General features: G+C 66.5%; 50 protein-coding genes (1 of these 50 only partly in view). 28 read left to right on the forward strand and 22 right to left on the reverse strand.

Going from position 1 to position 57,148, the window contains the following annotated elements:
• Nucleotides 1–397, reverse strand: the 5' end (the start) of a protein-coding gene (locus HCU64_RS10125) for an AcvB/VirJ family lysyl-phosphatidylglycerol hydrolase (protein WP_233383734.1). 980 nt of this gene lie to the left of the window's left edge; the window shows 397 of its 1,377 coding nt (coding positions 1–397); it begins with the start codon at nucleotides 395–397; its stop codon lies off the left edge, out of view.
• A complete protein-coding gene (gene mprF, locus HCU64_RS10130; protein ID WP_233383735.1) occupies nucleotides 394–3,051 on the reverse strand; it encodes a bifunctional lysylphosphatidylglycerol flippase/synthetase MprF in 2,658 nt (885 codons plus the stop codon). Before mprF ends, HCU64_RS10125 begins: the two co-directional genes overlap by 4 nt.
• 535 nt (nucleotides 3,052–3,586) lie before the next feature.
• Between mprF and HCU64_RS10135 the strand changes: the two genes are divergently transcribed.
• The 3 genes from HCU64_RS10135 to HCU64_RS10145 all read left to right on the forward strand — a co-directional run bounded on the left by HCU64_RS10135 (nucleotide 3,587) and on the right by HCU64_RS10145 (nucleotide 5,512).
• Nucleotides 3,587–3,778, forward strand: a complete 192-nt coding sequence (locus HCU64_RS10135) for a hypothetical protein (RefSeq protein WP_233383736.1) — start codon at nucleotides 3,587–3,589, stop codon at nucleotides 3,776–3,778.
• Nucleotides 3,779–3,863: 85 nt separating this feature from the next.
• A complete protein-coding gene (locus HCU64_RS10140) occupies nucleotides 3,864–5,051 on the forward strand; it encodes a pyridoxal phosphate-dependent aminotransferase (RefSeq protein ID WP_233383737.1) in 1,188 nt (395 codons plus the stop codon).
• A 248-nt stretch (nucleotides 5,052–5,299) separates the two neighbouring features.
• Nucleotides 5,300–5,512 carry a hypothetical protein gene (locus tag HCU64_RS10145; protein WP_233383738.1) on the forward strand — a complete coding sequence of 71 codons (213 nt, stop codon included), beginning with the start codon at nucleotides 5,300–5,302 and terminating at the stop codon, nucleotides 5,510–5,512.
• A gap of 37 nt (nucleotides 5,513–5,549) precedes the next feature.
• On the opposite strand, the gene HCU64_RS10150 is transcribed toward HCU64_RS10145, so the two are convergent.
• Nucleotides 5,550–5,768: a hypothetical protein gene (locus HCU64_RS10150; protein ID WP_233383739.1), complete on the reverse strand. Its 219-nt coding sequence runs from the start codon at nucleotides 5,766–5,768 to the stop codon at nucleotides 5,550–5,552.
• 691 nt (nucleotides 5,769–6,459) lie between these two features.
• On the opposite strand from HCU64_RS10150, the gene HCU64_RS10155 reads away from it, so the two are divergent.
• On the forward strand, nucleotides 6,460–8,664 hold the full coding sequence (locus tag HCU64_RS10155; RefSeq protein ID WP_233383740.1) for a transglycosylase domain-containing protein: 2,205 nt from the start codon (nucleotides 6,460–6,462) through the stop codon (nucleotides 8,662–8,664).
• A gap of 239 nt (nucleotides 8,665–8,903) precedes the next feature.
• A complete protein-coding gene (locus tag HCU64_RS10160) occupies nucleotides 8,904–9,284 on the forward strand; it encodes a PilZ domain-containing protein (RefSeq protein WP_233383741.1) in 381 nt (126 codons plus the stop codon).
• Nucleotides 9,285–9,296: 12 nt separating this feature from the next.
• Here the strand turns inward: HCU64_RS10160 and ppa are convergent, their stop codons facing one another.
• Nucleotides 9,297–9,833 (reverse strand): inorganic diphosphatase, encoded by a 537-nt coding sequence (gene ppa / locus HCU64_RS10165; RefSeq protein ID WP_233383742.1) that lies wholly within the window; start codon nucleotides 9,831–9,833, stop codon nucleotides 9,297–9,299.
• A 228-nt stretch (nucleotides 9,834–10,061) separates the two neighbouring features.
• Complete coding sequence (locus HCU64_RS10170; RefSeq protein WP_233383743.1) at nucleotides 10,062–10,568, reverse strand: GNAT family N-acetyltransferase; 507 nt, start codon at nucleotides 10,566–10,568, stop codon at nucleotides 10,062–10,064.
• Nucleotides 10,569–10,733: 165 nt separating this feature from the next.
• On the opposite strand from HCU64_RS10170, the gene HCU64_RS10175 reads away from it, so the two are divergent.
• Together HCU64_RS10175 and HCU64_RS10180 are read left to right on the forward strand one after the other, a co-directional pair.
• Nucleotides 10,734–11,459 (forward strand): fused DSP-PTPase phosphatase/NAD kinase-like protein, encoded by a 726-nt coding sequence (locus HCU64_RS10175; RefSeq protein WP_233383744.1) that lies wholly within the window; start codon nucleotides 10,734–10,736, stop codon nucleotides 11,457–11,459.
• 8 nt (nucleotides 11,460–11,467) lie between these two features.
• The gene (locus HCU64_RS10180) at nucleotides 11,468–12,475 is read left to right on the forward strand and encodes a WcbI family polysaccharide biosynthesis putative acetyltransferase (RefSeq protein ID WP_233383745.1); all 1,008 of its coding nucleotides are present in this window, start codon (nucleotides 11,468–11,470) and stop codon (nucleotides 12,473–12,475) included.
• An 11-nt stretch (nucleotides 12,476–12,486) separates the two neighbouring features.
• On the opposite strand, the gene lpxD is transcribed toward HCU64_RS10180, so the two are convergent.
• From lpxD to HCU64_RS10225, 9 genes are all read right to left on the reverse strand, one after another.
• Nucleotides 12,487–13,548, reverse strand: a complete 1,062-nt coding sequence (gene lpxD, locus HCU64_RS10185) for a UDP-3-O-(3-hydroxymyristoyl)glucosamine N-acyltransferase (RefSeq protein WP_233383746.1) — start codon at nucleotides 13,546–13,548, stop codon at nucleotides 12,487–12,489.
• Nucleotides 13,549–13,700: 152 nt separating this feature from the next.
• A complete protein-coding gene (gene bamA, locus HCU64_RS10190; RefSeq protein ID WP_233383747.1) occupies nucleotides 13,701–16,286 on the reverse strand; it encodes an outer membrane protein assembly factor BamA in 2,586 nt (861 codons plus the stop codon).
• 454 nt (nucleotides 16,287–16,740) lie between these two features.
• Entirely contained in the window at nucleotides 16,741–17,901 is a 1,161-nt protein-coding gene (gene rseP / locus HCU64_RS10195) for an RIP metalloprotease RseP (RefSeq protein ID WP_233383748.1), read from the reverse strand.
• A 148-nt stretch (nucleotides 17,902–18,049) separates the two neighbouring features.
• Nucleotides 18,050–19,225, reverse strand: coding sequence for a 1-deoxy-D-xylulose-5-phosphate reductoisomerase (gene dxr, locus HCU64_RS10200; RefSeq protein ID WP_233383750.1), 1,176 nt, complete (start codon nucleotides 19,223–19,225; stop codon nucleotides 18,050–18,052).
• Between the two features lie 11 nt (nucleotides 19,226–19,236).
• Nucleotides 19,237–20,103, reverse strand: coding sequence for a phosphatidate cytidylyltransferase (locus HCU64_RS10205; RefSeq protein ID WP_233383751.1), 867 nt, complete (start codon nucleotides 20,101–20,103; stop codon nucleotides 19,237–19,239).
• 57 nt (nucleotides 20,104–20,160) lie between these two features.
• On the reverse strand, nucleotides 20,161–20,727 hold the full coding sequence (gene frr, locus HCU64_RS10210; protein ID WP_233383752.1) for a ribosome recycling factor: 567 nt from the start codon (nucleotides 20,725–20,727) through the stop codon (nucleotides 20,161–20,163).
• 219 nt (nucleotides 20,728–20,946) lie between these two features.
• Nucleotides 20,947–21,669, reverse strand: a complete 723-nt coding sequence (gene pyrH, locus HCU64_RS10215) for a UMP kinase (RefSeq protein WP_233383753.1) — start codon at nucleotides 21,667–21,669, stop codon at nucleotides 20,947–20,949.
• A 138-nt stretch (nucleotides 21,670–21,807) separates the two neighbouring features.
• Nucleotides 21,808–22,734 carry a translation elongation factor Ts gene (tsf, locus tag HCU64_RS10220; RefSeq protein WP_233383754.1) on the reverse strand — a complete coding sequence of 309 codons (927 nt, stop codon included), beginning with the start codon at nucleotides 22,732–22,734 and terminating at the stop codon, nucleotides 21,808–21,810.
• 145 nt (nucleotides 22,735–22,879) lie between these two features.
• Nucleotides 22,880–23,947, reverse strand: a complete 1,068-nt coding sequence (locus HCU64_RS10225; RefSeq protein WP_233383755.1) for a 30S ribosomal protein S2 — start codon at nucleotides 23,945–23,947, stop codon at nucleotides 22,880–22,882.
• Between the two features lie 132 nt (nucleotides 23,948–24,079).
• Here HCU64_RS10225 and HCU64_RS10230 point away from each other — a divergent pair, with 132 nt between their 5' ends.
• Nucleotides 24,080–24,691 carry a DUF3617 domain-containing protein gene (locus tag HCU64_RS10230; RefSeq protein WP_233383756.1) on the forward strand — a complete coding sequence of 204 codons (612 nt, stop codon included), beginning with the start codon at nucleotides 24,080–24,082 and terminating at the stop codon, nucleotides 24,689–24,691.
• Between the two features lie 115 nt (nucleotides 24,692–24,806).
• Here the strand turns inward: HCU64_RS10230 and HCU64_RS10235 are convergent, their stop codons facing one another.
• Nucleotides 24,807–25,835 carry a KpsF/GutQ family sugar-phosphate isomerase gene (locus HCU64_RS10235; protein ID WP_442785940.1) on the reverse strand — a complete coding sequence of 343 codons (1,029 nt, stop codon included), beginning with the start codon at nucleotides 25,833–25,835 and terminating at the stop codon, nucleotides 24,807–24,809.
• A 204-nt stretch (nucleotides 25,836–26,039) separates the two neighbouring features.
• Here HCU64_RS10235 and HCU64_RS10240 point away from each other — a divergent pair, with 204 nt between their 5' ends.
• The 7 genes from HCU64_RS10240 to HCU64_RS10270 all read left to right on the forward strand — a co-directional run bounded on the left by HCU64_RS10240 (nucleotide 26,040) and on the right by HCU64_RS10270 (nucleotide 35,776).
• Nucleotides 26,040–26,738, forward strand: a complete 699-nt coding sequence (locus HCU64_RS10240; protein WP_233383757.1) for a response regulator transcription factor — start codon at nucleotides 26,040–26,042, stop codon at nucleotides 26,736–26,738.
• Complete coding sequence (locus HCU64_RS10245) at nucleotides 26,735–28,156, forward strand: sensor histidine kinase (RefSeq protein ID WP_233383758.1); 1,422 nt, start codon at nucleotides 26,735–26,737, stop codon at nucleotides 28,154–28,156. Before HCU64_RS10240 ends, HCU64_RS10245 begins: the two co-directional genes overlap by 4 nt.
• 246 nt (nucleotides 28,157–28,402) lie before the next feature.
• The gene (locus HCU64_RS10250; protein ID WP_233383759.1) at nucleotides 28,403–28,549 is read left to right on the forward strand and encodes a hypothetical protein; all 147 of its coding nucleotides are present in this window, start codon (nucleotides 28,403–28,405) and stop codon (nucleotides 28,547–28,549) included.
• Between the two features lie 6 nt (nucleotides 28,550–28,555).
• Nucleotides 28,556–31,468, forward strand: coding sequence for a bifunctional [glutamine synthetase] adenylyltransferase/[glutamine synthetase]-adenylyl-L-tyrosine phosphorylase (locus HCU64_RS10255; protein WP_233383760.1), 2,913 nt, complete (start codon nucleotides 28,556–28,558; stop codon nucleotides 31,466–31,468).
• Nucleotides 31,469–31,513: 45 nt separating this feature from the next.
• Nucleotides 31,514–32,266, forward strand: coding sequence for a class I SAM-dependent methyltransferase (locus tag HCU64_RS10260; protein ID WP_233383761.1), 753 nt, complete (start codon nucleotides 31,514–31,516; stop codon nucleotides 32,264–32,266).
• Nucleotides 32,267–32,428: 162 nt separating this feature from the next.
• Nucleotides 32,429–35,344, forward strand: coding sequence for a preprotein translocase subunit SecA (gene secA / locus HCU64_RS10265; RefSeq protein ID WP_233383763.1), 2,916 nt, complete (start codon nucleotides 32,429–32,431; stop codon nucleotides 35,342–35,344).
• 9 nt (nucleotides 35,345–35,353) lie between these two features.
• Nucleotides 35,354–35,776, forward strand: a complete 423-nt coding sequence (locus tag HCU64_RS10270) for a GNAT family N-acetyltransferase (RefSeq protein ID WP_233383764.1) — start codon at nucleotides 35,354–35,356, stop codon at nucleotides 35,774–35,776.
• 19 nt (nucleotides 35,777–35,795) lie between these two features.
• Here the strand turns inward: HCU64_RS10270 and HCU64_RS10275 are convergent, their stop codons facing one another.
• Nucleotides 35,796–36,530 carry a class I SAM-dependent methyltransferase gene (locus HCU64_RS10275; RefSeq protein WP_233384262.1) on the reverse strand — a complete coding sequence of 245 codons (735 nt, stop codon included), beginning with the start codon at nucleotides 36,528–36,530 and terminating at the stop codon, nucleotides 35,796–35,798.
• 166 nt (nucleotides 36,531–36,696) lie between these two features.
• Here HCU64_RS10275 and gloB point away from each other — a divergent pair, with 166 nt between their 5' ends.
• From gloB to lpdA, 10 genes are all read left to right on the forward strand, one after another.
• Nucleotides 36,697–37,476, forward strand: coding sequence for a hydroxyacylglutathione hydrolase (gene gloB, locus HCU64_RS10280; protein WP_233383766.1), 780 nt, complete (start codon nucleotides 36,697–36,699; stop codon nucleotides 37,474–37,476).
• Nucleotides 37,477–37,524: 48 nt separating this feature from the next.
• The gene (locus tag HCU64_RS10285; protein ID WP_233383767.1) at nucleotides 37,525–37,911 is read left to right on the forward strand and encodes an MAPEG family protein; all 387 of its coding nucleotides are present in this window, start codon (nucleotides 37,525–37,527) and stop codon (nucleotides 37,909–37,911) included.
• Between the two features lie 119 nt (nucleotides 37,912–38,030).
• A complete protein-coding gene (locus HCU64_RS10290) occupies nucleotides 38,031–38,717 on the forward strand; it encodes a TetR family transcriptional regulator (protein WP_233384263.1) in 687 nt (228 codons plus the stop codon).
• Between the two features lie 306 nt (nucleotides 38,718–39,023).
• The gene (gene mdh / locus HCU64_RS10295; protein WP_233383768.1) at nucleotides 39,024–39,986 is read left to right on the forward strand and encodes a malate dehydrogenase; all 963 of its coding nucleotides are present in this window, start codon (nucleotides 39,024–39,026) and stop codon (nucleotides 39,984–39,986) included.
• Between the two features lie 71 nt (nucleotides 39,987–40,057).
• Nucleotides 40,058–41,254, forward strand: coding sequence for an ADP-forming succinate--CoA ligase subunit beta (gene sucC, locus HCU64_RS10300; RefSeq protein WP_233383769.1), 1,197 nt, complete (start codon nucleotides 40,058–40,060; stop codon nucleotides 41,252–41,254).
• Nucleotides 41,255–41,263: 9 nt separating this feature from the next.
• The gene (sucD, locus tag HCU64_RS10305; RefSeq protein ID WP_233383770.1) at nucleotides 41,264–42,148 is read left to right on the forward strand and encodes a succinate--CoA ligase subunit alpha; all 885 of its coding nucleotides are present in this window, start codon (nucleotides 41,264–41,266) and stop codon (nucleotides 42,146–42,148) included.
• 130 nt (nucleotides 42,149–42,278) lie between these two features.
• Nucleotides 42,279–45,269, forward strand: coding sequence for a 2-oxoglutarate dehydrogenase E1 component (locus HCU64_RS10310; protein WP_233383771.1), 2,991 nt, complete (start codon nucleotides 42,279–42,281; stop codon nucleotides 45,267–45,269).
• Nucleotides 45,270–45,332: 63 nt separating this feature from the next.
• Entirely contained in the window at nucleotides 45,333–46,604 is a 1,272-nt protein-coding gene (gene odhB / locus HCU64_RS10315; protein ID WP_233383772.1) for a 2-oxoglutarate dehydrogenase complex dihydrolipoyllysine-residue succinyltransferase, read from the forward strand.
• A gap of 23 nt (nucleotides 46,605–46,627) precedes the next feature.
• Nucleotides 46,628–47,455, forward strand: coding sequence for a DUF4241 domain-containing protein (locus HCU64_RS10320; protein ID WP_233383773.1), 828 nt, complete (start codon nucleotides 46,628–46,630; stop codon nucleotides 47,453–47,455).
• Nucleotides 47,456–47,513: 58 nt separating this feature from the next.
• Nucleotides 47,514–48,920 carry a dihydrolipoyl dehydrogenase gene (gene lpdA, locus HCU64_RS10325; protein WP_233383774.1) on the forward strand — a complete coding sequence of 469 codons (1,407 nt, stop codon included), beginning with the start codon at nucleotides 47,514–47,516 and terminating at the stop codon, nucleotides 48,918–48,920.
• 101 nt (nucleotides 48,921–49,021) lie between these two features.
• Here the strand turns inward: lpdA and zapE are convergent, their stop codons facing one another.
• Both zapE and HCU64_RS10335 read right to left on the reverse strand, forming a co-directional pair.
• Entirely contained in the window at nucleotides 49,022–50,251 is a 1,230-nt protein-coding gene (gene zapE / locus HCU64_RS10330) for a cell division protein ZapE (protein WP_233383775.1), read from the reverse strand.
• A gap of 138 nt (nucleotides 50,252–50,389) precedes the next feature.
• On the reverse strand, nucleotides 50,390–50,854 hold the full coding sequence (locus HCU64_RS10335; protein WP_233383776.1) for a YcgN family cysteine cluster protein: 465 nt from the start codon (nucleotides 50,852–50,854) through the stop codon (nucleotides 50,390–50,392).
• Between the two features lie 272 nt (nucleotides 50,855–51,126).
• On the opposite strand from HCU64_RS10335, the gene HCU64_RS10340 reads away from it, so the two are divergent.
• From HCU64_RS10340 to HCU64_RS10350, 3 genes are read left to right on the forward strand one after another with little or no spacing between them, the layout of a single operon-like run.
• Nucleotides 51,127–53,391 (forward strand): transglycosylase domain-containing protein, encoded by a 2,265-nt coding sequence (locus tag HCU64_RS10340; RefSeq protein WP_233383777.1) that lies wholly within the window; start codon nucleotides 51,127–51,129, stop codon nucleotides 53,389–53,391.
• Nucleotides 53,392–53,423: 32 nt separating this feature from the next.
• Entirely contained in the window at nucleotides 53,424–54,116 is a 693-nt protein-coding gene (locus HCU64_RS10345) for a DUF1214 domain-containing protein (RefSeq protein ID WP_267922304.1), read from the forward strand.
• On the forward strand, nucleotides 54,116–54,727 hold the full coding sequence (locus tag HCU64_RS10350; RefSeq protein WP_233383780.1) for a DUF1254 domain-containing protein: 612 nt from the start codon (nucleotides 54,116–54,118) through the stop codon (nucleotides 54,725–54,727). Before HCU64_RS10345 ends, HCU64_RS10350 begins: the two co-directional genes overlap by 1 nt.
• Before the next feature lie 3 nt (nucleotides 54,728–54,730).
• Here HCU64_RS10350 and HCU64_RS10355 read toward each other — a convergent pair whose 3' ends face one another.
• From HCU64_RS10355 to HCU64_RS10370, 4 genes are read right to left on the reverse strand one after another with little or no spacing between them, the layout of a single operon-like run.
• On the reverse strand, nucleotides 54,731–55,288 hold the full coding sequence (locus tag HCU64_RS10355; protein WP_233383782.1) for a DNA-3-methyladenine glycosylase: 558 nt from the start codon (nucleotides 55,286–55,288) through the stop codon (nucleotides 54,731–54,733).
• A gap of 8 nt (nucleotides 55,289–55,296) precedes the next feature.
• On the reverse strand, nucleotides 55,297–55,983 hold the full coding sequence (gene rnhA, locus HCU64_RS10360) for a ribonuclease HI (RefSeq protein WP_233383784.1): 687 nt from the start codon (nucleotides 55,981–55,983) through the stop codon (nucleotides 55,297–55,299).
• 42 nt (nucleotides 55,984–56,025) lie between these two features.
• Nucleotides 56,026–56,820 carry a hypothetical protein gene (locus HCU64_RS10365; protein WP_233384264.1) on the reverse strand — a complete coding sequence of 265 codons (795 nt, stop codon included), beginning with the start codon at nucleotides 56,818–56,820 and terminating at the stop codon, nucleotides 56,026–56,028.
• A 2-nt stretch (nucleotides 56,821–56,822) separates the two neighbouring features.
• The gene (locus tag HCU64_RS10370) at nucleotides 56,823–57,038 is read right to left on the reverse strand and encodes a hypothetical protein (protein WP_233383785.1); all 216 of its coding nucleotides are present in this window, start codon (nucleotides 57,036–57,038) and stop codon (nucleotides 56,823–56,825) included.
• Nucleotides 57,039–57,148: the final 110 nt, after the last annotated feature.

Genomic DNA, 57,148 nt, shown 5'->3' on the forward strand with positions numbered 1-57,148 from the left:
CCGGCCGGAGGTAATTTCCGCCCTTGAGCGAGCGCTGTGCCTCCTTGGCCAGCAGCTCAACGTCGACGATCGGTCGGATGCAGGGCGTCGTGTCGCGGTTGAGCGACGCGCGCCATGTCTCGAGGTCGAGCTGGAGTACGATGAAGCCGCGCCCGCGCAGGGCCGCACCCATGGCGCGCTCCGGCTCTCCGGTCCCTCCGGCTCCGGAGACGACCGCCGCCAGCCCGACCGGTGCTCCGGCAGGGGCCAGCACCTCAACGTTCTCGAGATGCGAGGAGGAAATGCGCTCGGGAACGATTGCGGTCCCGCCGGTCAGACCAGCGAAAGTCCAGACCAGCCCGAGAGTGGCCGCCAGAAGAACCGCCCCGCCGATGGCGAGGCGGAGGCGGCGGGTCATCGCCGGATCAAGCCGAAGGGCGAGCCGTTCACCAGCGTCGCGACATCGAGCAGCGTCTTGGGCGTCTGCAGTCCACCGGGGCAGACCAGGTAGTAGGGCGTCCAGACCGGGTCGAACTTCTGCTTGAAGCTGCGCAGGCCGTCGAAGCTGTAGAGGTCGGCACCGCGCCGGTAGAGGAAGGCGCCAAAGCGGTTCCAACGCGAGGCGAGGCGCTTGTCGACGAGGCCTGAGAGCGGGGCAGCGCCGAGGTTGAACCAGCGGTAGCCCTCGTCCTTCGCTGCCAGCAGCAGGTTGGCGAAGAGCGCATCCATGATCACCTTCGAGGCATCCGGCGCATAGCGGATCAGGTCGATGGCGATCTCGTTGCGATCGGCGCCGCGCAGCAGGTTGGCGAAGGCGACGATGCGGCCTTCCTTGCGCATCACCGCGATGTCGAAGCGTGAGAGATAAGCGGGATCGAAGGCGCCCATCGAAAAGCGCTTCTCGCCGCCCTGCTTGAGTTCGAGCCAGGCATCGGAGACGTCGCGCAGGTCCGGCATGGCGGCACGGACGCGCTCGCGCGGCAAGATCTCGAAGGTCAGGCCCTCCTTCTCGGCGCGGCGCTGGCCGTAGCGGAGATCGTGGCGAGCCGGCCCCTTCAGCGAGAAATCCGCGAGCGGGACGCGAGCGACCTCGCCGAGCTTCAGCGCTGTGAGCCCCATGTCGAGGAACAGGGCAAGGTTTTCGGGTCCGACGCCGTAGAAGACCGGCCGTGCGGCGGCCCGGTCGGCGAGTTCACGGAACGACCAGGCGAGGTCCGCTTGGAGCCGGGCCGGACCGACGGGATCGCCAAGAGCGACAAGGCTGCGGCCGGCGCGGGCATACATCACGAAGCCCTCGCCGTCGGGCGAGGTCAGGAATTCCTTGTCGCCGAGCAGGGCCATCGCGGCCGAGGCGTTCGGCGCGGCCGCAACGAGATCGGCGATCGCTGAGGGCACAGCCGGCTCGGGTTCGCGGCGGCGGCCGCGATGATTGACGGCGCCGTCGAAGCCGACGGCAGCCAGCGCCACCATGAAGGCGAAGGAGGCGCGGGCGGCACCCGAACCACTTCCGTCCCAGGAGATCTGCCACCACAGGGCGTCGGCAACGGCGACATGGGTCCAGCCGAGGAAGCCGAGTCCGGCGGAAGCCGCGGTCAGCAACCCGCCCGCCGCCAGCGTCGAGCGCAATCCGGCCCGCTTCAGCCAAATCCGGCTCACAGCGAAGGGATTGGCCTTGGGGCAGCGATAGAACGAGCCACGGAACAGGGCGAGCAAGGCAGCGAGGACACCGAGAAGGGTCGCCTCTTCCCAGTCGAGCCCCTTGCCGAGCGCGAAGCCGGCGCCGAGCACCAGCAGCATCAGCGCTGCATTCCAGGCTCTCGCCAGGCGCCGGTACAACCCGCGCGCCAGCACCAGCAGCGCGATGCCGACGAGGCAGGAGGCGAAGTGCGAAGCCTCCATGAAGGGCACCGGCACCACGTCCGACAGGACGGCCATGCGCGAGGCGAGGTCGCGTGTCGCGCCGGAGGCCAGCAGCATCACGCCGCCGGCGAAGGCGATGGCGGACCAAACGGCCGGCACCGTCGGCTCGAGGAAGCGCAGGGAGGCCTGGATCGGCTCACGACGACGATACAACTCGAGGCCGGCGAGGCCGGTCAGCGCGAGGCAGAACGGCAGCAGCATGTAGATGATGCGATAGCCGAGCAGCGCCGCGAACAGGTCAGGTCGGTCCGCGAGGCCGAGGCTCGCCAGCAGGGTCGCCTCGAAGGCGCAGAGACCGCCCGGCGCGTGGCTCGCGATACCGACGACGGTGGCGGCGATATAGGCGAGCAGGAAAGCCGGGAAGCCGGGCGCCACGTCTGGCGGCAGCAGCACGTAGAGTGTGCCGGCGGCCGCTGTGATGTCGACGATACCGGCGCAGATCTGAAGCAGCGCCGCGCGGGAGGTCGGAAGGCGCAGCTCGAAGCCCCGCACGCGTAAGGTCCGGGAGGTCGGGCCGAGCCAGATCAGCGATCCGGCGACGAGGCTCAGGACCGCCAAACCGAGCAAGGCGGCGAGCTGGGACGTGGTGTCGCCGAAGCCGGCGAAATGCTCGGGACCGCAGATCAACGCGAGCGCCGCCATCGTGACGAGCGAGATCAGCAGCGCGAACCACGAAGCCCCGAGCACGCGCCCAACATCGGCGAGCCCCGAGGCCCGCGATCCGTAGGCGCGCACGCGATAGGCGCCCTGCGTCAGAAGTGGAAAACCGAGGGCGTTCGAGACGGCGTAGCCGCCGGCACCCGTCGCAAGGGCCGCGATCCGGGGAATGCGCCCCGGCGCCACAGCCTCGACGGCGATGAGGTCGTAGATCGCGATGGCGGCGAAGCTCACTGCCGTCAGCACCAGCGCCAGCATCAGCGACGCATCGGGAATCTGGTCGTAGGCCTTCGTCACCGAATCGATCGAAACCCGGCCGATCGTGCGATGAATCGCGATCGCAGCCATGACCGTCAGGCACAGGCCGACGGCGCGCGGCAGGGCACGCCCGATCAGTCGCCAATGCGACCGCGGGTCTGGAAGCGCCGCGACCTGTTCCTCGGCCTGGACCGAAGCAGAGGACGGTGTCGATGAAGGCATCGGCGATGAGGACATGAAGGCGGGCCGGGTGTCTCCGGAGGGTACCGCGAACGCCGTGACCACCTGGGTGGCCCCGTCACGCGCTTGTCCGCCATCGAACCCGAATGTTGCGTGAATGAGGCGAAGAAATACACATGCGACGCACAAATTGAATGCAGAATGCACGCTTGTGCGGCGAATTCACAACTCTGTGGGGGATGCTAAGCCGTTCCCGTGAAATCGCTCTTCGGCGCTCGCGGCGGAAACGCAGCGTTCTCGACGGCGCCCCAAGCCCCGGCACCGTCATGGCGGGGCCTTGGAGCAGAGCCCTAGTTCCACCCGAGATGCCGCACGCGACATATGGTCGAGGCCTTGGTGCCCCCCAGTCTCGCCTGTGCTGCCCCGCGATGACGGTTCGGGCCAAATCCGGCTGCGAACGCCACAACCCGTAAATTCCGCCGTGGAACCCACGATCGTCGCGCAAAGGTGTCCCATTGCCGGGAAAGCGGTGCTATGAGCACCTGTTTTCCGGATGCGGGGACCCGACCCCGCTCAACGTGAGTGATTGTCCATGAACCCGCTGGTTCCGCTCGGTATTCTCTTCCTCCTGCCGCTCACCGCGATCGGTCTCGTGCTCTACACCGATACCGGCGTCTCTCCGGACCTGTTCTACGCGGCGGTGAAGACTTCGGTGATCCTCGTCGTCATCGGCGGCGCGATCTCCTTCGCGGCCAGCAAGCTCGCCGAACGCTCGAACGGCTGATTTCTTGCTCGCGCGTTGTCCGAGAGTGGCCCGTGGCCGCCTCGGCTCCGCGCGATGAGCGGGGGCTCAACCGAACGAGGACCTTATGCTCCACGTCGTCCCCGCTTTCGACCGTATTGGCGAAGAGAACGCCTTCGCCGTCCTGGCGCGGGCGAATGCGCTCGCCTCGGAAGGCCGAGACATCATCAATCTCGGCATTGGCCAGCCCGACATGCCGACGCCGGCCCATATCGTCGAAGCCGGCATCAAGGCGCTTCGCGACGGGCATCACGGCTACACACCGGCCGTGGGAATCCCTCCTCTGCGAGAGGCGGTCGCCGAGGACATCTGGCGGCGTCATCAGGTAACGGTCCTGCCTGATTCCGTGATGATCGTGCCGGGCGGCAAGGTCACCATGTTCATGGCGATCCTGATGTTCGGCGAGCCCGGGGTCGAGATCCTGTATCCGGACCCGGGATTCCCGATCTACCGCTCGATGATCGAGTTCACTGGCGCGACGCCGGTGCCGGTGCCGATCCGCGAGGAGAACGGCTTCGCATTCTCCGCTGAGGAGACACTGGCGCTGATCACGCCGAAGACCCGGCTGCTCATCGTCAACTCGCCGGCCAACCCGACCGGCGGCGTCACACCGAAAGCCGAAATCGACACACTGGTCGCAGGCCTCGCGGGGCATCCGGACGTCTGCGTGATGTCCGACGAGATCTACGGGACGATGACCTATGACGGGGAGCAGCACCACTCGCTGCTGAAATACGACGAGATCCGAGATCGGCTGATCTATCTCGACGGCGCCTCGAAGACCTACGCGATGACCGGCTGGCGGCTCGGCTGGTCGGTCTGGCCGAAGAAGCTCTACGAAGCCGCGCGCAAGCTCGCGGTGAACGCGCATTCCTGCGTCAACGCCTCGACCCAGTGGGCCGGGATCGCCGCCCTGAACGGGCCGCAGGATTGCGTAGCCGAGATGGTCGCGGAGTTCGACCGACGCCGCAAGATCGTCGTCGACGGCCTCAACGCGCTGCCGAACGTCTCCTGCATCTCGCCGAAGGGGGCCTTCTACGCGTTTCCCAACGTCTCCAAGACCGGCTGGAAAGCCAAGAAGCTTGCTTCCGCGCTGCTCGAAGAGGCGGGTGTCGCGGTGATTGGAGGCCCGGATTTCGGGGTCTGCGCGGAAGGCTACATCCGGCTGTCCTACGCAAACTCCGCCGAGAACATCCGCAAGGCCCTTGCGCGAATGAACGACTTTCTCGCGAACACGCGCGCCGACCGGGCCTGATCCCGGAGTCGAACGAAAAAGCCCGCCACGGCGAACCGGGCGGGCTGAAAGCAATGAGAGCCGCCTTGGACGGCTGGGCCGGCAATGGCCTGGATCGCAAGGGCCGTGATTCTCGCGACAGCACGATGACGGAGGCGAGGTGAGGCCCGCGATGGGGGCCTCAACGGCCACGTCTCACAAACTCCAAGATCCCGTCTCCGGCCGGCCCGATTGGCACCCTACCCCATGCCCGACTTCAGGGGACGGGCATGCAGGACGCCGCAACAGTGCCGGCCAGCGAGATCGATCAGTTCGTTGCCGTCTATCTTCGGGATGCGGATAGCGATCCCTATCGTGCACTTCGCCTCGCCGTCGCCGATCTGATCAAAGTCAGCATCGACGCCCGTCTCACCGAACTCGAGTTGCAGCGCGTGATCTCCCCGGGATACCTGCGCCAGCCTCCGCTCGATCACGTCGCCTAGAGAGGCGAGCCTCTCGCGCCGGCGTCGTGCGGGCCTGTCAAATGTTTGAGCCGGGATCGCGCGGCGGGTGTCCGCAGGCGAACCGCTCGATCCGCCAACGCTCGTGCTCGTGATCGTTCTGCCACCCCGCCATCGCCGGCTGGGCGAGCCTCAGGCACTGAATCGGCGTCTGCACCGCTTCATCGAAAAAATACGTGCGGGTGACGCAGTGCGCCGGGTTTGCGGCGAGACAGGTGACGAAATAGAGGCCGATCATGCGAGGGTCACTCCCTGGCGGCGTGCGGCGCTTCCTCCGAAAGGCGTGTTGCAAGCCGTGTGCCCATCCTGGTGAACCGGGGGCCAAACGGGTTGGTTCAGCGCCAGCACAGCCACGACAAAGCCCGCTCCGGGATTAGACGCATCCGGGCGGGCTCTGAAGCCGGGCTCCCTCGCTTGCTCTGCGTGGACCCGAAACGGTGATACGTGGGGACGCGGGTGAAAAGTTTCGGCTAGGCCCGGCGCCTGCTCCGCCAACGGCGGGCTTGCTGCAACGATCGCAAGTCACGACAACCTTCGCGCGGCCGGCACTCGACTTCTGATTACTTTGCCGACCATGCACGGATGAGAAAAGAGCGCACATCTCGTTTGAGATGCGCGCTCCAAGGCGGTTCTTCGTCTCAGGTAAGAACTGAAGCCGCCTCTAGCGTCGGCAGGTCCTACCGGCTGTAGCGCGGCCGCAACAGCGCGCGAGCCGGCTCCGTCATCGAACCGTCACACCGCCGAGCCCAACAGAGCGGGCAGCATCGAGCCACGTGCGTGCGCAAGGTCACGCCTAAGTCTATGTCCCTGCTCCATAATCGAAAAAGGTAGGTTAACGCTCCCTAAACCCGCCGCAATTACCGTGCGGAACCGGCACCGGCCGGGCTCGCTCTCATGCGGCTCCGGGCGGAACGGGTCAGATCGGGCACATGGCAAACGGACGCGGGCGGACGACGAGGCAGGAGCCGAACTTCGACGCGCCAGAAGGCCGCGGCGCGGATCGCGGTTCCGACCTCCGCATGTCGGCAGCCGATCGCGCAGGGGGCAGCGTGGCGAAGCGCGGATCGGGTTCGACGGAACGCGGCGGCCGGCAACCGGCCAAGGGCGGCGGCGGACGCGGCAAGGGCGGCGGTGGCGGACGCAGTCGCTCGCGTCGTCGCGGCTCCATTCTGGGCAAGCTCGTCTACACCTGCGTCGTGCTCGGCCTGTGGGCGGTGATCGGCGTCGCTGGCCTCGTGGCCTACCACGCCTCGCAACTGCCGCCGATCGATCAGCTCAGCGTTCCGAAGCGCCCCCCCAACATCGCCATTCTCGCCAGCGACGGCTCGCTGCTGGCCAATCGCGGCGAGACCGGCGGCCGCACGGTTTCAATCAAGGAACTGCCGCCCTACCTGCCGCGCGCCTTCGTGGCGATCGAGGACCGGCGCTTCTACGACCATTTCGGCGTCGATCCCGTCGGCATCGCCCGCGCGGTCGTGCAGAACCTGACCCGCCGCGGCGTCTCGCAGGGCGGCTCGACCCTGACGCAGCAGCTCGCCAAGAACCTGTTCCTGACGCCGGAACGCTCCGCATCGCGAAAGATCCAGGAGGCGATCCTGGCTCTGTGGCTGGAGCACAAATACTCGAAGGACGAGATCCTCGAACTCTACCTGAACCGCGTCTATTTCGGCGCCGGCGCCTATGGCGTCGAGGCGGCCGCGCAGCGCTATTTCGGCAAGCCCGCCAAGAACGTCAGCCTCGCCGAGGCGGCCATGCTCGGCGGCCTGGTTCAGGCGCCCTCGCGCCTCGCTCCGAACCGCAATCTGAAGGCGGCCCAGACACGCGCAGCCCAGGTGCTTGCGGCCATGCAGGAACTCGGCTTCGCCAAGGAGCCGGACGTCAAGGTCGCGCTGGCCCAACCCGCGCGGACCTATTCGAGCCGAGGCGGCGGCTCGGCCAACTACGTCGCCGACCTCGTCATGGACGTGCTCGACGACTTCCTGCCGAAGTTCGACGCGGACATCGTGGTCTCGACCACCGTCGATTCCAGCCTCCAGGCTGCAGCGGAAAAGGCCCTCGTCGACGAGTTGAACGCCAAGGGCGTGCGCTACAATGTCGGCCAGGGCGCGCTGGTCTCGATGAAGCCGGACGGCGCGGTCCGCGCACTGATCGGCGGCCGCGATTACGCTCAGAGCCAGTTCAACCGCGCGACGACCGCCAAGCGCCAGCCCGGCTCATCGTTCAAGCCCTTCGTCTACCTCTCCGCCGTCGAGCGTGGCCTGACGCCGGACACGGTGCGCGACGACGCGCCGATCAAGATCGGCAACTGGTCACCCGAGAACTACACGCACGCCTACCATGGCCCAGTGACACTGCGGGACGCTCTGGCGCAGTCGCTCAACACTGTCGCGGTGCGACTCGGCCAGGAGGTCGGTCCCAAGACCGTGGTGCAGACCGCGCAGCGGCTTGGCATCTCGTCATCGCTGCAGGCCAACGGCTCGATCGCGCTGGGCACCTCCGAGGTGACCCCGATGGAGATGGTCGGTGCCTACTGTGCCTTCGCCAATGGTGGCACGGGCGTGATCCCCTACGTCATCGCGAGCATCAAGAGCGCGGACGGCAAGGTGCTCTACAAGCGCGGTGCCGGCGGGCTCGGCAAGGTCATGTCGGCGGATGCAGACGGCATGATGAACGCGATGATGCACGAGACCTTTGTCAGCGGTACCGCGCGGAAGGGCGACATCCCCGGCTGGGATCTCGCCGGCAAGACCGGCACCAGCCAGGATTACCGTGACGCCTGGATGATCGGCTTCTCGGGCTCCCTCGTCACCGGCGTCTGGCTCGGCAACGATGACGGCGAGTCGACCAAGAAGGCCACCGGCGGCAGCCTGCCGCTGGAGATCTGGAAGACCTACATGACCACCGCTCTCAAGGGCGAGAAGCCGGTGCCGCTGCCCAACATGAACCGCTGGCACGCGCGGCCCGAGGCGGCCGTGGCGCAGGCGGCCCCGAACCCGATCGGCGACATCATCGGCGCGATCACGGGCGAACCGCAGCAGACCGCCTCGACCCGTCCGCCGCCGCCGCAGCAGCGCCGCCGTGGCGGGGACGACCGCAACTTCTTTGAGAAGCTGTTCGGCGTCGGAGAGGATTAGGGGCGATCGGGCTCGGCCCGGCCGGGTGATGGCTGAGATCCTCGCGGCAGGACATCGCGAGGCTCATTGGGTCCGACGCCTGAGGACGAAGATCGCCCGCGATGTCGAGGCCTCCCTCTGGAAGAGTGTTTGCCACAGGCGGCATAGCTTAGCTGTGGCTGTCAAGTCCGCTTAACTGCTCGGAAACCGACAACCTACGGTGCTTACGCGTATAGTCTCCATCAACTGGGAGAACATTCGTGATTGAGCGCAGAAGACGGCCGCGCGTCCGCGTAGACAGCGTTGGGCACATCATTACAAAAAAAGGAAATCCGATCGCCTGTCGGGTTGTCGACCGGTCACCGGACGGGGCGAGACTATTCGTCGACAGTGTCTTCGGTATTCCCAACGAGTTCAGGCTCGTCATCCAGAAGACCAGCGAAAGTTTTACGACGAACGTCGTCTGGCGCAGTCCGCAGGAACTCGGCGTTGCCTTCGTCGAGACGCATGGCGTGATGGCGCTCACGCCGGGCAACGCTGATCGGGAGCCGATCGATCTCGCTCAATATCGCGGTCCCGAGGGCTTCGCGCCGGAACCGCAGGGCGGTTCCCTGATCTCCGGCGCGACTTGCGACATCTAGGCGTGGCTCAGATCAGGCCTTGCTGGCCTTCTCGCGCTCGATGCCTTCGAGGATGAGGCGGTGTGCCTCTTCCTTGTCGCCCCAGCGGACGACCTTCACCCACTTGCCGGGCTCCAGATCCTTGTAGTGCTCGAAGAAGTGCTGGATCTGGTGGATCGTGATGTCGGGCAGGTCGGTGTAGTTCTGGATGCGCTCGTAGCGCGCCGTGAGGTGGCGCGAGGGCACGGCGATGATCTTCTCGTCCTCGCCGGCATTGTCCTCCATCACCAGCACGCCGACCGGACGCACGCTCATGATGGCGCCCGGAGCTATCGCGCGCGTGTTGGCGACGAGCACGTCGCACGGATCGCCATCGCCCGAGAGCGTGTGTGGGATGAAGCCGTAATTCCCCGGATAGACCATCGAGGTATAGAGGAAGCGATCGACGACGAGAGCGCCGGACTTCTTGTCCATCTCGTATTTGATCGGCTCACCGCCGATCGGCACCTCGATGATGACGTTGACGTCGTGAGGCGGGTTCTTGCCGATCGAGATGTTGTCGATGATCATCAGAGCGGTTCCTGCGGACCTTAGATCATGATGCGTATTGATGGACGCCATCAAACGCAGGGAACATGATCGATTCAAAGAGTTAGAGCAGGCTGCGAAAAACCGTCGCCACCTTTTCGCAGCCTGCTCTAGGAGAGATACTCTGCTCTCCTGCCGCAGGCTTCTAAACCGCTCCGCGCGCCAAGGAAATCGGCCGTTCGGCCATAGCCGAGGCCGACGACCGAGGTTTCAGCCGAAAATGTAAGCGACTTTCGGCAAGCACGAGCCCGAGACCCGCTCTATCGCCTCCGGCCCCGCCCGGCCGCCGAGGGTTTCGTAGAAGGCACGGGCGCGATGATTGTCCGCGAGCGCCCAGACGCCGACGCGGGCGAGCCCGTGGTCGGCGAGATCGTTGCGCACCGCGCGAAACAGGCGCGAGCCGAGCCCCAGCCCCTGATATTCCGGCGCGACGTAGAGTTCGTCGACTTCTCCCTCGACGGTCAGCGAACGGTCACGCGCCCGTCCATAGGACGCGTAGGCGACGACCGTATCGCCGAATTCCATCACGGCGAGGCCGCGCCCTCGGCCGATCATGCCGCGCCAGACGCTCGGACCGCGCTTGCTGATGAATTTCTGCAGCGCCACGCCGGGGATGACGCCCTGATAGGCCTCCCGCCACGCGGCCTCAAACACCGCCGACAGCATCCCGATATCGTCCGGCTTGGCCCGGCGGATGCTGATCGTCTTCGTGCTCATGGATGCGCGGGCCTCCGAAGCAGGTTGGCGTATGATGTGGGCAAATGGAGCGCCGGGGCAATGGCGAAACCAAGGCGGCAGCCCCTCGCGTTGTCGGCCGCCGGGCCTCCTGATAGATCGGCGTCTCGGCACGCCCTGCCGAGACGCCCCGCGACCCATTCACTCGTGTTCAACCGCTACCTCTCCTTCGAGGCGCGCTCCGCGCGGCGCACGGCGCGCATCGCGCGGTTCGAGCAGCCCATTGCGGGGCCGCTCGCGCGCGCCGGAGCCTGGGCGAACATGCTGCTGCTCGACCACGGCGTCCTGCGGCTCGCCTATCTCAACCGGCACCGGGTCGGCAGTGGCCTGGTCTGGCGTTCGGCTCAGCCGACCCCGCATCAGCTCGCCTGGTTCAAGCGGCAGGGCGTGAAAAGCGTGATCTCCCTGCGTGGCGGGCGCGAGCATGGCTCCTGGCCGCTGCAGCGCGAGGCCTGCGAGCGGCAGGGCCTGACGCTCGTCGATCTCGTCCTGCGCTCGCGAGAGCCGCCCGCCAAGGAAACGATCCGCGAGGCCCAGGCACTCTTCGCCGAGATCGAGTATCCGGCCGTGATGCACTGCAAGTCTGGTGCAGATCGCGCCGGGCTCGGTGCCGCGCTTTTCCTGATCCTGCATGAGGGCGTGCCCGTGCGAGAGGCGACGCGGCAGCTTTCGGCCCGCTACGGACATTTCCGCTTCGCCAAAACCGGCATCCTCGATGCCTTCTTCGCCCACTACCTGCGTGACGGAGAAGCGCGCGGCCAGAGCTTTCTCGACTGGGTCGAGACGAGCTACGACCCCGAGGCACTCAGGCGCGAGTTCCGGCCGGGATTCTGGTCGGATCTCGTGGTCGACCGCATCATCAAGCGAGAGTAGTCGTCACCGTGTCGGTCCTGCAGACAGGGCGCCAGGCGCTGCGTGGCGTGCTGGCCCGGCTCCCGTGGCGCCCGGCAGCCCGCGATGTTTCGCATCGCGGCGGCCCGCGGATCGCCGTGATCGGCAACTGCCAGGCGCGAGGCGTCGCCCGCTCGCTCGAAGTGCTGCTGCCGGAGGCCGCCGTCACGCTGGTGCCGACCGGCCAGCTCGCCCGGCGCGCACGCACGATGCGCGCCTTCGCCGAGGGCTTGTCCGGCTACGATCACGTCTTCTCGCAACCCATCGCGGCGGGACATTTCCCTGATGGTGGCTCGGCGGAGTTGTTGGGGCTGCTGCCGCGGGCGCGGCTGTTTCCCCCGATCGTCTTCGCCGCCTTCCATCCCGACATGGTCTATGTCGGGGATCTGTCGGCCGGCGGGGGGAGCGGCCTGGTGCCATCGCCGCTCCACACCTACCACTCGGCGATCACGCTGTTCGGGTACCTGCGCGGCCTATCGGAGGAGCGCATCCTGCGTCTGTTCCGGGACGACGTGCTCGCCCGGCTCGGCTTCCTCGACGGATGGGATCTAGCGGCCGAAGACTTGGTTGGGACGAGCCGGGCGATCGGCTTCGATCTCGGCCCCGAATTGATGCGCTGGTCGCGCCGGGGGGCGTTCATGCACGGCATCAACCATCCCAAGCTGTTCGTGATGGCCGACATCGCGCAGCGGCTGGCGACAGAGGCCGGGCTCGCACCTGCGCCGCTTACGGTCGAGGCCTACCTTTCCGACGACCTGCTCGGCGAGGTGATCTGGCCGGTCTATCCGGCGGTGGCAGAGGCTTACGGCGTGAAAGGGTCCTACGTCTTCAAGGGTCGGGCGGCGCCGAAATCGGCCCCATCGGTCCTCGACCTCGCGGGGCTCGTCCGCGAGAGCCTCGCGCTCTATCAGACAATGCCGGGGGCGCGGCTGACCTGCTATCGCACCGAGCACTGGTCTCGCAGCTCCGAGGCCTGTGCCCTGTTCGATGCGGTCTGACCGGAGTTCCGTCAGGCCTCCGGATCGCTACCCTTATCGGCGCCGCGCTCGGCTAGACGGGCCAGCGTCGTGAGTTCGCGGAACCAGGCGCGAACGGGCTTGGCAGGCGTGCCGCCCCAGCGCGAGCCCGGCGGCACGTCGCGGTTCACGTTCGAGGAGCCGGCGATCTGTGAGCCCATGCCGATGCGCAGGTGGCCGACCACGCCGACCTGACCTCCGAGCACGACGTAATCCTCGAGCGTGGTCGATCCGGAGATGCCGACGCCCGACACGATCACGCAGTGGCGTCCGATGACGACGTTGTGGGCGATCTGTACGAGGTTATCGATCTTGGTCCCCTCCCCGATCACAGTGTCGCGGCTGGCGCCGCGGTCGATCGTGGTGTTGGCGCCGATCTCGACATCGTCCTGGACGATGACCCGGCCGATCTGCGGGACCTTGAGATGGCCGCCCGGCCCCATAGCGAAGCCGAAGCCGTCCTGCCCGATCCGTGCGCCAGGATGGACGATGACACGATTGCCCACGAGCGCATTCGTCAGGGTCGCGCCAGCCCCGATGGAAGAGTCGCGGCCGATGCAGACGCCGGGGCCGACGACCGCGCCGGGGCCGATGACGCTGCCGGAGCCGATCTCCGCGCCGGGACCGATCACGGCGCCGGGATCGACGCGCACGCCATCCTCCAAGCGAGCCTCGGGATGGACATGGGCGCCGGGCGAGACACCTGCGGCGGCGAAGAGGGAGCCCGGCCGCAGGGCATCGGGATACAGCCGGCCGAGCAGAACCGCGTAGGCCCGGTAGGGATCGCGGGTCACGAGCGCGATCGTCCGTTCGGGCACCCGGGCAGCGAAGCGCTTGGAGACGAGGCAGACACGCGCCCGCGTGGACTCCAGGGCGTCGCCGTAACGCGCATTGTCCATATAGGCGAGGTCGTCCGGCCCCGCGCTCTCCAACGAAGCGACACCGGTGACGACCGCGTCCGGGTCGGCCCCCTCGGGGAGTGCCACACCGGCTGCCTCGGCGATGCTGGCGAGGCTCAAGCTGCCGCTGGGCTTGAAGAAAATGCAGTCGGACATCGGGTGATCACGAGGGGCTGTTGGGTCCGGAAGGTCCAAGACCACGGATCGCCCCCGATGCCAACACGGCGCGTACGACAAAGCCCGGAAGCGGCGAACGCTTCCGGGCTTCTGGAGAGGACCGCCCGAGACCGGGCGAAGTATCGTTTCGATCAGAAGCGCGAGCCGCCCGAGAAGCGGAAGGCCTGCAGCTGGTCCTTGCCGACGCGGTAGAAGGAGCCGTCCGCGTTGTAGACCTTCTGGCCTTCGTCTCTGCTGAGGGCGTAGGCGTAGTCGAAGCGGATCGGTCCGAGCGGCGAGTTCCAGAGGATCGACGCACCGATCGACGAGCGGATGATCGGCTTGTCGCGGACGTTCAAGCACTCCGGCTCGACCTTGATCGCGTTGTTGCCGAAGTTGTTGTAGCCGCAGAAGCCACCGGGAGCGATGCCGTTGATGGCGCCGTCGCCGTTCACGTCGAACTGCGTCTTGCCGTTGTAGCCGAACAGCGTACCGGCATCGGCGAACACGGCACCCTTCAGGCCAAGATCCTTCGGGATACCCCAGATCGGGAACTGAACTTCGACCGTACCGCCGACATAGGTGGTGCCGCCGACGGCGTTCGACTGCGTGTCCGGGCTACCGATGTCACGCGGGCCGAGGCCGTTCGGGGCGAAACCGCGGACGAGCGATGGGCCGAGGAAGAACTGGTCGGTGATCCGCAGCTTCTCGTCGGTCAGAGCGGTGATGTTACCGCCCTGGATGCGGATGAAGCCGACGACGTCCTCGTAGAGCTCCTTGTAGTAGCGAGCATCACCGGTCACGCGGAAGAACTTCGAGTCACCGCCGAGGCCGGCGATATCGGGCTTGATCTCGCCGTAGAAGCCGTTGGTCGGCCGGGCGACGTTATCGAGCGTCGAGTAGGCGAGCGTCGCGCCGACAAGCGAGGTCAGCGTGCTGCCCTGCGATGCCTTGAGGGCGATCGAGGCCTCGCCGTCGTAGGCACAGGTCGGGTACGCAGCCAGACCACTGACGTTGCGGCCGCTGACGGGATCGATCGTACCGGGCGGGTTGAGCGCGGTGTAGCCCGGGATCGGGTTCGAGCAGTCGTTATAGGGCTGCTTGAGCGTGTTCGGGACCTTCAGCTCGGTGTTGTACAGCGAGTAGCGGAAAGTAACGCCGAGTTCCTGCGTGATCGGAAGGCCGATGCGGAGCTGGCCACCATAGACCGTGGTCTCGTAGCGCGAGTACCGGGTCAGGTCGGAGTACTTGTAGAAGGCGTCGAAACCGGCCGCGAGGCGGTAGCCGAGGAAGTACGGCTCGGTGAACGAGAAGTCGACGCCCTTGGCGTACTGGCCGCCGGTGCCGGCAATGCGGACATACTGGCCGCGGCCGAGGAAGTTCGACTCTGAGACCGAGACCTCACCGATGATGCCGTCCTGGGTCGAGTAGCCACCCGACACCGAGAACGAACCGGTGGGTTGATCCTCAACGTCGATGTTCACGACGACGCGGTCGGGCGCCGAGCCCGGCTCGTTGGAGAAGCGCACCTTCTTGAAGAAGCCGAGGCCATTCAGGCGGCGCTCGGCGCGATCGACCAGCACGCGGTTGTAGGCGTCGCCCTCGCCGAGATCGAGCTCGCGGCGGATGACGTAGTCGCGGGTACGGGTGTTGCCGCGGATGTTGATGCGCTCGATGTAGACGCGCGGGCCATCCTCGACCACGAAGCCGAGAGCAACCTGGTGCGTGTTGCGGTCGCGCTGACCGGTCGGGCGAACTTGGGCGAAGGGAAGCCCCTGGCGGTTGACCTCGGTGGTGATGCCGGTGAGCGTCTTCTCGACGTCTTCGGCATTGTAGACGTCACCCACTTGGGCGCGGACCTCGCCCTCGAGTGAGCCCTGATCGACGCCCGGCACGCGGGTATCAACGGAGACCGCACCGACGGTGTACTGCTCGCCCTCGTCAACGGTGACGGTGATGACCCAGCCGGCATCGCCGTCGGGACCACCATCCACGTAGCGGGCATCGGCGTTAACGACGCGGAAGTCGGCGTAGCCGTTGCGCAGGTAGTAGCGGCGAACGATCTCGAGATCGGAGGCGATGCGATCGGGATCGTAGACGTCCGAGGTCTTGATGAACGACAGGAAGTTCATCTCGGTGGTGGTCATCAGACCCTTGAGGGTCCGTTCCGAGTAGACGTTGTTGCCGACGAACAGGATCTCGCGGACGCCGGTCTTGTCGCCCTCGTCGATCTGGAAGACGACGTCGGTACGGCCGTTCTCGAGGTTGACCAGACGATAGCTGACCTTGGCGCCACCGCGGCCGGACCGGCGATAGGTCTCGCGGATGCGCTCGACGTCGGCCTTCACGACGGCGTCGCTCAGCGCGCCGCGATCCTTCGACTCGACGATGCCCTGCAGGGTCGCCTTCTCGAGCTTCTTGTTGCCCTCGAAGAAGACGCGGCCGATCACGTTGTTCTCACGCACGGTCACGACCGTGGTCCCGCCGCGGTTCGTCACCTTCACGTCAGAGAAAAGGCCAGTGGAGAGCAGGTTGCGGCGCGCCTCCTCGGGCGATCCGGACGCAGTCCCAGTCACGTAGGAGCGGATCGTGCCCGACTCCACTCTGCGGTTACCCTCAACGACGATCTGCTGCGCATAAGCAGCGCTGCCCACAACGACGCCGACGGCGGCAGTGGCGATCAGGACGATGGTCCGTTCCGCCGACTTGCGCCGGCGTTTCCCCGTCATCGACATCATGTATTCGCCCGTCTCTTTATTATCAGCACGGGTTCGCACCCGTAAGACGTCCGCCTTTGCGGCATGACGCCTTCTGGTCCCAGCCACGCTTCTATCGGGATTCCGAAGCGAAGCAACGGCTACGAGGGACGACCCGTCGGGATTCTGCTGGGTCGTGGCCTTCGGGCAACTTAACGATGAGGGGCTGTTTCGAACGATCGCACAACAGGGTGAACGAGTCGTAAACCACGAAAAAATCTCATGTTTCAGGAATGACCCGGAATTGTCTTCAGGGTTCGTGAACCATCGATTTTCGGACTTTTTCGTGGCAGGCAACCCGGCCGGCTGGCGCGGGTCGCGAAAGCGGATCTCCGCTATGGGCCGAGGTCACGAAACCCGGTGCCGCTCGCCAACAGCCAGCGTTCCGAGCGGCGCCTCGCCACCCTCGGAACGACGGCGAGGGCTGACGGAAACCTCAGGTTCCGCGGGCGGTCCAGGAGGCCACGACGTTGAAGATGTCGTTCTTCGTGGCGAAGATCATCAGCAGGGCGACGAGGCCGAGGCCGATGCGGAAGCCGATCTCCTGCACCCGCTCACTCAAGGGGCGGCCGCGGATCGCCTCGCAGGCGAAGAACAGCAGGTGGCCACCGTCGAGCAGCGGGATCGGGAAGAGATTCAGCAGACCGATCGACACCGAGAGGAAGGCGATCCAGTTGATGATGCCGCTGACACCGCCGACCCTGGCCACCTCGCCGGAGACCCGCGCGATCCCGATTGGCCCGGAGAGCTGATCCACCGATTCCCGGCCGACGATCAGCTTGCCCAGGAAGTCGAAGGTGCGCTCGACGATGAAGTAGGTCTCCTGTGAGCCGAGCACGAGCGAGTCGATCGGGCCGTACTGGACGAGCTTGCCCTCATCGCCCTTCAGCCCCTGGACGCCGAGGCGGCCCAGGCGATGCTTCCCGAAGGGCGTCGTCTCCTCGAACGTCTGGGGCGTTGCCGTCAGACGCGTCTCTGCACCGGCGCGCTGCACCGTGAAGACCAGGCTCGAATCGGCGCTTCCCGAGACGATGCGCTGCATGCCGCTGAAGGTATTGACCGCCTTGCCGTCGATCGACTTGATGACGTCGCCGGCCTCGAAGCCGGCGCGCGCGGCGGCGCTGTCCGGCATCACCGCGACGACCCGCGGCGGAATCTCGTAGCGCCCGCTCATCCAGATCGCGCCGCTGAACACCGAAATCGCGAGGATGAAGTTGGCGATCGGGCCGGCCGCAACGATGGCGGCTCGCTTGGCGACGGGCTGGGCAGGCAGGCTGACCGCGCGCTCGCGCGGGTCCATCCGGGCGATGGCCTCTGCATCCGGCACGCTGGCACCGTTCACGTCGCCGACGAATTTCACGTAGCCGCCGAGCGGGACGGCGCAGAGTTTCCAGCGCGTTCCGTTGCGGTCGTTGAAGCCAATGACCTCGGGCCCGAAGCCGATCGAGAAGGCGTGCACGCCGACGCCGCACCAGCGTCCGACGAGGAAGTGGCCCATCTCGTGGATGAACACCACCACGGTGAGCACCAGGACGAAGGTGAGCAGCGTACCGAAGAACCCGGTCGCCGTGCCGGTCATGGCCGTCAGAAAGTCCATCGTCTCATCCCTTCGCCACCACCGTCGTGATCCGGTCGGAGCTCGGATGCAAGCGTAGCAGCAACCGCGCATCGTCGCACGGTTAAGGCCCGGGGCGCGAGCCAGCCTAGCGAACGCTGCCCGCTTTCCCCGTTGTCCCCGGCTTGGCTCAGCCGGCCGCGCGGGTCTCGGGCAAGGTCTGCTCCGACCAAGTCCGCACCTCCGCATCGATGGCCAGGGCCTCGTCGATATCGGCCGGCGCCGCCCGGTAAATGGGGGCGAAGTGCTCGCAAGCCCGCTCCACCACCTCGGCAATGCCGTAGAAGGAGATCGCGCCGCGGATGAAGGCTGCCACGGCGATCTCGTTGGCCGCGTTCATGACCGTCGGCGCCGCACCGCCGTCGGCCAGGGCCGAGCGGGAGATCCGAAGGCAGGGAAAGCGCGTTTCGTCCGCCGGCTCGAAGGTCAGGCTGCCCGTGGCTGCGAGGTCGAGCCCCCTGCCCCGATCGATCGTCAGGCGATCGCCGAGTCCGAGGCAGTGCGCGATCGGCACGCGCATGTCCGGCATGGCGAGCCCAGCCGTCACCGCACCATCGCGCCAAGTGATCAGCCCGTGCACGATCGATTGCGGGTGCACGATGACGTCGAGGCGGTCGTGCCCGATGGCGAAGAGGTGATGCGCCTCGATCAGTTCGAGGCCCTTGTTCATCAGCGAGGCCGAGTCGATGTTGATCTTCATCCCCATCGACCAGGTCGGATGCTTTGCCGCCTCTGCCGCGCTCGCTGCCGCGATGCGCTCACGGGTCCAGGTGCGGAACGGTCCGCCGGAAGCCGTGATCGTCATCTTCGCCACGTCGGCGATCGGACCGCCGCCGAGCGCCTGCGCCAGGGCGTTGTGCTCGGAATCGACGGGAAGCAGCAGCGCGTTGTAGCGTTTGGCATCGCGCATGAAGGCATCGCCCGCGCAGACCAGGCTCTCCTTGTTAGCGAGCGCGATCGTGCGACCGAGCCTCAGCGCCGCATGCGTCGGCTTCAGGCCGGCCGCGCCGCTCACCGCAGCAACGACGATGTCGGCATCGCGCGCGACCGCCTCGAGCACTGCGCTTTCTCCAGCGCCGCTGGGGATACCCGAGCCCGACAACGCCTCCGCTAGCGCCGGTGCAGCGGTCTCGTCGGCGACGGCCGCGAAGGAGGCGTTCATCTCGCGTGCGAGCTTGCCGAGCGCCACCGCATCGCGGCCGCCGACGACGGAGCCGACCCGGAAGCGATCCTTGTGCTGCGCCAGCAGATCGACGGTGGAGGCGCCGATCGAGCCGGTAGCGCCGAGGATGGAAACGGTGAGCAAGGTATGTCCTCTCAGGCCGGCAAGGCGGTGCGGGCCAGGATAGCGTGAACGACGAGATATAGCCCGACCAGCACCGAGACGGCGAAAAAGCCGTCGAGCCGGTCCATCACGCCGCCATGGCCAGGGATCGACCGGCCCGAATCCTTCACGCCGTAGCGGCGCTTGAGCGAGGATTCGTAGAGGTCGCCGGCCTGGCTGATGACGGATGCCGCCGCACTCGCAAGAACGACGGCCAGGAGCGGCATCGCGGCGAATGCGCTCCAGCCAGAGTTCCGCGCGACGAGAACGACGGCGAGTCCGGCGAGGGTGCCCGCGACAAGGCCGCCGAGTGCCCCGGACCAGGTCTTCTTCGGACTGACGCGCGGCATCAGCTTTGGGCCGCCGATGGTTCGGCCGGTGAAGTAAGCGACGATGTCCGTGGACCAGACCACGGCGAACATCCAGGCCGGCCCCACCATGCCGATGCCGGGATCCTCGCGCAGCAGCGTCGGCACGAGGGCGATGATCGCCCCCCCGACATAGCCGGTGATGGCGTTGAGCCGCGCGGGCCATCCGCCCTGGGCGATTCCCAGCAGCGCGGCAGCGCCCAGCCCGCAGATTCCGAAAACCGCCCAGTCCGGCGCGCCGAGCACGATGGCAGCGCAGGTCGCGGCGATCGCCAGCGCGTTCACGAAAGTCAGGATTAGCAGCGGCGAGGTCCGGCTGATCGTGAACCATTCGTTGGCGCCGACGGCGCCCGCGACGATCCAGATCAGCGCGAACGGCCAGCCGCCGAGGACCAGCGCACCGAGCACGATGGCGCCCAGCACGACGGCCGATGCGAAGCGCGCGAAGAACTCGCGTGTCGCAAAACTCTGCGTCGGTCCGGAAGCACTCATCCGGCGCGTCTCCGCGCTAAGGCTTGGCCGATCGCCGAGGATCCGATCATGCGGGTCTCAAACCTGCATGATCTCCTTTTCCTTGGACGCCAGAACCCCATCGACCTCGGCGATGTACTGGTCGGTCGCCTTCTGGACGTCGCCAGCCTGGCGCTTCTCGTCGTCCTCGGAGATCAGGCTCTCCTTGAGGAGCTTCTTGAGGTGGTCGAGGCCGTCGCGGCGCACATGGCGCACGGCGACGCGGGATTCTTCCGCGTATTTGTGGGCGACCTTGACCATCTCCTTGCGGCGCTGCTCGTTCATCTCGGGGATGCGCAGGCGGATGGTCTGGCCTTCGGTCTGCGGGTTGAGCCCGAGATCGGATTCGCGGATGGCCTTCTCAACGGCCGTGATCATGGCGCGGTCCCAAACCGAGATCGAGAGCAGGCGCGGCTCGGGCACGCTCACCGTGGCGACCTGCGCCATCGGCATCATCGCGCCGTAGGCATCGACCTGGATCGGATCGAGCAGGCTCGGCGTGGCGCGGCCCGTGCGCAGCGAGCCGAGATCCTTGCTCAGCGAGGCCACGGCGCCCTGCATGCGGCGCTTGATGTCGGCGAGGTCGAAGTCGGGGATTTGGGCCATGGTCTGAAAATCGTCCCGTCGCGGCTCACGGCGCGTCTCGACGAGACCTCGAATGGGTCGTCGGCGGAGCGCGCCGGGAGGCAGGTTTTCGATGCGAGGCCCGGGCCGGCGACGGGCCGGGCTCGATTGCGGCTTCCATGGACGAAATTGGGCAGCCTCGCAAATGGGCAACCGCCCATTGCGCCCCGGAAACGCTTGAAAATCACCCCTCGGCCGGTCTCAGGGCACCACGTGCGTCGAGGGCGCGGCCCCCGTCAGGATCGCGGTGACCGAGGACGGTGCGTGCACCGAACCGACCACGATCGAGAGCCGGCTCTCGCGGGCGAGTGCGAAGGCTGCCGTGTCCATGACCTTGAGGTCGCGGGCGATGGCCTCGTCGTGGGTGATGCGATCGTAGCGCGTGGCGTCGGGATTGGTCTTCGGGTCGGCCGAATAGACGCCGTCGACCTGCGTCGCCTTCAGCACCGCGTCGCAGCGCAGTTCCGCTGCGCGCAGCACGGCGGCAGTGTCGGTGGTGAAAAACGGATTGCCAGTGCCGCCAGCCAGAACCACGACCTGGCCCTTGTCGAGATGGTGCAGAGCCGGCTGGCGGGCATAGGTTTCGCAGATCGTCGGCATCGACACGGCCGACATGGTGCGGGCCGGGACGCCGGCGGCGTTCAGCGCCGTCTCGATGGCGAGCGAGTTCATGACAGTGGCCATCATGCCGAGCGAGTCGCCGGTGGCCCGATCGATCCAGCCGGCCTGCGAGATGCGCGCGCCGCGGATCAGGTTGCCGCCGCCGACGACAACTGCAATCTCGATCCCCTCGGAGACCACCCGGCCGATATCCTCGGCCAGCGCGGCAAGTCCCTGAGGATGCAGCCAATACCCGTCGGGGGCCGCGAGGGCCTCCCCGGAGAGTTTCACGAGCACGCGGCGAAACGGCGTCGTCTCCGGCATCGAAGGCTCCCTACGGGCGGATAAGGCCGCCATCCGACTGCGATGATGTCGGGGGCTTCTAGCAAGGCGAGGGCCGAAACGTCGAGGGGCGGCATCGCTGCCGCCCCTCGGGAAATTCAAGCTGTCGATAAGAAGCGGTTAGCGCGACATCGCCGCGACTTCGGCCGCAAAGTCCGGCCCCTCTTCCTTCTCGATGCCCTCGCCGAGTGCATAGCGCACGAAGGCCTTGAGGGTGACGGGCGCGCCAGCCTTGCCCTCGGCCTCCTTGAGGACCTGAGAGACGGTCTTGGAGCCGTCATGGACGAAGGGCTGCTCGAGGAGGGTGACCTCCTTGTAGTAGCTCTTCAGGCCGCTCTCAACGATCTTCGCCATGACGTGGTCCGGCTTGCCGGCGTTCTTCTCGCGCAGGATGTTCGACTCGCGCTCCAGAACGGCCGGGTCGACGCCGGAGGCGTCGAGCGCCACCGGGTTCGTCGCAGCAACGTGCATGGCGATCTGGCGTCCGAGCGTCGAGAGGAACTCGACATTGCCCTCGGATTCGAGTGCCACGAGCACGCCGATCTTGCCGAGGCTGGCACCCGGGGTGATCGGGCCGTGCACGTAGCTGGCGATCACGCCCTTGGCGACCTCGAGCTTGGCGACGCGGCGCAGGGTCATGTTCTCGCCGATGGTGGCGATGAGGCCCTGCAGGGTGTCGTTCACGGTGTCCGAGGAACCCGGGAAGGTCTTGGCCTGCAGGCCTTCGAGGGTGCCGTCGGAGTCGAGCGCGAGCTTGGCTGCCTCGCGGGCGAAGGCCTGGAAGCTGTCGTTGCGGGCGACGAAGTCGGTCTCGGAATTCACCTCGACCATCGCGGCGTGACGGCCGGCGGACTCGACGGCGACGAGGCCCTCGGCGGCGACGCGGCCGGCCTTCTTGGCGGCCTTGGCGAGGCCCTTCTGGCGCAGCCAGTCGATACCGGCCTCGAGGTCGCCGGCGACTTCGGTCAGAGCGCGCTTGCAATCCATCATGCCGGCGCCGGTCTTCTCGCGAAGCTCTTTGACGAGGGCTGCGGTGATCTCGGCCATGGCTATTCTCTCTCAGCGAATGGGATGCGGACGGGTCTTGAAGTGCGGGTCTTCAAAAGGATTCAGCCCGACGCTTGAGTTAAGCGCCGGGCTTTGCAGTGGCGTGACGCGGTCTCGAACCGGGTGGAGCCACCCGGCACGGGCCTTAGGCGGCAGCGGCCTCGAGCAGGGCGCGCGACTGGGCGACCCAGCCATCGCGCTCGATGCGGCCGTTGAGCTTGAGGTCGGCGTCGAGCTTGGAGGCGTCTTCCGCCTGCATGGCGGCGAGCTGCCAGTAGTGCCAGACGCCGGCGTCGTTGAGCTTCTGCACGATCTGCGGGCCGACGCCGGTCAGCTTCATGAGATCGTCCGGAGCGCCGCGCGGCGCCGGGAGCAGCTCGAAATGCTCGGTAGAGTCGGCGAGCGCGGCAACGTCGGCCTGCGTGATCGCGTCGGACTCGATCGAGGCGGGTGCGTGGCTCTCCTCAACCGGCAGTTCCTCGGCGGTCGGCTCCACAGAGGCGCCGACATCGACGCCCGAGGCGCCCTGGCCGCGGCCGATACCCTCGATCGCCGCACGGGCGATCAGGTCGCAGTAGAGCGAGATCGCACGGCCGGCATCGTCGTTGGCCGGGACGATGTGGGTGATGCCGTCGGGGTTGCAATTCGTGTCGACGATGGCGGCCACCGGGATGCCGAGGCGGTTCGCCTCCTTGATCGCCAGCTGCTCCTTGTTGGTGTCGATCACGAAGATCAGGTCGGGCACGCCGCCCATGTCCTTGATGCCGCCGAGCGCCTTCTCGAGCTTGTCCTTCTCACGGGTCAGCATGAGGCGCTCCTTCTTGGTGAGGCCCTGGGCCCCGCCATCGAGCGTCTCATCGACCTTGCGCAGACGCGCGATCGAGCCGGAGATGGTCTTCCAGTTGGTCAGCATGCCGCCGAGCCAGCGGGAGTTGACGTAGTACTGGGCCGAACGCTTGGCGCTCTCGGCAATCGCCTCGGCAGCCTGGCGCTTGGTGCCGACGAACAGCACGCGGCCACCCTTGGCGACCGTGTCGCTCACGGCCTGCAACGCGGCGTGAAGCGCCGGCACGGTCTGGGCGAGGTCGATGATGTGGATGTTGTTGCGCGTGCCGAAGATGTACGGCTGCATCTTCGGGTTCCAGCGGTGCGACTGGTGACCGAAATGGGCGCCCGCTTCGAGGAGCTGACGCATAGTAAAATCGACGGCCATGATCCGTGTTCTCTCCGGTTATTTCCGCCGCGGAGGTTGCAGCCGGCTGAATGCCGGCCACCGGAAAGGCCTCATTCAGGCATGAGGCCGACTCCGCGTGTGGGATGGGCGGTGCCGTTAGCAGAATGGGGGATGGGGGGCAAGCACGTCGCTTCGTTGATCGAAGCGCTGGTGCCGAAATCCTTCGAGCGCGCGCATCTGCGTCACGGATGGCATCGCGAGCAAGAAACGGATCGCGCCGTCGGCGCGCAGGTGTTTCGTTACGCGAAACGGAGGAGCGCGATGTTGAACCGAGGCCAAGCATGGGGAGCGGCCTGTCTGTCCGCCCTTCTCTACGCCATTCCCGGCTCCGCCGAGCCAATGAAGCTGGAAAGCGGGTCATATGAGGTCGAGGTCAAACTGGAGCTTCCGCACCTCGAGGACATGACGCAAAAGAAGATCGCGCAGATTTGCCTGTCGGCTGATGCAGGATCGGACAATCATGGCATCGCCGTCCTCAGCGACAACAATCCCCTCTCAAAATGTCCATTTTCAAATATTTACGAAGGGACTGATCAGATCAGCTTCGACATTTTATGCGAAGGAAAAAATTCGGCCAAGGCGAAGGCTAATTACGTCTTCTCCGCCGACAGATTCCAAGGCCGCATCACCATGCAGATGGGCGGCAAGAACATGACCATGACCGAAGTCCAGTCCGGACGTCGCATCGGCGCCTGCGAAAAATCTAAAGCACCTGCGCTCTGAAGCAGCCGCGTCGATCCGGAATTTTATCCAAGAAACCGGAAGCTCGGCTCACAGACAGCAATTTCGGATCGCGCGGCAGACAAACGGAGCCCGGACGTGCCGGTTCCGGCGCCCCTCAGGCCACGCCGGCCTGCAGCAGGTCGTGGACGTGCAGGATGCCCACCGGGCGTCCGTCATCGGTCACGAACAGGGCCGTGATGCGCTTGCGGTTCATCAGGCCGAGCGCTGTGCTCGCCAGAAGCTCCGGCTCCACGACGATCGGGTCCGCGGTCATCACCTCGCGCACCGAGGTGTCGAGCAAGGCCGGGCCCATGTGCCTGCGCAGGTCGCCGTCGGTAACGATACCGACGAGCCGTCCATCCGTGTCCGTCACGCCGCAGCAGCCGTAGCGCCGCCCGGCGATCACGATAAGTGCCTCGGACATCACCGTAGAGTCCGACACCAGCGGAATGTCCGGACCGGCATGCATGAGCTGCTGAACGGTCTTCAGCCGCGCGGCGAGCTTGCCGCCCGGGTGCAGCACCTTGAAGCCGGCCGAGGTGAAGCCGCGCTGCTCGATCAGCGCCACGGCGAGCGCGTCGCCGAGCGCAAGCTGAATCAGGGTCGAGGAGGTCGGCGCGAGATCGTGCGGACAGGATTCACGCACACGCGGAAGCGCGAGCAGGATATCGGCCGCGCGGCCCAGCGTGCTCTCGGGCTTGCTCGTTACCGCGATCAGCGGGATCGAGAAGCGGCCTGAAAAGCCGACGAGGTCGCCGAGCTCGGCGGTCTCGCCGGACCAAGACAGGGCGATGATCACGTCATCCGGCGCGATCATGCCGAGGTCGCCGTGGCTCGCCTCCGTGGGATGCACGAAGAATGCATGCGTCCCGGTGGACGCGAGCGTCGCGGCAAGCTTGCGGCCGATATGCCCGCTCTTGCCGACGCCGCAGACGATGACGCGGCCCTTGGCTTGGAGAATGGTCCGAACAGCCTGCTCAAAGGCATCGCCGAGATCGGAATCGAGGGCCGCAGCGAGTTCTCGCATCGCCGCCATGCCGGATTGCAGGCTGCGCGTAACCGACGCGCGAATGTCGTCGGCAGCCTCGTCAGTCTTGACGAGGCTGAGATTGCGGAACGGAACCGTTTCGGTCGCGGTCTTCATGTGTCGAGATCGACTCCAGGCTGTGCCGTTACTGGAAAACGACTAAGCAAAAATGTCTTGGTATTTCAAATAATCCAGCGGACGCAGAGTCTTGCGCCCATCCGCCACGATGTTTTGCCGGTATGGTTTAATTGTGACGGTTCCTTTTTCGACGTGCGATCACACCATTTTCCCGCGGCCGGGAAGGCCTTATCTGAGAGCATTATGCGTCTCCTCATCATCGAAGACGACCGAGAGGCCGTCGCCTATCTCGTGAAGGCTTTTCGCGAGGCCGGGCACGTCGCAGACCAGGCGACGGACGGGCTCGACGGCTATGCCATGGCACGCGAGGGCGGTTACGACCTGTTGGTCGTCGACCGCATGCTGCCGAAGCTCGACGGACTGTCGCTGATCCGCTCCCTGCGCGAGCAGAACGTCGAGACGCCGGTACTGATCCTCTCCGCGCTCGGGCAGGTCGACGATCGGGTCAAGGGCCTGCGGGCCGGCGGTGACGACTACCTGCCGAAGCCCTACGCCTTCTCGGAGCTGCTCGCGCGCGCCGAAGTCCTGGCTCGCCGCCGCGCCAGCGCGTCCGGAACCTCCGAGGCCACCGCCTATCGAGTCGGTGATCTCGAGCTCGACCGGCTGTCGCACCGCGTGACACGGGCCGGCCGCGAGATCGTGTTGCAGCCGCGCGAATTCCGGCTGCTCGAATACCTCATGCGCCATACCGGACAGGTCGTGACCCGCACCATGCTGCTCGAGCATGTCTGGGACTACCATTTCGATCCGCAGACCAACGTCATCGACGTGCACGTCTCGCGGCTGCGCGCCAAGATCGACCGTGGCTTCGAGCACGCCCTGATCCAGACCGTACGCGGCACCGGTTACGTGGTACGCGCCGAGGAGCAACGCGCCCAGTGACGGCGGCTGCCCCTCCTCGGTCATCGCGAGAGGGCCTGCTGCCGCGCTTCGGCAAGCTCTTCCGCACCACCGCGTTCAAGCTCTCGCTCGCCTATCTCGTCATCTTCGCGCTCTGCGCGGTGACGGCGCTCGGCTATGTCGCATGGAATGCGCGAAGAGTTCTTGACGACCAGATCGTCCAGACGATCGAGGCCGAGATCAACGGCCTGCAGGAACAATACACCGCCGGCGGCCTGCGCACGCTGATCTCGGTGATCGAGCGGCGCTCCAAGGAGCCGGGGGCCTCGCTCTACCTCGTGACCACGCCGGCGGGCGAGCACGTCGTTGGCAATGTCGGGTCGATCCCCTCCGGCCTCCTCTCGAACACCGGACAGTTCGAGATCTCCTACGGCCGCGACGTCGATGCCAGGAACGTCCAGCACCGGGCGATCGTCCGTCTTTATACCCTCGCCGGAGGCTTTCGGCTCCTCGTCGGCCGCGACACCGCGGAGCGCGACCAGTTGCGTGCCGCCATCGGCAACACCTTCGGTACTTCGCTCGCCCTGGTGCTGCTGCTGGGTGTGATCGGCGGCTGGTTCGTGGCGAGCCGGGTGCTGAAGCGGGTGGATGACATGACCGAGACGACGCGCAGCATCATGGCGGGCAACCTCGATGGGCGCCTGCGCGTCGCCGGCACGGGCGACGAGCTCGACCGCTTGGCGCAGAATCTCAACCTCATGCTGGAACGCATCGGCGAGTTGATGCGCGGCATGAAGGAGGTCTCCGACAACATCGCTCACGACCTCAAGACGCCGCTGACCCGCCTGCGCAACCATGCGGACGAGGCCCTGCGGGGGAGTCGTTCGCCGGAAGAACTGCGCGAGGCGATCGGTGCCGTGATCGACGAGAGTGATGGACTCATCCGCGTCTTCGAGGCGCTGCTCACCATCGCCAGGTTGGAAGCTGGCAGCGCCCGCGAGTCCTTCTCCGCGTTCGACGCAGGCCAGGCGCTGCGAGAGGTCGGCGAGCTCTACGAGGCCCTGGCCGAGGAGAGCGGTCTGACCCTATCCGTCGAGGCGCAGCCAGGCCTGATGCTCGTGGGCAACCGCGAGCTCGTGGGGCAGGCGCTCGCGAACCTCGCCGACAACGCGATCAAGTATGGCGCAAGTGGCACCGGCGAACGCAGCATCACGATGAGGGCTGAGGCTGAGGCTGACGGCATCGCGCTGAGCGTCGCGGACCATGGCCCCGGCATCCCGGAGGGTGAGCAGGCCCGTGTTCTCGACCGCTTCGTGCGATTGGACGATGCGCGCTCGCGGCCCGGCTTCGGCCTCGGCCTGAGCCTCGTCAACGCGGTGGTGCGCCTGCACGGCGGCACCCTCTCCTTGCGAAACAATAATCCGGGTCTGGCGGTTAAGCTGTCATTGCCGCGAGCCTGAATTTCCGCCTCGCCGGTCAGGGCACGCGTCGAGCGACACCGATGACGGTGCCGTGATAGGAGATGGCATGTCCGCACGCGAACAGCTTCGACGATGCCCTTCCTACGTTGCGGCATCGAAGCGTGACGGCGGCCTCCTATGATCACCGACACTTCATCCTGCGCGCGCTGGCCCGCACGGTCATGGCGCAGCTCGAGATGCGACGGTCCGACAAGGCGCTCCGTCGTCGCCTGCCCGACCTGCCGGGTGGTGCTCGCCTCCGGCTACAGCCACGTTCTCGCCCAGGAAGGAGCGCACGGCTTCGAATTGCTGCACAAGCCCTACTCGGCCGAGCAGCTCTCGCGCATCCTGAGGCGCGTCAGCGCGCGGGGTCGCAGGGTGAACGCGGAGTAAGCTGCCATGGCCAGCGAGAATGGGCTGATCGCACGCCTCGTCGGCACGCCGCCTTTGTCCGATCCCGGAGAAGCCGAGAAGCTCGTCTCCGAGATCGCGGACGCGCTGCCGGCCAAGCTGCGCAAGGGGCCGGCCCATGACCTGCTCCTGACCATTGCCGACCACTCGACCTTCCTATGGGGGCTCGCCAGCCGCGATCCGGAGCGGCTCGGCCGGCTGTTCGCGGAGGCACCGGAGGCCGCAAACGCTCGGATTGTTGACGACCAGCGCGCAGCCGGGCGCTCGTCCACCGATCTAGTCGAGATCGGCGCCCGGCTTCGGACGAACCGAGCGGAACACGCGCTGCTCGTCGCCCTCGCCGATCTCGGCGGCGTCTGGCCCGTGAAGACCGTGACGGAAGCGTTGGCCGATTTCGCGGACGCCTCGGTCTCGGCCGCCGCGGATGCAATGCTGCTTCAGGCCGCAGCCGCAGGGCGCTTTTTTCCGAAAGACGAGATGAACCCGCAGGAAGGCTCCGGCCTCGTCGTGCTGGGCCTCGGTAAGCTCGGTGGACGTGAGCTGAACTATTCGAGCGACATCGACCTGATCGTCCTGTTCGACGGCGAGGCCGCGCCGCTCAAGGACAGCGTCGAGCCGACCCAGTTCTACTCGCGGCTGGCGCAAGGCATGGCGAAGCTCCTGCAGGAGCGCACCGCCGAGGGCTACGTCCACCGCGTCGACTATCGGCTCCGTCCCGATCCCGGCTCGACCCCAACGGCATTGAGCCTGACTTCCGCCTATCACTACTACGAGACCACCGGGCAGAACTGGGAACGCGCTGCTTTCATCAAGGCACGGCCGATCGCCGGCGATATCGCGGCCGGCGATCGCTTCCTCAGCGATCTCAAGCCCTTCGTCTGGCGAAAATACTTCGATTTCGCGGCCATCGCCGATGTCCACGCCATGAAGCGGCAGATCCATGCCGTGCGCGGGCACGAGGCCCTCGCGGTGGCAGGCCACGACATCAAGCTGGGGCGCGGCGGCATTCGCGAGATCGAGTTCTTTGTGCAGACCCAGCAGCTCGTCTTCGGCGGCCGACGTGCAGACCTGCGCGGACGCAGCACGATCCCGATGCTGTCGGCCCTGCACGAGGATGGCTGGATCTCGGCCGAGGCGCGCGACGAGCTCGGCAATGCCTACGGCTTCCTGCGGACCATCGAGCACCGCCTGCAGATGGTGCGCGACGAGCAGACCCAGCGCCTGCCGACCGACGATGCCGATATCGAGCGCTTTTCGCGATTTGCCGGCTACGAGACCCGGAAGCATTTCGAGGAGGCACTTCTCGGCCATGCCCGCCGGGTCCAGGCCCATTATGCCCTGCTCTTCGAGGCCGCGCCGGATCTCTCGTCCGAGATCGGCGATCTCGTCTTCTCGGGCTCGGAAGATGATCCCGCGACGCTAGAGACCCTGCGAAAACTCGGCTTTCGCGAGCCCGAGCGCGTCGCCGAGACGGTACGCGGCTGGCATTTCGGTCGGCGCTCCGCCGTGCGCAGCGCCCGCGCCCGCGAGGTGCTGACGGAGCTGGTCCCGGCCCTCATCCAGGCCCTCGCTGGGACGCACGACCCGGACAACGCCCTGGACAATCTCGACCGCGCCTTCGGCCGCATGCCGGCCGCCGTCGAGTTGCTAACGATCCTGCGCGAGCGCGAGCGGCTGCGTACGCTCTTCGCCGACCTCCTCGGCAGCGCGCCCCGCCTCGCCGACATCGTGGCCTTCAGCCCGCACGTGCTCGACGCCGTCATCGACCCGGCCTTCGTCGATCCGACGACCGATCCGGCCGAGATCGCCGCGCAATACCGGACCCTGCTCGGCAAGCCGGAGAGCCACGAGGTCTTCCTCGACCGTTCGCGCGACGCCGCCCGCCTGCTCCGCTTCGTCACGGGGGCGCAGCTTCTCTCCGGCATCCTGACGCCGGAGGGTGCAGGCCGTGCCTTCTCGGCCATCGCCGATGCTGCCGTGACAAGCTCCCTCGAGGAGGTCGCGCGCCATTTCGAGGCCGAGCACGGAACCGTCCCGGAAGGCCGAATGGCGGTGCTCGGCTTCGGCCGTCTCGGCTCGTGCCAGCTCACCGCAGATTCGGACCTCGACCTCGTCGTTCTCTACGACTTTGACGAGGAGAACCGCTCCAGCACCGGCAAGCGCCCGCTCGACGCGGCGATGTACTTCAACCGGCTCACGCAGCGTCTTGTCGCGGCGCTCACCGCGCCGACCCGGCGCGGCGGCCTTTACGAGGTCGACTTGCGGCTGCGCCCAGGCGGCGGCCAGGGCTCCGTGGCGACGCAGTTCGGGAGCTTTCGCGCCTATCAGAGAGAAGAAGCCGAACTCTGGGAGCACATGGCGCTCACCCGCGCCCGCGTCGTCGCCGGCGACATCAGCCTTGCCGAGGAAGCGACCGTCGTGATACGCGAGGCGCTGCGAAAAAGGCGCGATCCGAAATCCGTCGACCGCGATGTTCGCAGCATGCGCACCCTCGTCGCCAAGGAGAAGGGCGACAACGGCCCCTTCGATCTCAAGCTCGCGCCCGGCGGCCTGCTCGATCTCGATTTCCTGGCGCAGGCCCTGGTCCTCGGCCATGCCAGCGCAATCCCCGACCTGATCGGCAAAGACGCCGCCGCCGTGCTGCACCTCGCAGCAGAGCACGATGTGATCTCCGACGATGACAGCGAAACGCTTTGCGCCGCCTACCGGCTGCTGGACGACATTCACCACTGGCAGCGGCTAATGGTGGAGGGCGATCCCTCAAAGGCGACGCCGGTAGCGCAGGCGCGTCTCGCCCGCGCCGTGAACCTGCCGGACGTGCGGGCCTTGGAGACCCAATTGGATACCGAGCGGAAGTCCGTGCGGCGGCTGTTCGATTCCTTGCTGAAAGCCGGTCGCTGAGATCGGCGGTTTGCCGCGCCCCGCCCGCGAACGAGACGAGACCCCATGACCTTCCGCTCCGGCAACCCGGCCGTCGACCGCTATATCGCAGAGGACTACGAGAGCGTGCGCGGCATGTCCTCGCGCTTCGCCGCGACGATCTGCGCGCACGTGATCCACCGGCAGAGCAAACTCGGCATCCAGGGCCATTTCGCCGAGATCGGCACTTTCGAGGGCCGCTTCTTCATTGCGATGGCACTCGGCCTCTCCCCCGGCGAGCGGGCGCTCGGCATCGACACCTTCGACTGGCCGGACGAGGGGCTGATCGACCGCTTCCACGGGCATTGCGCCCGGCTCGGCTTGGATCGCCGGAGCATCATTGCCATCAAGGCCGCCGCCCGCGACCTCACGCACGACCAAGTGGCTGCGTCTCTCGGCGGCCCGGTCCGCTTCTGGCACATCGACGGAGACCACACACCTGCAAGCCTCACGGCCGATCTCGATCTCGCCGTGCAGAGCCTGCATCCCCGGGGCATCCTGTGCCTCGACGATATGCTGCACCCCGGCTACCCGCTGCTCATCGCCACCGTCAGGGACTGGCTCGCCCGCAACCCGGCGATGCGCGCGTTGGCGGTGATCGACCGCGAGGACATCGTCGCGGCCGCCAAGCTGATGATCTGCCGCGAGGATGCGGTCGACCTCTACGGTCAGGATCTCGTCGACGCCTTCCCCACTCATCACTGGCCGCTGGGATCGGACTGGGGCAGCTACTACGCCGTCGTGTTGACGCCGAATCCACGGTTGGCGGTGGTGGAGTGATCGCGCTTTCCAACCATCACGAGCAGCTCCGAGCAGTCAGATTGTATAGCCGCTCTTTCGGATGCGCCCTCGGATATTTACCTCTATAAGCCCGGCCAACGCCTGCTGATGGTGCCGTTTCGGTATCTCGCAGGCCGCACTTTCTAAGTCCGTAGGTTCACGATGCTCGGCTCCATCGCCAAGAAGATTTTCGGCTCGTCCAACGACCGTCGGGTCAAGGGCTTCCGTCCGCGGGTCGACCAGATCAACAAGCTGGAGCCGGAGATTTCCGCCCTCACGGACGACCAGCTTCGCGAACGTACGATGGCGTTGAAAGCTGAAGTCGCGGCCGGCAAGAGCCTGGACGACGTGCTGGTACCGACCTTCGCCCTGGTCCGCGAGGCGGCCAAGCGCGTGCTCGGCCAGCGTCACTTCGACGTACAGCTGATGGGTGGCATGGTGCTCCACGAGAGCGGCATCGCCGAGATGAAGACCGGCGAGGGCAAGACCCAGGTCGCCACGCTCGCCGTCGTGCTCAACGCGCTCTCGGGCAAGGGCGTCCACGTCGTCACCGTCAACGACTATCTCGCCTCGCGCGACGCCGAGTGGATGGGCCGCATCTACAAGTTCCTGGGGCTGACCGTCGGCACCATCGTTCATGGGCTCGACGACGATCAGCGCAAGGAAAACTACGCCTGCGACATCACCTACGGCACCAACAACGAGTTCGGCTTCGACTACCTGCGCGACAACATGAAGTACGAGCTCTCGCAGATGACGCAGCGGGGGCACAACTTCGCGATCGTCGACGAGGTCGACTCGATCCTGGTGGACGAGGCCCGCACGCCGCTGATCATCTCCGGCCCGGTCGACGACCGCTCGGAGCTGTACATGGCCGTCGACGCGATCATGCCGCATCTCGTGCCCGAGCATTACGACCTCGACGAGAAGCAGCGCACCGTCTCGCTGACCGAAGAGGGCAACGAGTTCATGGAGGAGGCCCTGCGCGAGGCTGGCATCCTCAAGGAGGGCGACCTCTACGACGCGCACAACGTCACCATCGTCGCGCACGTCACTCAGGCATTGCGCGCCCACACCCTGTTCACGCTGGACAAGGACTACATCGTCAAGAACGACGAGGTCGTGATCATCGACGAGTTCACCGGCCGCATGATGCAGGGCCGGCGCTATTCGGAAGGCCTGCACCAGGCGCTGGAAGCCAAGGAGAAGGTCACGATCCAGCCCGAGAACCAGACGCTCGCCTCGATCACCTTCCAGAACTACTTCCGCCTCTACAACAAGCTCGCCGGCATGACCGGCACGGCCGCGACCGAGGCCGACGAGTTCGCCGAAATCTACAAGCTCGACGTCGTCGAGATCCCGACCAACAAGCCGATCGAACGCGTCGACGAGGACGATCAGGTCTACCGGACCGTCCAGGAAAAATACGACGCGATCATCCAGGAGATCGACAGGGCTCACGAGCGCCACCAGCCGGTCCTGGTCGGAACCGGCTCGATCGAGAAGTCCGAGCTGATCGGCGAGCTCCTGACCAAGCACGGCTATACCCTGCTCGACTACTCGGACCCGAACGCTCTCACCGACGTCTACAAGGCGGCCCGCGAGAACCGGGTGACCAAGCGCTTCGCGGTGCTGAACGCCCGCTTCCACGAGCAGGAAGCCTACATCGTCGCCGAGGCCGGCGTGCCCGGCGCGATCACCATCGCCACCAACATGGCCGGCCGCGGCACCGACATTAAACTCGGCGGCAACCTCGATATGCGCATCGAGAAGGAGCTCGCGCATCTCGAGGCGGGACCTGAGCGCGATGCCGCCATCGAAGCTTTGCGGGCCGAGATTGCCGAGAACCGCGAGAAGGTTCTGAATTCGGGCGAGAAGGCCAACCCGGAAGCCGGCCTGAAGAAGGACCTGCCGGGCGGCCTCTACATCGTCGGCACCGAGCGCCACGAATCCCGCCGCATCGACAATCAGCTTCGCGGCCGCGGCGGTCGCCAGGGCGATCCCGGCCGCTCCAAGTTCTTCTTGTCGCTGCAGGACGACCTGATGCGGATCTTCGGGTCCGACCGTATGGACGGCATGCTGACCAAGCTCGGCCTGCAGCAGGGCGAAGCGATCATCCATCCCTGGATCAACAAGGCGATCGAGAAGGCGCAGCAGAAGGTCGAGGCGCGCAACTTCGACATGCGCAAGAACGTGCTGAAGTACGACAACGTCATGAACGACCAGCGCAAGGTCGTGTTCGAGCAGCGCCGCGACCTGATGGGCCAGGAGACGGTGCGCGAGACGGTCGACGAGATGCGCGAGGGTGTGATCGACGACCTCGTCGCCGTGCACGTTCCCGAAAACGCCTATGCCGAGCAGTGGGACATTCAGGGGCTCAAGGAGCGCACCCAGGATGTTCTGAACCTCGATCTGCCGGTCCAGGAATGGGCGGCAGAGGAAGGCATCGCCGACGAAGAGATGCGCGAGCGCCTGAAGAAGGCGGCCGAAGAGGCCTATGCCGCGCGCACCGAGAAGAACACGCCCGAGGTGATGACCTACGTCGAGAAGCAGGTCTTGCTGCAGACGCTCGACCATCTCTGGCGCGAGCATCTCGTCACCCTCGACCACCTCCGTCAGGTGATCGGCTGGCGCGGCATCGCCCAGCGCGACCCGCTCAACGAGTACAAGTCCGAGGCTTTCGACCTCTTCAACCAGCTGGTCACGGCGCTACGGGAACAGGTCACCGGGCAGCTTTCGCGCATCGAGATCATGTACCAGGAGCCGGAGGGCGCCGACGGGTCCTCGGCGAATTTCGAGCAGGCCGGTCTCGGCCAGCCTCAGCTTCCGCCAATGTTCGCGCAGCATCTGGACCCGGTCACCGGGGAGAACGAGTTCGGTCGTGGTTCGGGCAGCGAGGGCGGCGGCGGCCCCGCCTACGGCTACGCCGCGCGCGACCTCTCGGCGGATACCGCCGTGCTCGAGCGCAGTCCCGACGATAGCACCACCTGGGGCAAGGTCGGCCGCAACGAGCCCTGTCCCTGCGGCTCGGGCAAGAAGTACAAGCACTGCCACGGCGCCTTCGCCACGGAGGCCTGATCGACCGCGATGACTGCGTCGGGTTTCGTCTACGGGGTCGAGCCGGGCTTGAGCGCCGCGGAGTTCCGCCGCGTTCTCGTCGCCTCCGGTCTCGATGCGCGTCGCCCGGCCGACGATCTCGACCGGCTCGAGCGGATGCTGCGCGGCGCGAATCTGATTGTCACCGCACGCGCCTACACGCCCGAGCGCACGCTTGTGGGCGTGGCCCGCACGGTGACCGATTTTTCATACTGCGCTTATGTTTCGGATCTGGCCGTCGCCAAGCCGCAGCAGGGATTGGGTCTCGGCCGAGCTCTGCTGGACGCGGTTCGCAAGCAGGTCGGGCCGGAGGTCTCGGTGATCCTGCTCGCCGCCCCTGGTATCGAGACCTACTACGAAAAAATCGGCATGCGATCGGCCGCCAACGCGTTCGTCTCAGATCGCGAGCGCTAGGGTTCCACCTCGGGCAACGTCACCCCGGCTGCCCCGCGGGCACCAGGATCGGTGACGACATGCGCGTTTTGACCCGCCGGACCTGCTGCACGGCCACTGGCCTATAGAGCTGCTTGGTCGCGTCGATGACGTGCACGCCTGCGAAGGGCAGCGACAGGCTCGTGCCGAGCCATTCCCAGGTGCTCGCCGATTGCAGCATCAGCCGCGAGCGCACCGGCGGCATGTAAAGCGTCTCGTTCCAGCCCTCCGGCGAGAAGAGCGTATCGCGCATCAACCGGGCGAGCTGCGAGCGGCTATAGGGCTGGCCATGGCCGAAGGGAGTTGCATCGCGCCGCGCCCAGACGCCGGTCCGATTGGGCACGACCAGGATCATGCGACCGCCTGGCGTGAGCACCCGCCAGACTTCCGCAAGCAGCTCGCTGGGGCTCTCGACCCCTTCCAGCGCGTGAACGAGGACGACACGGTCCACGGCTGCCTCCGGCAGCGGCAGCATCGTCGGATCGGCAAGCGCGGTGACCGAGCGGCCGGTGGCGGGCCAATTCACCACCCCTTGCGTTGCCGGCATGAAAGCGAGAGTTCGCTCGGCAATGACGTGGACCGGCCCGAGATAAGGCGTGACGTAGCCGAGGCCCAGGATGCGCAGGCCCGAGACCGAGCCGAGACAGCCTTCGATCGCTCTCGCGACGAACCTGTGCGTGACGAGCCCGAGCGGGCTTGCATAGAAGGTCCGCAGGTCGTTGACGTCGAGACGCATCGGTACGGGTTCCGGCACGGCCGGTTTCCTCTGCCGGGCAGTTTCAAGCATGAATGGGGATTGCCGTAGGCTCGGGCAAGCGCAGCGCGCGTCTCACGCTCGGAACTGCGGTGGGCAACCACCCGTTCTCCCGCGCATTTCGCTTTCAGACTGGACGTGAGGCTTCATGAGCGCAGCCGGACCCTGGATCCGCACTTTCCTCTGCCGCAGCGACAATATCGGCGTGCTGATCCGCGATCCCGCGACCGGCGATTGCGCCGCAATCGACGTGCCGGAGGCCGCGCCCGTGCTCGCCGCGCTCGATGAGACCGGCTGGCGGCTGACCGACATCCTGGTGACGCATCGTCATGCCGATCACGTCGAAGGCATCCCTGAGGTCAAGGCGCGCACAGGCGCGAAGGTGACTGCGCCAGCCAAGGCCGGAGACGCCGTCCCGGACGTCGATCGGACGGTCGTCGAGGGCGATAGGGTGAGCGTGGGCCAATTGGAGGCTGAGGTCTGGGAAACGCCGGGCCATTGCGCCGACCACGTCAGCTTCGTCTTTCGAGACGCGGGTGTGGCCTTCGCCGGGGACACGTTGTTCACACTCGGCTGCGGCCGGGTGATGGAGGCCGAGCCCGCGACGCTCTGGCACTCCCTCGAACGCTTTCTCGCTCTGCCGGATGCGACCGAAGTCTACAGCGGCCACGACTATGTCCTCTCCAACGCGCGGTTCGCCCTGGCCGCCGATCCCGACAATGCAGCGCTCAAGGAGCGCATGGCGGAGGCCGAACGCCTCAAGGCTCAGGATCGCTTCCTGATCCCATCGACAATTGGCGCAGAGAAGGCCACCAACCCATTCCTGCGTGCCGGTGAGCCGACCCTCGCCCGTTCCGTCGATCTCGCGCCGGGCACGGATGCCGAAGCCGTCTTTACGGCGCTCAGAGCCTGGAAAAATCGGTTCTGAACAGCACAGCGAACCGCCCCGCCGTCACCGGAACGCGATGAGCGACGCATGATCTTTCCAGCGACCACGGCGTTCTTCGCCGGCCTGTTCGGCCTGCTCCATGTCGGCCTCACCGGCTGGGTCGTGGCAGGGCGCGTGCAGGATGGCGTGCTGCACGGCAGCGGCGGCGATCCGCTGTTGAAGCGCATTCGCTCACAGGGCAATTTCTCGGAGAACGTCCCCCTCGCACTTCTGCTCGTCGCATTCGCAGAAGCCAGGGGCACGGCGCACTGGATCGTCGAGGCCCTGCTCGTCGTGCTGCTCGCCGGGCGTCTTCTGCACCCCTACGGCATGTTCGCGGCTCCGGACTCGCCCCGGCAGTTCGCCTGCCGAGGCGGCGGCATTCTCTCGACCCTCCTTGTGATCCTGGTCTCGTCGATCCTGCTCTTGACCTGACCGCCTCAGACGGTCTTTCGCTTGCCAAGCGCCGAGCCTTTGCGGAGGGTCGGCGGAGAGCAGAGGGGGCGCATCGGCGCGAGTCCATGCCATCGGCGGTAAGTATCGAGGCGGCCGTCATGTCGCCGGACGATCCTGAACGGACGGAGGGTGCGGGCGCTCGTCCCGGACGCGCGACGCGTCTCAGCGGGCCGGCTGCGCGGGCGAGGCCGACGCCGGTCTCCACCGATGCGCGGCTCCTCGCCATCGCCTCGGATCATCTCGCACGGCTCGGGCCGAAGGGCGTCACGGTGGTCGCAGTAGCAGCCGAAGCCGGCATGACCCATGCGAACGTCTACCGGTATTTCCCCTCCAAGGACGCGCTGCTTGATGCCGTCGCCGGACGCTGGCTGCGCGACGTCGAGACCAACCTAGCCGGCATCGCCGACGCGCCCGACCCCGCCGAGGATAAGATCGAGCGCTTCCTCATCGCGCTCAGTCTGGCCCAACGTGAAGCACTCGCCGCAGAGCCGAACGTCTTCTCGGTCCATCTCGACGCCACGGTCGCGTCCCGCCCGATCGCCCGGCGGCATCGCGTCCGGCTGCGCACCCTGGTGGAACGGGTGGTCGAAGAAGGAATCGCCAGCGGCGCCTTCGTCGCGCGCGACCGGGAGCGAGCCATCGCCTGCATCTTCGATGCGAGCTATCGATTCACGCATCCGCTGGCGATCCAACAGGATGCCGACGTGCCGCGCGACCTGCTGGAAGCAAGGCTCGGAGCCGTGATTCAGGCGATCCAGCGCATGCTGCGCTCGGGCGCGTTCTGACCTGAACAAAGGTTCGGTGACAGATCACAGACTCTGTCACCAAGCCGATTCTGCTGCATCGCCGTTTCGGCGGCGCAAATAAGCCGCTCAGATCATTCTGCTTTCTGCAGAAATTGCTGTTTCCGAGACCTGCTTCCGGCCCGTTTCCGACGCGGCAGGACCCCTCGCCTTCGGGTTGAAGCAGCATGGCTTTTCCGCCAAACCAACGCCCGCAACACGACCGGCCTGTCAGACTCGCCGATCCGGCGGACATTCCTCTCCTCCGGCAGCCTGACAAGGCGTCATTGGGATCGGAGGTTTTCTCTCATGGCACGCAGCAAGATCGCGCTCATCGGCGCCGGACAGATCGGCGGAACCCTCGCGCATCTGGCGGGCCTGAAGGAACTCGGTGACGTCGTTCTTTTCGACATCGTCGACGGCGTGCCCCAGGGCAAGGCGCTCGACATCGCCGAGTCGGCCCCGGTCGACGGCTTCGATGCCAAGTATTCCGGTGCGAGTGACTACTCCGCCATCGCCGGCGCCGACGTGGTGATCGTCACCGCCGGCGTGCCGCGCAAGCCCGGGATGAGCCGTGACGACCTGATCGGCATCAACCTCAAGGTCATGGAAGCGGTCGGCACCGGCATCAAGGAGCACGCTCCGAACGCCTTCGTGATCTGCATCACCAACCCGCTCGATGCGATGGTCTGGGCCCTGCAGAAATTCTCGGGCCTGCCCACCAACAAGGTGGTCGGCATGGCCGGCGTGCTCGATTCCGCCCGCTTCCGCCACTTCCTCGCTGCGGAATTCGGCGTGTCGGTCGAAGACGTCACGGCTTTCGTGCTCGGTGGCCACGGCGACGACATGGTCCCGCTGACCCGCTACTCCACGGTCGCGGGCGTTCCGCTCACCGATCTGGTCAAGCTCGGCTGGACCACCCAGGAGAAGCTCGACGCCATGGTCGAGCGCACCCGCAAGGGCGGCGGCGAGATCGTCAACCTCCTGAAGACCGGCTCGGCTTTCTATGCGCCCGCCGCTTCCGCCATCGCCATGGCCGAGAGCTACCTGCGCGACAAGAAGCGCGTGCTGCCCTGCGCTGCCTATCTCAAGGGCGAGTACGGCGTGAATGGCATGTATGTCGGTGTGCCGGTCGTGATCGGCGAGAACGGCGTCGAGCGCGTGCTCGAAGTGACCTTCGACGAGGCCGAGAAGGCCATGTTCGAGAAGTCCGTCGGTGCAGTGAACACTCTGATCGCCGCCTGCAAGGACATCAACAAGTCGCTGGCCTGAGCACCGGATCGAGTGGCGCCGAGAACGGTACCACTCGGCCGCCCGCCCCATTGTCCGTCTGAGAGAATGCGATGAACATCCACGAATACCAGGCCAAGGCGGTCCTCAAAGAGTTCGGCCTTCCGGTCTCCCGGGGCGTTGCGATCTTCAAGCCCGAGGAAGCCGAGGCGGCCGCCAAGGAACTCGGCGGCCCGGCCTGGGTGGTGAAGTCGCAGATTCATGCCGGCGGTCGCGGCAAGGGCACCTTCAAGGGTGCGCCCGAAGGTGCCAAGGGCGGTGTCCGCGTCACCAAGTCGATCGACGAGGTGAAGCAATATGCCGGCGAGATGCTCGGCGAGACCCTGGTCACCATCCAGACCGGTCCGGCCGGCAAGCAGGTCAACCGCCTCTATATCGAGGAAGGCGCGGCCATCGCTGCAGAGTTCTACCTGTCGATGCTCGTCGACCGCGAGACCGGACAGGTCGCCTTCGTGGTGTCCACCGAAGGCGGCATGGATATCGAGACCGTCGCCCATGACACGCCTGAGAAGATCGTCACCTTCTCGGTCGATCCGGCCACCGGCATCATGCCCCATCACGGCCGCGCCGTCGCCAAGGCACTGGGCCTCAGCGGCCCGCAGGCCAAGGAAGCCGGCGAACTCACCACCAAGCTCTACGCGGCCTTCACGGCCAAGGACATGAGCATGCTGGAGATCAACCCGCTGGTGCTCACCGGCGATGGCCACCTCAAGTGCCTGGACGCCAAGATCTCCTTCGATTCCAACGCGCTCTACCGGCATCCCGACATCGTCGCGCTGCGCGACGAGACCGAGGAGGATGCCAAGGAGATCGAGGCCTCCAAGTACGACCTCGCCTACATCGCGCTCGACGGCACGATCGGCTGCATGGTCAACGGCGCCGGCCTCGCCATGGCGACGCTCGACATCATCAAGCTCTACGGCGAGGAGCCCGCAAACTTCCTCGACGTCGGCGGCGGCGCTTCAGAGGAGAAGGTCACCGCGGCCTTCAAGATCATCACCGCCGATCCGCAGGTGAAGGGCATCCTCGTCAACATCTTCGGCGGGATCATGAAGTGCGACGTCATCGCCCGCGGCGTGATCGCCGCGGTGAAGGCGGTCGGACTCGAAGTACCGCTCGTGGTGCGTCTCGAAGGCACCAACGTCGAGCAGGGCAAGGAGATCATCCGCACCTCGGGTCTCAACGTGATCCCTGCGGACGACCTCGACGACGCCGCTCAGAAAATCGTTGCCGCCGTGAAGAAGGGCTGAGCCGAAACCATGTCCATTCTGATCGACGCCAACACCAAGCTCATCTGTCAGGGCTTCACCGGCAAGAACGGCACGTTCCACTCGGAACAGGCCATCGCCTACGGGACGCAGATGGTCGGCGGCACCTCGCCAGGTAAGGGCGGCTCGAGCCATCTCGGCCTGCCGGTCTTCGACACGGTCGCCGAAGCCCGCGAGGCCACCGGCGCCGACGCCTCCGTCGTCTACGTGCCGCCGCCCGGCGCCGCCGACGCGATCTGCGAGGCCATCGCCGCCGAGATCCCGCTGATCGTCTGCATCACGGAAGGCATTCCAGTGCTCGACATGGTGCGCGTGAAGCGCGCCCTTGAAGGCTCGAAGTCACGCCTCATCGGCCCGAACTGCCCCGGCGTCGTCACGGCCGGCGAGTCCAAGATCGGCATCATGCCGGCCAACATCTTCAAGCCGGGCTCTGTCGGCATCGTCTCGCGCTCCGGCACACTGACCTATGAGGCCGTGTTCCAGACCACGACCGCTGGCCTCGGCCAGACCACGGCCGTCGGCATCGGCGGCGACCCGGTCAAGGGCACCGAGTTCATCGACATGCTGGAGCTGTTCCTTGCCGATCCGAAGACCGAGTCGATCGTGATGATCGGCGAGATCGGCGGCTCGGCCGAAGAGGACGCTGCGCAGTTCCTTGCCGACGAGGCGAAGAAGGGCCGCAAGAAGCCGATGGTCGGCTTCATCGCAGGCCGCACGGCGCCTCCGGGCCGCCGCATGGGCCATGCCGGCGCGATAATCTCGGGCGGCAAGGGCGGCGCCGAGGACAAGATCGCCGCGATGGAGCGGGCCGGCATCCGTGTCTCGCCCTCGCCGGCGCGTCTCGGTTCGACGCTCGTCGAGGTGTTGAAGGGCTGACCTCGACCTGCGCGCCTGGGTTGCAGCGCGCGCAGCCACCGAATGCCCATCTAGGAGACCGGGGTTGAGGGCATCCCCGGTCTGGGAGAAAGGCGGCCGCACCGGCGGTCGAGTTTGAGGATACCAAGCGATGGCACGCCAGGACGCGAACGACGCCTTCCTCGAAACCTCGTTCCTCTACGGCGGCAACGCCGCATATATCGAGGAACTCCAGGCCGCCTACGCCCGCGACCCCAACTCGGTCGATCCAGAGTGGCAGCGCTTCTTCAAGGAGCTCGGCGAGGAGAACGCCCTCGTCGAGAAGAGCGCGGCCGGCGCCTCCTGGGAGAAGCCGCACTGGCCGGTCCCGGCGAACGGCGAACTCGTCTCCGCGTTGGACGGTGACTGGAGCAGCCTCGAAAAGGTCGTCGGCGAGAAGATCCAGGCCAAGGCCGGCAAACCCGTCGATGGAACCGGCAAGGGTGCCGACATCGTCGCCAAGACTGGCGTCTCCGTCGAGCAGGCCACCAAGGATTCCGTGCGCGCGATCATGCTGATCCGCGCCTACCGCATGCGCGGCCATCTTCACGCCAAGATCGACCCGCTCGGCCTGACCAAGCGCGGCGACCACGAGGAGCTGCATCCTCAGCATTACGGCTTCAAGGAAGAGTCCGACTGGGACCGCCCGATCTTCCTCGACAACGTGCTCGGAATGGAATTCTCGACGATCCGGGAGATCGTCGAAATCCTGGAACGGACCTACTGCCAGACGCTCGGCGTCGAGTTCATGCACATCTCCGATCCGGAGGAGAAGGCGTGGCTCCAGGAGCGCATCGAGGGCAAGGACAAGGAGATCTCCTTCACTCCCGAGGGCCGCCGCGCGATCCTGAACAAGCTGATCGAGGCCGAAGGCTTCGAGAAGTTCCTGGATACCAAATACACCGGCACGAAGCGCTTCGGTCTCGACGGCGGCGAGTCGATGGTTCCGGCGCTGGAGCAGATCATCAAGCGCGGCGGCGCGCTCGGCGTCGAGGAGATCGTGCTCGGCATGGCCCATCGCGGCCGGCTGAACGTGCTCACCAATGTGATGGCCAAGCCCTTCCGGGCTGTGTTCAACGAGTTCAAGGGCGGCTCGGCCAACCCCGCCGAGGTCGAGGGCTCGGGCGACGTGAAGTACCATCTCGGTGCTTCTTCCGATCGCGCCTTCGACGACAATCACGTCCACTTGTCGCTGACCGCCAATCCCTCGCACCTGGAGATCGTCGATCCGGTCGTGCTCGGGAAGGTCCGCGCCAAGCAGGACCAGCTCGCCAAGCCGAATGTCGAGCGCCGCAAGGTGCTGCCGCTGCTGATCCACGGCGATGCCGCCTTCGCCGGCCAGGGCGTGGTGGCGGAATGCCTCGGCCTGTCGGGCCTGAAGGGTCACCGCACCGGCGGCTCGGTCCACTTCATCATCAACAACCAGATCGGCTTCACCACCGATCCGCGCTTCTCGCGCTCCTCGCCCTATCCGTCCGACGTGGCGAAGATGGTCGAAGCGCCGATCTTCCACTGCAACGGCGACGATCCGGAAGCGGTCACCTTCGCCGCGAAGGTCGCGACCGAGTACCGCCAGAAGTTCGGCAAGCCGGTCGTCGTCGACATGCTGTGCTACCGCCGTTTCGGTCACAACGAGGGTGACGAGCCGGCCTTCACGCAGCCGAAGATGTACCAGCTGATCCGCAAGCACCCGACGGCGCTGGAGACCTACGGCAAGAAGTTGGTCGAGCAGGGCGACCTCACCCAGGAGCAGCTCGACGCGCGCAAGGCCGAGTTCCGCACGATGCTCGACAACGAGCTCGAGGTGGCCGGCAGCTACAAGGCCAATAAGGCCGACTGGCTCGACGGGCGCTGGTCAGGCTTCAAGGCCGTCCGCGAGGACGTCGACGATCCCCGCCGAGGTCAGACCGGCGTGTCGGAGGCGACCCTGCGCGAGATCGCGCAGAAGATCACCACGCCACCGCCCGGTTTCCATCTGCACCGCACGATCCAGCGCTTCTTCGACAACCGTGCCAAGGCGGTCGAGTCCGGCACCGGCATCGATTGGGCGACCGCCGAGGCACTCGCCTTCGGCTCGATCCTCATCGAGGGCAATCGCGTGCGGCTCTCGGGCCAGGACGTCGAGCGCGGCACCTTCTCGCAGCGCCATTGCGTCGTGATCGATCAGGAGAACGAGCAGCGCTACACGCCGCTCAACTCGGTCAAGGAAGGCCAGGCCCGCATCGAGGTCATCAACTCGATGCTGTCCGAGGAGGCCGTGCTCGGCTTCGAATACGGCTACTCGGCCGCCGAGCCGAACGCCCTGGTGCTGTGGGAGGCGCAGTTCGGCGACTTCGCCAACGGCGCGCAGGTGGTGATCGACCAGTTCATCTCGTCCGGCGAGCGCAAGTGGCTGCGCATGTCCGGCCTCGTGATGCTGCTGCCGCACGGCTACGAGGGCCAGGGGCCAGAGCACTCCTCCGCACGCCTGGAGCGCTACCTGCAGATGTGCGCCGAGGACAACATGCAGGTTGCAAACTGCACGACGCCCTCGAACTACTTCCACATCCTGCGCCGGCAGCTGAAGCGCGACTTCCGCAAGCCGCTGATCCTGATGACGCCGAAGTCGCTGCTGCGTCACAAGCGCGCCGTGTCGCGGCTCGCTGAGATCTCCGAGGATTCGACCTTCCACCGCGTGCTTTGGGACGATGCCGAGCACGACGATGGCGGCATCAAGCTCGCCAAGGACGACAAGATCCGGCGCGTCGTGCTCTGCTCGGGCAAGGTCTATTACGACCTGTACGAGGAACGTGAGAAGCGCGGCATCAACGACGTCTACATCATGCGCGTCGAGCAGCTCTATCCGTTCCCGCTGAAAGCGCTCGCCAACGAGATGAGCCGCTTCCGCAACGCGGAGGTCGTCTGGTGTCAGGAAGAGCCCAAGAACATGGGCGCGTGGGCCTTCGTCGACGACTATCTCGAATGGGTACTCGGCCAGGCCGGCTCCTCCGTGAAGCGCGCACGCTATGTCGGCCGTCCGGCCTCGGCCTCCACGGCGGTCGGCCTGATGTCGAAGCACGTCGCGCAGCTCCAGGCCTTCCTCAACGAGGCCCTGACGGTCTGACGATCCCTTCAGGGGCCGACCGCCCGCGGCCCCTTTGAAACGAAACGCTGGAAGACGAACGACATGGCCACCGACATCCTCGTCCCGACGCTCGGCGAATCCGTCTCCGAGGCCACGATCGGCCGCTGGTTCAAGAAGCCCGGCGACACCGTCGCCGCCGACGAGCCGCTGGTGGAACTCGAGACCGACAAGGTCACCCTCGAGGTCAACGCTCCGGCCGCCGGCGAGCTCGGCGAGATCCTGGTCAAGGACGGCGAGACGGTTGAGCCCGGCGCTCTGCTCGGCTCGATCGTCGAGTCGGGCGCGGCCGGCGCCAAGAAGCCGGCAGCCGCCAAGAGTGCCGAGAAGTCCGAGCAGAAGGCGGAAAGCCGTTCCGAGGAGCCCGCGAAGGCGGCCAGGGAGCCTGCCAAATCCGAGGCCGGCGGCCGTTCCGCCGACGAGAGCGGACCGGCGGTGGCCAGGCTCGCTCGCGAGACCGGGATCGACCCGTCCACACTGAACGGCAGCGGCAAGGATGGCCGTGTCACCAAGGGCGACATGTTGGCTGCGAAGGATGGCAGATCGGCTCCCTCCGCTCCGGCTCAGGAAGCACGCCCGCCCGCACCGCCGCGCGCTCCATCGGCGCCGGACGATGCAGCACGCGAAGAACGCGTGAAGATGACGAAGCTGCGCCAGACCATCGCGCGGCGTCTCAAGAGCGCGCAAGACACTGCTGCGATGCTGACCACGTTCAACGACGTGGACATGGGCGCCGTGATGGCGATGCGCTCGCAGTACAAGGATATTTTCGAGAAGAAGCACGGCACGAAGCTCGGCTTCATGGGCTTCTTCACAAAGGCGGTGATCGGCGCCCTCAAGGACGTGCCAGCCGTCAATGCCGAGATCGACGGCACCGACCTCGTGTACAAGAACTACTACCACATCGGCATCGCGGTCGGGACCGATAAGGGCCTCGTCGTGCCGGTGGTGCGCGATGCCGACGACCTATCGATCGCCGGGATCGAGAAGAAGATCGCCGGCTTCGGCAAGAAGGCCCGCGACGGCAAGCTCTCCATCGAGGAGATGCAGGGCGGCACCTTCACGATCACCAATGGCGGCATCTACGGCTCGCTGATGTCGACGCCGATCCTCAACGCCCCGCAATCGGGCATCTTGGGCATGCACCGCATCGAGGAGCGCCCCGTCGTGCGTGGCGGAAAAATCGAGGCGCGGCCGATGATGTATCTCGCCCTGTCCTACGATCACCGCATCGTCGATGGGAAGGAGGCCGTGACCTTCCTCGTTCGGGTCAAGGAAGCCCTGGAGGATCCGGCCCGTCTCGTTCTGGACCTTTGAGGCTAGCTAATTCTGCCTGAGCCATGCCCGCCTTCGGCCGCCTCGTCGGCATTGCCCTCCTCGTCGCGATCCTGATCAGCGGCGCGTTGGCAGTGCTGGTGGCCATGGCGAGCAAACAGGACGGACGTCCACTGGCCGCTCTCGACCCTCCCTCTGACAAGCCCACAAAGCATGTCGATTTGACCGAGGGCGACGAGAACCTGGCTCTGACTGCCTTGTCCGAGGCCGAACTGGGTGAGCGCGGCGTGACCCGACATAAGCTCGGCGACCTCGACGTGCCAAACGGAGCCATCGTCGCGGCCGATCCTGCGGTTCAGCCGGAGCGGCCGGCCTTCGCCCGCACGGTGACGCCGGGCCGCTACGCGCTGACGATCTACAAGGCGCAGGAGAGGGTCGCGATGGCCGAGCTACGCTTCGCGCCGGGCACGCCGACCCGCTGGCAGATTGCGATCGTCCCGGGCCAGGATGCGAGCACGCTGAAGGACCACGAGATCTTCGGCTATCCGGTCGATGCAGGCCTTGGCTGTTTCATGGACGTGAAGGGCCGCGACGCCTTCCTCAAGCAGGATGCCCAGGAACAGGCGCGCCTTGGCTCGAAATACGTGTCGAGTTACGAGGACGTCATCGCGGGACCGCTGGACGCGAACGGTGGCAATGAAGTCATGCTGCAGCCGTTGCCTGACGAGCCCGCCAACATCGCCATCTTCCAGAGTGGCTGGGGCGATGGGTTCTATGCCTCTTACTGGGGCTTGGACGATGCAGGAACGCCGCTGCTGCTCGTGACCGATTTCGGAGTGATCGAGAAGGGCGACGGCCGCGCCCACGCCCACGACACGCCCGCCAAGCCCTGAAAGACTTCCGGGCTCGCCCCGGACACGACACCAGACGGAACCGAGGAATACGGACTTCATGAGCAGCAGCTACGATCTCGTCGTGATCGGCACCGGCCCCGGTGGCTATGTCTGTGCGATCCGCGCCGCGCAACTCGGCCTGAAGACTGCCGTCGTCGAGAAGCGTGCCACCCATGGCGGCACGTGCCTCAACGTCGGCTGCATCCCGTCGAAGGCCCTGCTCCACGCCTCCGAGGCGTTCGAGGAAGCCAACCACCACTTCGCAGATCTCGGCATCCAGGTCGGCACGCCGAAGCTCGACCTCGCCAAGATGCAATCGTTCAAGCAGAGCGGCGTCGACGGCAACACCAAGGGCGTCGAGTTCCTGCTGAAGAAGAACAAGATCGACGCCTACCATGGCACCGGCCGCATCGCCGGCGCCGGCCGCGTCGAGGTTATTTCCGAGGATGGCAGCAACCATCTGCTGGAAGCCAAGAACATCGTCATCGCCACCGGTTCGGACGTCGCCCGCCTGCCCGGCGTCGAGATCGACGAGAAGACCGTCGTGTCTTCGACTGGCGCCCTCGAACTCGCCAAGGTGCCGAAGAAGCTGCTGGTAATCGGCGCGGGCGTGATCGGCCTCGAACTCGGCTCGGTCTGGCGCCGCCTCGGCGCTGAGGTGACGGTGGTCGAGTATCTCGACCGTGTGCTGCCCGGCATGGATGGCGAGGTCGGCAAGCAGTTCCAGAAAATCCTCACCAAGCAGGGCATCGCCTTCAAGCTCTCCTCGAAGGTCACCGGCGTGCAGGTCGCCAAGGCCGGCGCGACCATCACCGTCGAGCCGGCAGCAGGCGGCGAGTCGGAGACGCTCAAGGCCGACGTGGTGCTCGTCGCCATCGGCCGCACGCCCTACACGGAAGGGCTCGGCCTGGAGGGCGTCGGCGTGCAGCTCGACAATCGTGGCCGCGTCCAGACCGACAGCCATTACGCCACCAACGTCACCGGCATCTACGCCATCGGCGACGTCATCGCAGGGCCGATGCTCGCCCACAAGGCGGAGGACGAGGGCGTGGCGCTTGCCGAGATCCTGGCAGGACAGTCGGGCCACGTGAACTACGGCGTGATCCCGAACGTGGTCTACACCTTCCCCGAGGTCGCCTCGGTCGGCCGCACGGAGGAGGAGCTGAAGAAGGACGAGGTCGCCTACAACGTCGGCAAGTTCCCCTTCACCGCCAACGGCCGCGCCAAGGCCAACGGCACCACGGACGGCTTCGTGAAGATCCTGGCCGATGCGACGACGGACAAGGTGCTCGGCGTCCACATCGTCGGCGCAGATGCGGGCAACCTCATCGCCGAGGTCGCGGTCGCCATGGAATTCTCGGCCTCCGCCGAGGACATCGCCCGCACCTGCCACGCGCACCCGACGCTGACCGAGGCGGTGAAGGAAGCCGCGCTCGCCGTGGACAAGCGCGCGATCCATATCTGACCCGTCATTGCGAGGCGAAGCCGAAGCAATCCAGGGCCACGGACGCAGCGTCAGCCCGTTTGCCCTGGATTGCTTCGCTGCGCTCGCAATGACGGAAAAGGCTACGTCTCCACCAACCCGCTGCTCGACCCCGATGCCTCGGAATGGCCGCCGGCATGCGGCAATCCGAGGTATTCGCTCGACCGCATCTCGATCAGCCGCGAGGCCGTGCGCTCGAACTCGAAGGCCTCGCGGCCCTCGGTGCCGGTATAGAGCCCCGTCGCATCCGCCGCGGCCGAGGCGATCAGCTTCACGTGAGCATCGTAGAGCGTGTCGATCAGCGTGATGAAGCGCTTGGCCTCGTTGCGGGTCTCCTGGCTCATCACGGGAATGCCTGAGACAATCACCGTGTGGAAGTGGCTGGCGATCGCCATGTAGTCCGAGGCACCGAGCGGCCGGGCGCAGAGATCGGCGAAGCTGAAACGCGCCACACCCCCTGCCTCTTCCGGCACCGGAACCTCACGGCCCTTCACGCGGATCGAGCCGGGCTGGCCCTTGGCCTTTCCGGTCAGCGCCTTGAAGGCCTGGTCGAGGGCCTCGTCGGCGCCGCCCTCCCCCGTCAGGTGGTAGACCGAGCTGCCGCCGAGCTTTTCCAGCCGGAAATCGGTGCGGGAATCGAGTCGCATCACGGTGACCCGCTCCTGCAGCTCGGCGATGAAGGGCAGGAACAGGGCGCGGTTCAGGCCGCCCTCGTAGAGCCGGTCCGGCTCGACGTTCGAGGTCGCCACCACGGTCACCCCGCGCTTGAACAGGGCACCGAACAGGCGGCCGAGCAGCATTGCGTCAGCGATGTCGGTGACAGTGAATTCGTCGAAGCAGAGCAGCGTCGCCTCGGCCGCGAGCGCATCGGCCACCGGCGGGATCGGGTCATCGCCCTTGGCCGTACCGGCCTTCACCGCCTGCCGATGGGCGTGGATGCGCTCGTGCGCATCGGCCATGAAGCCGTGGAAATGGATGCGCCGCTTCGGGGCCGGGGCAGACTCGTAGAACAGGTCCATCAGCATGGTCTTGCCGCGGCCAACCGAGCCCCAGATGTAGAGACCCTTCACCGGACCCGCATCGTCGTCCTTGCGGCCGAACAGCCAGCCGAGCGCGCTGCCCTTGCTGGCGCGCTTGCGGCGACCGAGATCGATCACCAGTCGGTCGAGGGCTTTCAGCAGCACCAGCTGCGCCGAATCGCGCTCGATGGCACCGGAGCGCACCAGGGCATCGTAGCGCTCGAAGACCGGCCCAGGAGAGACGGCGCCGGCCCGCGCCTGCTCCGAGGGGGACGGCCTTGCGGTCTCACTCACGACGACACGATCCTGCGCTCCGCAGCCCTACGCCCTACGCCCGAGCGGGCGGCCTGGACGAACCTGTGCCGCGCGCGCCCGGTCGGATCAAGCGTGTGCACGGTCGTGGCGGCGCCGGGTGCCGACTCTCGATCGCGCTCAGCCGCCTTCACCCGGCCAACCTACGATGCGGTCGACGAGTTCGTCCTCGGTGAACTCCTCCTCGTTGCCCGCGACACGCCCGCGCACCGAGATCCCGGCCTCGTGAACGCTCGCCCTGCGTCCCGTCACCAGTGGGTGCCACGGCAGCAGGTCTCGACCCTCGCGCACGAGCCGATAGGCACAGGTCGGCGGCAGCCAGGGGATCTCGCGCACGGCTTCCGGTGTCAGACGGACGCAATCCGGCACCCGTTTGGCGCGGTTTCGGTAGTCGCGGCAGCGGCAGGCATGGGTGTCGAGCAGCGTGCAGCCGATATCGGTGTGATGGATCTCGCCGGTATCGTCGTCCTCGAGCTTGAGGAGACAGCAGCGTCCGCAGCCGTCGCACAGGCTCTCCCATTCGGCCGAGGTCATCTCGTCGAGGGACTTGGTACGCCAAAACGGGGTTTGACTGGTCTGCGCCATCGCGTGCTCGTGCCGCAGGCGGGACCATCAGGCAAGGGCAGCCGATGCCGCGCGGTCCGCCGTCACCCGGCCGCCCCATTTTCCCATCAAGGTTAATGATAGCTATCGACCGCACGGATACTAAGGAACGCGCGGCGAGGCGTTGGTGACGTGATCGCGAACCTCGCGCAGGGTCGCGAGCCTTGATACAAGAGGATCGGTCGGACCGGCCCGGCGCTCACCGCGCGCCGTACTGGCTCATGACCGGGTCATCCGAGGAACCGGACAAAGCCGTGCGCCTGCCCAGCCTCAGCTCGATCAAGACCCGGATCAGCCACGCGGCCCTCGCCTTTGACGCTTGGGTCAATGCCAGCCTCTACGAGGGCGGCCGCTCGTCGGGTGAGTCCTACGAGCGCTTTCGCGAGCGCATGGCGGTCTTCGCCTTCACCGGTTGGAAGCGCTTCTTTCTGGACCTGACCAGCGAGGCGGCTACCGTCGGCACGGCCGGCATGCTGTTTCTGCTGTTCCTCGCCCAATCGGCCTTCAACCTGACCAGCGAACAGGGCTGGCTGAAGGAGCAAGATCTCGCGGTCACCTTCCTCGACCGTTACGGCAACGAGGTCGGTCGGCGCGGCATCAAGCACGACGACTCGCTGAAGCTGAACGACTTCCCGGATCTGATGATCAAGGCGCTGCTCTCCACCGAGGATCGGCGCTTCTACGAGCATTATGGGATTGACCCGATCGGCACGGCCCGTGCCTTGGTCTCGAATTCGAGCGGCAAGGGCAACGTGCAGGGCGGCTCGACTCTCACGCAGCAGCTCGCCAAGAACCTCTTCCTCAACAACGAGCGGTCCCTGGAGCGCAAGATCAACGAGGCATTCCTGGCCTTCTGGCTGGAGAACCATCTCACCAAGAACCAGATCCTGAAGCTCTATCTCGACCGCGCCTACATGGGCGGCGGCACCTTCGGCGCGGTCGCGGCGGCCGACTATTATTTCGGCAAGCGCCTGCAGGACGTGACGCTCGCCGAGGCCGCGATGCTCGCCGGCCTGTTCAAGGCACCCACGAAATATTCGCCGAACGTCAACCTACCGGCCGCCCGCGGCCGCGCGGTCGACGTGCTGCACAACATGGTCGAGGCCGGCTTCGTTACCGAGGGCCAGATCCAGACGGCGCTGCGTAACCCGGCCACGCCGGTGGTGCGCGCAAAGGACGTGACGGCCGACTACTATCTGGACTGGGCCTTCACCGAGGTGAAGCGCCTCGCCGATGCGGGCAAGCTGAAGAACGACCGCGTTCTCACCGTCAAGACGGCGCTCGACATCCGCATCCAGAAGGGCGCCGACCAGGCCATCGAGAACATTCTGCGCCGCTACGGCGACAGCTATGACGTGGATGAAGCCGGCGTCGTGATCACCGATCCCGATGGCGGCGTTCGCGCCATGGTCGGCGGAGCCGATTACGGCGAGAGCCAATTCAATCGCGCCGTCGACGCGCTGCGTCAGCCCGGCTCCTCCTTCAAGCCCTACGTCTACTCGGCGGCGCTCGCCTCCGGGCTGTTCAAGCCGGAGACCGCGGTGGTCGACTCGCCGGTCTGCGTCGGCAATTGGTGCCCGCAGAATTACGGTCGCTCCTATTCCGGCCGCCAGCCGATGTGGCTCGCCGTCGCCAAATCGATCAACACGATCCCGATCAAGATCTCGATCGCGCTCGGCAAGGGCTCGGGCATCACCAACGAGTGGAAGGCCGCGAAGGCCGGCCGCGAGAAGATCATCGAGATGGCGCATGCGATGGGTGTGACCTCGCCGTTGCCCGACACGGTGTCACTGCCCATCGGTGCCGACGACATCACGGTGCTCGATCAGGCCTCGGGCTTCGCCGTCTTCGCCAATGGAGGCCGTTATGCCCGGGCCTTCGCTGCGACCGAGATCCGGAACTCGAGTGGCGATGTGATCTACCGGCGCTCCGACGATCCGGCGCCTCAGGTGCTGTCGAGCAAGGTCACCGCCGACATGAACTACATGCTGAACAAGGTCGTCGAGGAGGGCACCGCGCGCAAAGCCCAGATCGAGGGCTGGAAGGTCGCCGGCAAGACAGGCACCACCAACAATTACCGCGACGCCTGGTTCGTCGGCTATACGGGCGCCCTTGTCGGCGCCGTCTGGTTCGGCAACGACGACCACAGCACAACGAACAAGATGACAGGCGGCTCGCTCCCCGCAATGGCGTGGCACGAGATCATGGAGCCGGCTCACCAGGGCATCGAGATCAAGCCTCTGCCCGGCCTCGACGAGCGGTCGAAGCCCGCACAGGTCGCCCAGACGGCACCTGGGCCGGCACCGATCAATGCGGCAGCGAGCGCGGCCGGCAAGCTCTCGCGGCGCTCATTCGAGGTGATGTCGGGCATCAACGGCCTGTTCCGATCGATTGACGGCGGTCAGGCGGCCGCAAAGCCCGATTCAGGAAAGCCTTTCAAATCCGGCGCGATCTCGCCCGGTCGCCAAGGCATCTCTCCCGTCGACGTGGCCGAAGGCGGCCGCTTCGGAACGCCGTGAGACGGCCATCCGTGAACGCCCTCTCCCGCATCATGACCGGCGCGATCGGCGCGCGCACCCGGCGCGCGCCAGCACATACTGACGAGTCACTCGGCGAGCGCAGTGCCCGCATCGGCGGCATTCTCGGCGGCTTTCTTCGCCGTACGTCGCGGACCGGCTTCGTGCTCTACGCGCTGGCGCTCGGCGCAGCCCTCGGCCTCGCGAGCGCCGACTTCGCGACCAGCGGCGGCTATCCGGTCGGCGGCACCACGATCGGTGCCTGGACGGCCTGGGCGAAGACGGGCGCGGTCGACGCCGATCCCTATTCTCGCGCCGTCAATGCCCGACGCGGCGAGATCCCCCTCGCGATCGGTGAGGGCTTGTTGCTGACTGCCGCGACGGACGATGCCGGCCGTCGCCTCGATGCGGCCTGCACCTACGCCGTTGGCGGTGCAGTTCCCCCTGCGCGGGCCTGGACGCTCGCGATCGGTGGTCGCGGCGCGGTCGATCCGGCAACGAAGCCCATTCGCGAGGCCTTCACCTCAACCGAGGTCCTGCGGGAGGCCGACGACCGCTTCGTCATCACCATCGGCCAGGAGGTGCAGAGCGGCAATTGGCTGCCGATGCCACATCCGCGGGGGCCGGTCCGCCTGGCGCTGCGCCTCTACGATACGCCCGTGGCCGCGAGTGTTGGAAGCCTCGACCGCAGCACCGTGCCGGCGATCACGCGCCTCGGCTGCAAGTGATGAGCACTCGCAGCCGCTTCATCCTGGCCACCCTGTGCGCGCTGGTGCTGGCGGGCATCGTCCACATCGTGACGGTCCGGGCGATACCCTATTTCGCGGAAGGCGATGCCTTCTCGCTCGCCCGCAAGAGCGAGAGCCTCGACCACCCGCTGCGCATCCACAGCCTGGCCGTCCCTGGAACGCCCACACCGCCGCAGGGTTGGCTGCCGGTGCCCGATCCGGCAGTGGCGGTCGGCGTTTGCGCCTACGATCTCGACGACGGACCGATGCGCGTCTCGGCGCGTGTCTCCTCCCTGAACCTGTCGATCGCCGTGCACGGCCGGAAGGGCGCGTTCTACGCCGTGACCGATCAGGCAGCGGTGCGCGGGTCCCTCGACCTCGTGATCATGACCCGCGCCCAATTCGACGAGGCCCTGGCCTCGGCGGACGAGAACCAGGTCAACCGCGACGTGCGCATCGTCGCGCCCGAGCGGGAGGGCTTTGCCGTGGTGCGGGTCATCGCCGGGCTCCCGAGCCAGAACGCCATGGCCAACGAAGCGGTCGACGCGGTCTCGTGCTCGATCGACGCGCCGGACGAGCCCACCGATGCGAACGCCAAGCCGGACGGCTGACCCTCAGCCCTTCGTTCTCGGCAGCGGCTTGCTGACGAAACGCGATTCGGCGAGCACGAAACGCCAGGGCGTCTCGACGCCGCGGCTGATCCCGATGCGCGTGCCAGCCTCGACGCTCACCGGGGCAGCTGGTTCACGCCAGGCGAAGGGCGGCCGATCGAGCGGCAAGCCGTCTTGCGTCAGGGTGACGCCGAGCGCCTGAGATAGACGCCCCGGCCCGGCGCAGAGCCGCCGGGGATCGCTCAAACCCCTGCGCTCAGCCATCACCTCCAGGTGGTCCGTCGGCTCGAGGGCACGCAGCAGTACGGCGCTGGCCTCCTCGCAGACCAGGTTCAGGCACCAGTGTAGGCCATAAGAGCGGTAGACATAGGCATGGCCGGGAGGGCCGAACATGCTGGCGTTGCGCCGGGTCGGCCCTGCAAAACTGTGCGAGGCCGGGTCGTCGCGATCGTAAGCCTCGGTCTCGACGATGATGCCGCCGACGCCCTCGACGAGAAGCGTGTAGCCGATCAGATTCGCAGCCACCGTGGCGGCGGGACGGGCGAAGAAACTCGGCCCCATGCCGAAGATCAGAACAGTTCGCCGGGCCGCGGAGCGGCGCTCTCCAGCGCGACTTCCTTGCGGATGCGGGCGACGCGTTCCGGGCCGAGTTCGAGCGCCAGCCTCAAGGCCTCCGCGACGAACGCATCCCTGGACAGACCGGCCCGCTCGGCCGCCTGCGCGACCCAGGCAGCGAGTTCGGCATCGACCGTCATCGATACGGTAGCGGGGCCAGCCGGCGCAGCCGGGCGCTTCCCGGCCGGCGCCTCTTCCTCCACGGCCGGCAGACCGAGCGCCACACGCCGCCCGATGGCCGCAAGACGGTCGGCGCGCTCGTTGCCGACCTCGCCCGAATGCCCGCGCACCCAGGTCCAGCGCACGTCGCGGCCTTGCGCGAGCGTGTCGAGCCGCTCCATCAGGTCGACGTTCTTCACCGGTCCGCTCGCCGTACGCCAGCCGCGCCGTTTCCAGCCGGGGATCCATTCGGTCACGGATTTGACGACGTACTGGCTATCGCAGCGCATCTCGATCGCGGTCCCTTCCGGGAAATACTCGAGCGCGCTGATCGCGGCGGTCAGCTCCATGCGGTTATTGGTGGTGACCAGCTCGCCGCCGTGCAGTTCCACCGGCGCGTCGGGCATCTGGATGACGACGCCCCAGCCGCCGGGACCGGGATTGGGGTCGCAGCCGCCATCGGCATAGACGATGGTTCGCATCTGGGAACTCGTGGAATCGGGGAGAACAGCCGGCGGAGGGCTTCAGTACTTCGCGACCACCGGCGGGGCCAGCCCGGCCACCGGCACAGCGACCTGGATGAGGCCACAGCGTGCCTCGGCCTCTGGCGGAAGCAGGCCGGCCAGGATCGGGCGGCGCTCGTCCAGGAAGGTCACGGCGCGCTCGGCTCCGACGGCCTCGCGGCCGGGCATCTCGACGATGAAATGTTCGAGCGCGTAGCGGTAGCGGGCGACGCGAAGCCCCGTTTCCATCCGAACCCAGGCGATCAAGCAGCGGTTCTCGGCCACCCTCATGGCGGCATCGCGCACGTCGTCGTCGTTGAGGCTCTTGGTGAAAGGCAGGCTGCGCAGGCGCAGCTTGTCGGCTTCGATCACCCGAGCGGCTGAGGCGGCAAAGGGTGGGATCAGGCGGCCATCTGCTGTGGCGTCCTCCGAGAGGCGGCCGTAGCGCGAGGAGGGTGAGCGGAACGAGCCCGAGATCAGCTCGTCGTGATAGCCCTCGATGTCGTTCTCCCGCCAGTTCGGCGGCAATACGCGTGCGCGGGTTAGGTTCGCGATTGCGTCGAGGAAGGCCGCACGCCCCTGTGCCGGCATCAGAAAGCGCCAGGCCCGGTCGCGGAGCAGTTGCTCGTCATCAGTAAGCGGAAAGGACGAGGATGGCTCGTCGCGAATGCGCGCTGCAATGGAGCCGGTGGAATCGATGAGGGAATTCCAGGCGCTCGGTGCCGGCCGTCCGAAGTCGCCTTCCTGAGCGCAGGCCCCGATCAGACACAGGCCGGCGATCGACAGAAATCGCGGGAGAAATGGTTTGAAGGCCAGTGTCACGAGCGCTTGCGCTGCCGGACCGGCCGCACTTCCTCCACTTCCGGCATCCGTTCGTAACGAACGCCCGTGAAGAGCAGGATCTGGCCCATGGGCTCAGCGTCGGACGGGTCGCGTCGGAAGCGGCGCGTAGCGGACGAGGAGAGCGCGATCACCGTCGCCGATGGCCGATGCTCTGCCTCGCGGCTTTTCGACAGGGTGTTGCGGGAGGTCATGCAGATGATCCCGTGCGGTTCCGTGCGGCTGGCGTCTTTGTCACCCATCGGGAGTGCGGGTGAATCAAGACAAAGTCGCCGGACGAAGGCGCCGCCCGGCTTGGCGCTTG

This window comes from Methylobacterium sp. C25 (assembly GCF_021352225.1).
Classification (GTDB): Bacteria; Pseudomonadota; Alphaproteobacteria; order Rhizobiales; family Beijerinckiaceae; genus Methylobacterium.

Bases quoted from the DNA above. Each gene is read 5' to 3' on its own strand.
- mprF (WP_233383735.1), bottom strand. From the start codon at position 3,051: ATGTCCTCATCGCCGATGCCTTCATCGACACCGTCCTCTGCTTCGGTC.
- HCU64_RS10135 (WP_233383736.1), top strand. From the start codon at position 3,587: ATGAACCCGCTGGTTCCGCTCGGTATTCTCTTCCTCCTGCCGCTCACC.
- HCU64_RS10140 (WP_233383737.1), top strand. From the start codon at position 3,864: ATGCTCCACGTCGTCCCCGCTTTCGACCGTATTGGCGAAGAGAACGCC.
- HCU64_RS10145 (WP_233383738.1), top strand. From the start codon at position 5,300: ATGCAGGACGCCGCAACAGTGCCGGCCAGCGAGATCGATCAGTTCGTT.
- HCU64_RS10150 (WP_233383739.1), bottom strand. From the start codon at position 5,768: ATGATCGGCCTCTATTTCGTCACCTGTCTCGCCGCAAACCCGGCGCAC.
- HCU64_RS10155 (WP_233383740.1), top strand. From the start codon at position 6,460: ATGGCAAACGGACGCGGGCGGACGACGAGGCAGGAGCCGAACTTCGAC.
- ppa (WP_233383742.1), bottom strand. From the start codon at position 9,833: ATGATCATCGACAACATCTCGATCGGCAAGAACCCGCCTCACGACGTC.
- HCU64_RS10170 (WP_233383743.1), bottom strand. From the start codon at position 10,568: ATGAGCACGAAGACGATCAGCATCCGCCGGGCCAAGCCGGACGATATC.
- lpxD (WP_233383746.1), bottom strand. From the start codon at position 13,548: ATGTCCGACTGCATTTTCTTCAAGCCCAGCGGCAGCTTGAGCCTCGCC.
- bamA (WP_233383747.1), bottom strand. From the start codon at position 16,286: ATGATGTCGATGACGGGGAAACGCCGGCGCAAGTCGGCGGAACGGACC.
- rseP (WP_233383748.1), bottom strand. From the start codon at position 17,901: ATGGACTTTCTGACGGCCATGACCGGCACGGCGACCGGGTTCTTCGGT.
- HCU64_RS10205 (WP_233383751.1), bottom strand. From the start codon at position 20,103: ATGAGTGCTTCCGGACCGACGCAGAGTTTTGCGACACGCGAGTTCTTC.
- frr (WP_233383752.1), bottom strand. From the start codon at position 20,727: ATGGCCCAAATCCCCGACTTCGACCTCGCCGACATCAAGCGCCGCATG.
- pyrH (WP_233383753.1), bottom strand. From the start codon at position 21,669: ATGCCGGAGACGACGCCGTTTCGCCGCGTGCTCGTGAAACTCTCCGGG.
- tsf (WP_233383754.1), bottom strand. From the start codon at position 22,734: ATGGCCGAGATCACCGCAGCCCTCGTCAAAGAGCTTCGCGAGAAGACC.
- HCU64_RS10225 (WP_233383755.1), bottom strand. From the start codon at position 23,947: ATGGCCGTCGATTTTACTATGCGTCAGCTCCTCGAAGCGGGCGCCCAT.
- HCU64_RS10230 (WP_233383756.1), top strand. From the start codon at position 24,080: ATGGGGGGCAAGCACGTCGCTTCGTTGATCGAAGCGCTGGTGCCGAAA.
- HCU64_RS10235 (WP_442785940.1), bottom strand. From the start codon at position 25,835: ATGAAGACCGCGACCGAAACGGTTCCGTTCCGCAATCTCAGCCTCGTC.
- HCU64_RS10240 (WP_233383757.1), top strand. From the start codon at position 26,040: ATGCGTCTCCTCATCATCGAAGACGACCGAGAGGCCGTCGCCTATCTC.
- HCU64_RS10255 (WP_233383760.1), top strand. From the start codon at position 28,556: ATGGCCAGCGAGAATGGGCTGATCGCACGCCTCGTCGGCACGCCGCCT.
- HCU64_RS10260 (WP_233383761.1), top strand. From the start codon at position 31,514: ATGACCTTCCGCTCCGGCAACCCGGCCGTCGACCGCTATATCGCAGAG.
- secA (WP_233383763.1), top strand. From the start codon at position 32,429: ATGCTCGGCTCCATCGCCAAGAAGATTTTCGGCTCGTCCAACGACCGT.
- HCU64_RS10270 (WP_233383764.1), top strand. From the start codon at position 35,354: ATGACTGCGTCGGGTTTCGTCTACGGGGTCGAGCCGGGCTTGAGCGCC.
- HCU64_RS10275 (WP_233384262.1), bottom strand. From the start codon at position 36,530: ATGCGTCTCGACGTCAACGACCTGCGGACCTTCTATGCAAGCCCGCTC.
- gloB (WP_233383766.1), top strand. From the start codon at position 36,697: ATGAGCGCAGCCGGACCCTGGATCCGCACTTTCCTCTGCCGCAGCGAC.
- HCU64_RS10285 (WP_233383767.1), top strand. From the start codon at position 37,525: ATGATCTTTCCAGCGACCACGGCGTTCTTCGCCGGCCTGTTCGGCCTG.
- HCU64_RS10290 (WP_233384263.1), top strand. From the start codon at position 38,031: ATGTCGCCGGACGATCCTGAACGGACGGAGGGTGCGGGCGCTCGTCCC.
- mdh (WP_233383768.1), top strand. From the start codon at position 39,024: ATGGCACGCAGCAAGATCGCGCTCATCGGCGCCGGACAGATCGGCGGA.
- sucC (WP_233383769.1), top strand. From the start codon at position 40,058: ATGAACATCCACGAATACCAGGCCAAGGCGGTCCTCAAAGAGTTCGGC.
- sucD (WP_233383770.1), top strand. From the start codon at position 41,264: ATGTCCATTCTGATCGACGCCAACACCAAGCTCATCTGTCAGGGCTTC.
- HCU64_RS10310 (WP_233383771.1), top strand. From the start codon at position 42,279: ATGGCACGCCAGGACGCGAACGACGCCTTCCTCGAAACCTCGTTCCTC.
- odhB (WP_233383772.1), top strand. From the start codon at position 45,333: ATGGCCACCGACATCCTCGTCCCGACGCTCGGCGAATCCGTCTCCGAG.
- HCU64_RS10320 (WP_233383773.1), top strand. From the start codon at position 46,628: ATGCCCGCCTTCGGCCGCCTCGTCGGCATTGCCCTCCTCGTCGCGATC.
- lpdA (WP_233383774.1), top strand. From the start codon at position 47,514: ATGAGCAGCAGCTACGATCTCGTCGTGATCGGCACCGGCCCCGGTGGC.
- HCU64_RS10335 (WP_233383776.1), bottom strand. From the start codon at position 50,854: ATGGCGCAGACCAGTCAAACCCCGTTTTGGCGTACCAAGTCCCTCGAC.
- HCU64_RS10345 (WP_267922304.1), top strand. From the start codon at position 53,424: ATGACCGGCGCGATCGGCGCGCGCACCCGGCGCGCGCCAGCACATACT.
- HCU64_RS10350 (WP_233383780.1), top strand. From the start codon at position 54,116: ATGAGCACTCGCAGCCGCTTCATCCTGGCCACCCTGTGCGCGCTGGTG.
- HCU64_RS10355 (WP_233383782.1), bottom strand. From the start codon at position 55,288: ATGGGGCCGAGTTTCTTCGCCCGTCCCGCCGCCACGGTGGCTGCGAAT.
- rnhA (WP_233383784.1), bottom strand. From the start codon at position 55,983: ATGCGAACCATCGTCTATGCCGATGGCGGCTGCGACCCCAATCCCGGT.
- HCU64_RS10370 (WP_233383785.1), bottom strand. From the start codon at position 57,038: ATGACCTCCCGCAACACCCTGTCGAAAAGCCGCGAGGCAGAGCATCGG.